35 protein-coding genes (1 of these 35 running past the window's edge) are annotated in these 49,768 nt (G+C 64.5%); 18 read left to right on the top strand and 17 right to left on the bottom strand.

Annotation, left to right across the window (positions count from 1 at the left end; all coding sequences use genetic code 11):
• Positions 1-8,175 (bottom strand): hemagglutinin repeat-containing protein (locus JNB89_RS25585; RefSeq protein WP_220364065.1); only part of this gene is annotated, 8,175 nt, incomplete at its 3' end.
• A gap of 463 nt (positions 8,176-8,638) precedes the next feature.
• Between JNB89_RS25585 and JNB89_RS25580 the strand changes: the two genes are divergently transcribed.
• The 6 genes from JNB89_RS25580 to JNB89_RS25555 all read left to right on the top strand — a co-directional run bounded on the left by JNB89_RS25580 (position 8,639) and on the right by JNB89_RS25555 (position 13,915).
• A complete protein-coding gene (locus JNB89_RS25580) occupies positions 8,639-9,184 on the top strand; it encodes an NUDIX hydrolase (protein ID WP_013339039.1) in 546 nt (181 codons plus the stop codon).
• 9 nt (positions 9,185-9,193) lie between these two features.
• On the top strand, positions 9,194-9,931 hold the full coding sequence (aat, locus tag JNB89_RS25575; RefSeq protein ID WP_220364064.1) for a leucyl/phenylalanyl-tRNA--protein transferase: 738 nt from the start codon (positions 9,194-9,196) through the stop codon (positions 9,929-9,931).
• 108 nt (positions 9,932-10,039) lie between these two features.
• On the top strand, positions 10,040-10,864 hold the full coding sequence (locus JNB89_RS25570) for an arginyltransferase (RefSeq protein ID WP_220364063.1): 825 nt from the start codon (positions 10,040-10,042) through the stop codon (positions 10,862-10,864).
• 94 nt (positions 10,865-10,958) lie between these two features.
• Positions 10,959-11,981, top strand: a complete 1,023-nt coding sequence (locus JNB89_RS25565) for a quinone-dependent dihydroorotate dehydrogenase (protein ID WP_135893514.1) — start codon at positions 10,959-10,961, stop codon at positions 11,979-11,981.
• Positions 11,982-12,348: 367 nt separating this feature from the next.
• Complete coding sequence (locus JNB89_RS25560; protein WP_013339035.1) at positions 12,349-13,143, top strand: cystine ABC transporter substrate-binding protein; 795 nt, start codon at positions 12,349-12,351, stop codon at positions 13,141-13,143.
• A gap of 112 nt (positions 13,144-13,255) precedes the next feature.
• Positions 13,256-13,915, top strand: a complete 660-nt coding sequence (locus JNB89_RS25555; protein ID WP_013339034.1) for an amino acid ABC transporter permease — start codon at positions 13,256-13,258, stop codon at positions 13,913-13,915.
• Positions 13,916-14,167: 252 nt separating this feature from the next.
• Here the strand turns inward: JNB89_RS25555 and JNB89_RS25550 are convergent, their stop codons facing one another.
• From JNB89_RS25550 to JNB89_RS25525, 6 genes are all read right to left on the bottom strand, one after another.
• Positions 14,168-15,127 (bottom strand): Gfo/Idh/MocA family protein, encoded by a 960-nt coding sequence (locus JNB89_RS25550; RefSeq protein WP_220364067.1) that lies wholly within the window; start codon positions 15,125-15,127, stop codon positions 14,168-14,170.
• Between the two features lie 473 nt (positions 15,128-15,600).
• On the bottom strand, positions 15,601-16,329 hold the full coding sequence (locus JNB89_RS25545) for a FadR/GntR family transcriptional regulator (RefSeq protein WP_218741501.1): 729 nt from the start codon (positions 16,327-16,329) through the stop codon (positions 15,601-15,603).
• A 294-nt stretch (positions 16,330-16,623) separates the two neighbouring features.
• On the bottom strand, positions 16,624-17,217 hold the full coding sequence (locus JNB89_RS25540) for a flavin reductase family protein (RefSeq protein ID WP_218741502.1): 594 nt from the start codon (positions 17,215-17,217) through the stop codon (positions 16,624-16,626).
• Positions 17,192-18,061, bottom strand: coding sequence for a class I SAM-dependent methyltransferase (locus tag JNB89_RS25535; RefSeq protein WP_218741503.1), 870 nt, complete (start codon positions 18,059-18,061; stop codon positions 17,192-17,194). Before JNB89_RS25535 ends, JNB89_RS25540 begins: the two co-directional genes overlap by 26 nt.
• A 129-nt stretch (positions 18,062-18,190) precedes the next feature.
• Positions 18,191-20,089 carry an alpha/beta fold hydrolase gene (locus tag JNB89_RS25530; protein ID WP_220364062.1) on the bottom strand — a complete coding sequence of 633 codons (1,899 nt, stop codon included), beginning with the start codon at positions 20,087-20,089 and terminating at the stop codon, positions 18,191-18,193.
• Positions 20,090-20,221: 132 nt separating this feature from the next.
• Positions 20,222-21,235 carry a glycosyltransferase family 2 protein gene (locus JNB89_RS25525; RefSeq protein WP_135893509.1) on the bottom strand — a complete coding sequence of 338 codons (1,014 nt, stop codon included), beginning with the start codon at positions 21,233-21,235 and terminating at the stop codon, positions 20,222-20,224.
• A gap of 187 nt (positions 21,236-21,422) precedes the next feature.
• On the opposite strand from JNB89_RS25525, the gene JNB89_RS25520 reads away from it, so the two are divergent.
• On the top strand, positions 21,423-22,880 hold the full coding sequence (locus JNB89_RS25520) for an oligosaccharide flippase family protein (RefSeq protein ID WP_220364061.1): 1,458 nt from the start codon (positions 21,423-21,425) through the stop codon (positions 22,878-22,880).
• 88 nt (positions 22,881-22,968) lie between these two features.
• Here JNB89_RS25520 and JNB89_RS25515 read toward each other — a convergent pair whose 3' ends face one another.
• From JNB89_RS25515 to JNB89_RS25490, 6 genes are read right to left on the bottom strand one after another with little or no spacing between them, the layout of a single operon-like run.
• Complete coding sequence (locus JNB89_RS25515) at positions 22,969-24,123, bottom strand: glycosyltransferase family 4 protein (RefSeq protein WP_220364060.1); 1,155 nt, start codon at positions 24,121-24,123, stop codon at positions 22,969-22,971.
• Positions 24,120-26,540 (bottom strand): hypothetical protein, encoded by a 2,421-nt coding sequence (locus JNB89_RS25510; protein WP_220364059.1) that lies wholly within the window; start codon positions 26,538-26,540, stop codon positions 24,120-24,122. The genes JNB89_RS25515 and JNB89_RS25510 overlap by 4 nt, the downstream gene beginning before the upstream one ends.
• 13 nt (positions 26,541-26,553) lie before the next feature.
• Positions 26,554-27,711, bottom strand: a complete 1,158-nt coding sequence (locus JNB89_RS25505; protein ID WP_220364058.1) for a glycosyltransferase family 4 protein — start codon at positions 27,709-27,711, stop codon at positions 26,554-26,556.
• Positions 27,708-28,886 (bottom strand): glycosyltransferase family 4 protein, encoded by a 1,179-nt coding sequence (locus JNB89_RS25500; protein ID WP_220364057.1) that lies wholly within the window; start codon positions 28,884-28,886, stop codon positions 27,708-27,710. Before JNB89_RS25500 ends, JNB89_RS25505 begins: the two co-directional genes overlap by 4 nt.
• A gap of 25 nt (positions 28,887-28,911) precedes the next feature.
• On the bottom strand, positions 28,912-30,447 hold the full coding sequence (locus tag JNB89_RS25495) for an O-antigen ligase family protein (protein ID WP_220364056.1): 1,536 nt from the start codon (positions 30,445-30,447) through the stop codon (positions 28,912-28,914).
• Entirely contained in the window at positions 30,447-30,980 is a 534-nt protein-coding gene (locus tag JNB89_RS25490) for a GNAT family N-acetyltransferase (protein ID WP_220364055.1), read from the bottom strand. Before JNB89_RS25490 ends, JNB89_RS25495 begins: the two co-directional genes overlap by 1 nt.
• 270 nt (positions 30,981-31,250) lie before the next feature.
• Between JNB89_RS25490 and JNB89_RS25485 the strand changes: the two genes are divergently transcribed.
• From JNB89_RS25485 to JNB89_RS25440, 10 genes are all read left to right on the top strand, one after another.
• Entirely contained in the window at positions 31,251-31,499 is a 249-nt protein-coding gene (locus JNB89_RS25485) for an acyl carrier protein (RefSeq protein ID WP_013339020.1), read from the top strand.
• Complete coding sequence (locus JNB89_RS25480) at positions 31,496-32,752, top strand: acyl-CoA dehydrogenase family protein (RefSeq protein WP_220364054.1); 1,257 nt, start codon at positions 31,496-31,498, stop codon at positions 32,750-32,752. The genes JNB89_RS25485 and JNB89_RS25480 overlap by 4 nt, the downstream gene beginning before the upstream one ends.
• Positions 32,752-33,807, top strand: a complete 1,056-nt coding sequence (locus JNB89_RS25475; protein WP_220364053.1) for an amino acid--[acyl-carrier-protein] ligase — start codon at positions 32,752-32,754, stop codon at positions 33,805-33,807. Before JNB89_RS25480 ends, JNB89_RS25475 begins: the two co-directional genes overlap by 1 nt.
• Complete coding sequence (locus tag JNB89_RS25470; protein ID WP_220364052.1) at positions 33,804-34,937, top strand: DUF1839 family protein; 1,134 nt, start codon at positions 33,804-33,806, stop codon at positions 34,935-34,937. Before JNB89_RS25475 ends, JNB89_RS25470 begins: the two co-directional genes overlap by 4 nt.
• A 41-nt stretch (positions 34,938-34,978) precedes the next feature.
• On the top strand, positions 34,979-37,630 hold the full coding sequence (locus tag JNB89_RS25465; RefSeq protein WP_431026603.1) for a glycosyl hydrolase 2 galactose-binding domain-containing protein: 2,652 nt from the start codon (positions 34,979-34,981) through the stop codon (positions 37,628-37,630).
• A gap of 624 nt (positions 37,631-38,254) precedes the next feature.
• Positions 38,255-38,989, top strand: coding sequence for a Crp/Fnr family transcriptional regulator (locus JNB89_RS25460; protein ID WP_006048767.1), 735 nt, complete (start codon positions 38,255-38,257; stop codon positions 38,987-38,989).
• Between the two features lie 36 nt (positions 38,990-39,025).
• On the top strand, positions 39,026-40,423 hold the full coding sequence (locus tag JNB89_RS25455; protein ID WP_220364050.1) for an undecaprenyl-phosphate glucose phosphotransferase: 1,398 nt from the start codon (positions 39,026-39,028) through the stop codon (positions 40,421-40,423).
• A gap of 2 nt (positions 40,424-40,425) precedes the next feature.
• Positions 40,426-41,379: a glycosyltransferase family 2 protein gene (locus JNB89_RS25450; RefSeq protein ID WP_220364049.1), complete on the top strand. Its 954-nt coding sequence runs from the start codon at positions 40,426-40,428 to the stop codon at positions 41,377-41,379.
• A gap of 39 nt (positions 41,380-41,418) precedes the next feature.
• Entirely contained in the window at positions 41,419-42,624 is a 1,206-nt protein-coding gene (locus JNB89_RS25445) for a polysaccharide biosynthesis/export family protein (protein ID WP_220364048.1), read from the top strand.
• A 23-nt stretch (positions 42,625-42,647) separates the two neighbouring features.
• Entirely contained in the window at positions 42,648-45,059 is a 2,412-nt protein-coding gene (locus tag JNB89_RS25440) for a polysaccharide biosynthesis tyrosine autokinase (RefSeq protein ID WP_220364047.1), read from the top strand.
• A 165-nt stretch (positions 45,060-45,224) separates the two neighbouring features.
• Here JNB89_RS25440 and JNB89_RS25435 read toward each other — a convergent pair whose 3' ends face one another.
• Complete coding sequence (locus tag JNB89_RS25435) at positions 45,225-45,647, bottom strand: helix-turn-helix domain-containing protein (protein ID WP_220364046.1); 423 nt, start codon at positions 45,645-45,647, stop codon at positions 45,225-45,227.
• A gap of 295 nt (positions 45,648-45,942) precedes the next feature.
• Positions 45,943-47,160, bottom strand: coding sequence for a glycosyltransferase family 4 protein (locus JNB89_RS25430; protein ID WP_220364045.1), 1,218 nt, complete (start codon positions 47,158-47,160; stop codon positions 45,943-45,945).
• A gap of 169 nt (positions 47,161-47,329) precedes the next feature.
• Here JNB89_RS25430 and JNB89_RS25425 point away from each other — a divergent pair, with 169 nt between their 5' ends.
• Entirely contained in the window at positions 47,330-48,649 is a 1,320-nt protein-coding gene (locus tag JNB89_RS25425) for a glycosyltransferase family 4 protein (RefSeq protein WP_220364044.1), read from the top strand.
• Positions 48,650-48,758: 109 nt separating this feature from the next.
• Here the strand turns inward: JNB89_RS25425 and rpiA are convergent, their stop codons facing one another.
• Together rpiA and rlmB are read right to left on the bottom strand one after the other, a co-directional pair.
• Entirely contained in the window at positions 48,759-49,454 is a 696-nt protein-coding gene (rpiA, locus tag JNB89_RS25420) for a ribose-5-phosphate isomerase RpiA (protein WP_013339008.1), read from the bottom strand.
• 74 nt (positions 49,455-49,528) lie between these two features.
• Positions 49,529-49,768, bottom strand: the end of a protein-coding gene (gene rlmB / locus JNB89_RS25415) for a 23S rRNA (guanosine(2251)-2'-O)-methyltransferase RlmB (RefSeq protein ID WP_013339007.1). It continues 504 nt past the right edge of the window; the window shows 240 of its 744 coding nt (coding positions 505-744); the start codon falls outside the window, past its right edge; its stop codon occupies positions 49,529-49,531.

Raw genomic sequence — 49,768 nt, 5'->3', positions numbered from 1 at the left:
TCCTATGCCCCCACCACCCAGGCCGCCGATGAGTGCTCCGCCCACGACGTGAAGGGCTACCCGGTCCGTCCCACCCTCATCCCACGCCGCATCCCCCGTTGCTTTAGCCTGCGCATCCGCATAATCGCCAATGCGCCGCGACACCGCCTCACCCGCCGCACCGGCTGCCGCCATCATGTCCGACTGCCGATCAAGCAGGTTATTGACATCCGGCAATTTCGCCACTGTCCCGCTCGTGTGCGCGGCGTCGCGGTTCAGGCTTGCGATGTCCTGCTTCTGGTTCGCCGCATCTGTGACGCTGATCGTGCCCGCGCTGATCCCGCTCTTCGTCGTTGCGCTGGCGCCGCCGCTATCGTTCTGGCTGAGCATCGGCGCGACGCCGCCCGCGTTTGGTCCGTTCGATGTCGAGGCCGGACCGTGCGTGCTGTAGTTCGCCCCACCATCGCCCGTCGTCACGCCGCCGCTGATACCACCCGAATGCGCGTTATAGCTCGACGAGTTCTGGATATCGCTATAAGTGAGCGTACCTGTCGAAAGCGTGTTCTTCGAAGCATCTGCCTCGCTCGCGATCACCGCCCCCTTCAGATCGGTATTACCAATGACCGACACATCGAATCCACCATCACCCGCGTGGATACCAGCCTGTTCATTCATGCCCGCGTAGCTGCCGCTCGCGTTCGCGTTCGTGTGACTGAAGCTGGCGCTGCCTCCGCCCTGGCTGATGCTGAAGCCGCCGCCCGTGCTCTCCTGATGCGCGCTGCTGGTCATCGTGTCCTGCACGCTCGCGATATTCAGGTTGCCGCCCACATTGGCGTTCACCTGACGGCCGTTGACATTCGAACCGATGATGTTCGTATCGCCGCCGGAGATGATCGTCGCGGTATTCGCTGCGCTCACATGCGTGTTGTTCTGCACGGTGGTATCGCTATTCGCGTTGCCGTGCGCCTTCGATGCCGATGCGGATACGCCGAAGCCCTGCGTTCCATACGAAACGCCCACGCTCGCACTGCTCGAGCGGTTCGTGCTGCGCGTGGCATCCGTGTCCGTCGTGTTCACGAGATTGACCTGGTTGCTCGCCGCAAGAATGACGTCGTTCGCCTTCACGTTCGAACCGGCAATCGTCACGTTGCCGCTACCTGCGCCGTTGCCGGCTGAACCGTTGCCCGTGGCAACGAATGCCGCCGTGCCGCCCGCTGTCACGTTCGAGGCGCGATTCGTCGCACTGACCTCGGAGTAGGTGTTCTCGCTGTGGCTGCTGCCGTAGCTGAGTTCTACCTTGACTTCCGGCGCCGCGCCGTTCGCTAGCGCGCCAGCCGCGCCGAGCGCATCCGCTGCGCCGCTCGCTGCCGCCATCCCATGCAAGGCCGCCGCGCGGTCGTCCTTGCTGTGACTTGCCGCATGCGCCTCACCGACCGTATTCGATACCGCGTCGATGACCGGCGACTTGATCGCGAGCGTAAAGCCACTCTTGCTGACGGTCTGTTTTTCGTCGTGATGGTAGCTGTCGGTTGCCGAGTCGATGGTCACATTCGTGCCGGTGCCCGTGAGGTTCTTCGCCGCAACCAGGTCGCTGCCGCTCACATGCAGATCCTTGCCCGCGACGATGTTCAGGTTGCCGTTGATCGAGCCGACCGTGCTGCCCGTGTTCGTCACCTGTGACGTGGCGGCCGTGTTGGTCTGTGTCTGGCTGCCGACCGATATGCCGATACCGCCGCCCGTGCCGAAGCCCGATTCGTGCTTCTGGTAATAGCTCGACGTGGACAGGGTGTCCTGCGAGGTAGTGATAGCCACATTGCCGCCGGCCGCGAGATTCACGTCGTTCGTGCCAGCGACGGTCGAGCCTTTCACGCTCAGATCCTTACCCGCGGTTATGTTGACCGAGTCGCCCGACACGGTACTGGCGACGCCGATATTCGCCTGAGTGCTCTGACTCGTGTTCGTGGTGGAACCGTGCAACGCACTGCCGCGCTTCGACTCGGTTGCCGTGTAGCTGTCGTGTTCCTCCCGCGCTTCATTGATGTTCACATTGCCGGTGGCCGCGATGTTCGCCGCGCCGCTTCCCGTGGAAAGTGACGAACCGGTGAGGATGACATTACCCTTTGCGGGGTCTGCACTGAGCGCGGCAAGCGTGCCACGGCCGCCGGCGGTAAAGGTCGTGCCGACTGCCTGTTCGTCATAACTGCGGTCTGCCTGCTTGCGCGTTTTGTCGTCGGCCGCAACGTTGTTATAGGTCGACGTGTTCGTGACTGCGGTCGCCGTCAGGTTGCCGCCCGCCGCCACGGTCATGTCGCCGCCTGCCGCGACCGTGGCGCCCTTGAACGTCGTGTCGTTACCGCTTTGCATCGCGAGGCTGCCGCCTGCACTGATGCCGCTCGTCTGGTTGAGCGTGCTGGTGGCTTCCCAATGGTGCTGGTCGTTCTTCGTCACGGACTGCGATGTCTCCGACTGCACCGTGTCGACGCTGATATCGTGCCCGGCGGCGATCTGTGCGTTACCGCCAGCCGCGATATTTGCACCGTGAACCAGCAGGTCGTTGCCCGCCGCAATGACCATGTCGCCCGTGGATGCAATCGTGCCCTGCGCACCGACCAGCGTCTGACTGACCCGGCTCCTGCCGGCCGTTGAACTGACGCCCGCCGCATCCACCAGTGTTTCATTGACAATATCGTGGCCCGCCAGCACCGCCACCCGATTACCGGTGATGCGGCCAGACGCGTTGACCACATCGTTGGCCGCCGTGACCACCGTCGTACCGTTGGCTGCGCTACTACCAATCGAGCCGCCGCGATTCACGATGTTCGTCGCGCTGATCACCGTCTGCGTGCCGCCCCGAATGACGCCCGAGTTCGCTGCGTTGCCGGTCGCGTGAATTTCGACATCGTCGGCGGCAATCAAGGCGCCGGTCGGCTGCAGGTCGTTCGCGCGTGCATGCGCCAGATAGACCACGGGCGCGAGCACCGTCTGCGTAGTGCCGTCCGGCAAGGTCACACTCTGGTTCACCATCCATACGATGTCGCTCGTCAGCGCATCCATCTGCGCCGCTGTAAGCGCCATGCCCGGAACGAGGCCGAACGCCTGCGCGGCATGCACGCCGCTTTCCATCAGCGCCCGGTACTCGTCCTCGTTGCTCTGATAGCCTTGCAGGTAGACCCGGCCCGTGAGCTGCGTGATCTGGTTGCGCACGAGCTGTTCCTCATACAGGCCATCCCCGAGGCGCTTGATTACTTTCGAAGGATCGAGCCCGAGCTGACCCAGCATGTAATCGCTGGAGATGAATTTCGTGTAGCTCGTGAGCCGCGGATCGCTGACCACCAGATACGCCGCGCCAGGCGCCGCATGAATGGTGTAGAGCCCGCCCGTTGGCAACGTAATGCTCAGCGCGCCGCTCGCGACTGCCACGGACTGTGGTGCATTCACCGTCTGGGTCTGGCCGGTGGCGAGGTTCACGGCCTGCGCGCCGCCGCCCGTCACGCCGCCGACTGCGCCGTTCGCGCCCAGCGTGCCGCCCGTCGCGCCCGTCGTCGAATTCGCCGCCGCGACGTTGGTGTTGTTGACATCCGTCGCGCTGATCTGCACCGCGCGGTTGGCGATAATCGTGCCGCCCGTGCCGCCGATGGCAACCGGCGTCAGCACGACGGACGGCTCAACCACCGTTCCGACGTCGCGGCTGATGTCCTCGTTCCACGCGTAGGTGGAAACGATGTCCTGACGCTGGTACTGATAGAGCGTCTGCCCGGTGTTGTTCACCGTCGTGCCGCCGTAGCTGCCGCTGCCTGCATCGCCGTCCACCTGCGCGCTACCGATCTGCATCGAACCGCCCGCGCCAATCGCGCTGTAGCTGTTGTTTAGCGTGCCGACGTTGGCGAGCACCAGGTTGCCGCCGGCCATGAGTTGCGCCTGCTGTGCCTGCGCTCCTGTCACCTGGTCCTGCTGCGTGGTGGTGGTCGTATCGCGTGCAATCTCGACGCGCTGATAGCCGTTGTGGGCGTCGCTGCGGGTCGCGTACTCCGTCGAGGGCACGTAGTTGACGTGCGGATCGTAGCCGTCCCAGTAGCTGACCGTGACGGTGCCGTCGGCGTTGCTCGTCGCGGTGTTGTAGTAGATGGTTCGCGGCTGGCCGTTGATGTTGACGACGAGCGCCCTGTCTGTGGCATTCGGCCCGCTGCTCTGCGAGACGATATCCGCGGCCGACCAGGTTGCGGTGATCGGCGCGCTGTAGCCGTTGTCCCACATCGACTGCGTGCAGTAGCCCTTGTCGCTGTTGCCGGTGGCGCACGCCATGTACTTGTCGCGCTTCGTCTGGTGAACGGTAGCCACGTCGGTCGTGACCGTCTCGACCGTGGGCGCGGGGCGCGTGTTGGTCAGCGTCTGCGTCGCGATCTCGATGTTGCCCTGCGCCTCGATCGTCGACTGGTCGTTCGTGACCGAGTTGCTGCGGTTCGCGAGCAGTCCGTTTGCGTCGCGCGTGGCGTCGGCCGCGATGCTGATGTCGCCGAGGCTGAACAGGTTCGCCCCGCCGCTGTTCGCGATGTCACCCGACGCATAAAGGTTCAGTTGCGACGCGGCGGCAATCGCTGCTGCGCTGCCCGTATTCGCGATGGAACCTGCATTCAGCGTGACGGTGTTGCCGACAATGGTTGCCGTGTTGACCAGCGTGGCGCTGCGGGTCGTGACGCTGTCGCCTTCGATGCGGCCTGCGTTGGTGAGCGCGCCCGCCGCATTCACGGTCGTGCTGGCCGAATTCAGGTCGGCGCCGGCCTGGTTATCGAGATTCGCTGCACTTACCGTCAACGCGTTGACCGCGCCGAGGGTGCCCTGGTTCGTGAAGGTGCCGGCGCTCGTAAAGCGCAGATCGTGGTTCGCCTGGATCTGGGTGGCGGCGTCGAGCGTGTAGTCGCCGTTGACAGTGACGGCGCCGTCACGACCCGCGACGATCCGGCCCTCGCCGGTGAGCTGGTTCGTCACGACGCTCAGATCCTGGTCGCTGCCAATAGCGCCGTTCTGGTTCGCGAGCGATCCGGTCGCAATGGCAGTGGAGCCGCCGCTTCCCGTATCGTTGCCGATGCGGCCGCTCGTGTTGTCAAGCGTGGCGGTTCCAAGCGTGATCGCACCGTTGCCGTGAATCGAGCCGCCCGCGTTGACGAGCGCCGCATCGGGCGCGTCAAGCGTGAGGTTGTTTGCGCCCGAGAGCGTCGCATTGCTGTTGTCGACTCGTTGCGCAACGTTCATTGTCAGGTCATGGCCCGAGACAAGTTGCGCGCCATTCGTGTTCGACAGCGTCTGCGCGTTGACCAGCACATCGCCATTGCCGCCGATGGTGCCTGCGCCCGCGACCCCGCCGGTGTTCGCGTTCGCGATAGTGGCTGCGCTGATCGAGGTCGCGCCGCTGCCTGTGTTTGCAATGCGCCCGTTGGTGTTATCGAGCGATGCGCCGTTGACTCCGAGCGTTGCCTCGGGGTTATCCACGGTGGCATCGGCCTCTATCTGTCCGCCGGTGTTGTCGATCGTGCCCTGCGCCGAAACGGCGACGCTGCCCGCACCATGGATGAGGCCCACGCGGTTATCGAGCGTGGTAGCGGACTGCACGGTTGCCGTGCCGGCCGCCGTGATTGTGCCGCCTGCATTCGCAATGCTGCCGCCTGATACGTTTACGCCGCCATTGCCGCCGATCAGACCGTTCTGCGTGTTGGTCAGCGCGCCGTTGGCGCTCACGCTCGTCGTGCCTGTGCCGCCGTTCGCAATCGAGCCGCCATCGTTCGCGATGGACTGCGCGGCGACGGACAGTGCGCCGTTCGCCTGAATGGTGCCGCCCGCATTGTTCAGGGCTCCTGCGTCGGTCAACGATACGGTCCGTGCGCCGACATAACCGCCCGCCCCGTTGTCGAGTGAGCCGAGCTGCAGCGTGGCAGCGGTTTGCGCGGCGAGCGTGCCGCCGCGATTCGATGCGGTGCCCGCGCGCACGTCGAGCGCGCCATTCGTCGCAATCGTGCCGCCGTTGTTCGAAAGCGAGTTGCTGTTCACTACAAGCGTGCCGGTGCCGGCCACAGCAATCGTGCCGCTGTCGTTCACGACTGACATCGGGCTGAGCGCGAGACTGTCGGCGTTGGTCTGTAGCGTACCGCCGCTATTGTCGAGCGTGCCGGTTACGTCGACGGTCGTCGTGGCCGTACCGCTTTGCGTGATGCTGCCGGCGTGATTCACCAGGTTCGTTGCGTGCAGCGTGAACTGGCTGGCGCTCGCCGTGCCGCGGCTGTTGTCGAATGTCGGCGCTGAAAGCACGAGCGCGCCGCCCGCTGCCGTCTGGCCCGCGTTGGTCAGCACCGAACCGGCCGAGAGCGTCATGTTGGCATTGGCCGCCAAGGTGCCGCTGTTGTAGAGCGCCTGCACCGCCGACGCAATCAGGCTCTGGACCGCAGTGATTGAGCCCGCATTGGTCAGTTGTCCAGCCTGCAAGGCGACATTGCCATTGCCGGCTATGCTGCCGCCCGCGCCGTTGTTCAGCAGGCCGGTGGTCGTCACACTCACGCCGCTCGAACCGAGCGACGCGATATGACCACCCGTGTTGTCGAGCGCACCGGAGGCCGCCGAAAGCGCGCCCGTCGCCTGCATCGTGCCGCCCACGTTGTTCATCGCGCCCGCGACGCTTTCTGTGAGCGTGCCGCCCGACACGATCTGAGCGGCGCGGTTCGACAGCGCTGCGGCCGTGATGGTTTGCGCGCCGCCCGAGGCCATCGCCCCGTTGTCGTTGCTGAGCGTGCCGTTCGCGCGCGCGTCGAGGGTGGTTCCTGCGGTCGTGGTCGCGCCCGACAGGTTGAGGTCGCCGCCATTTGCCGCGAGCGTCATCGCGCCTTTTGCCGAGGTGCTGCTGCCCGCCAGATTCACCCCTGCGCCGCTGACGGCCACATTGCCGCCCGCCGCATTGCGGCCTGTCGCAGTGATGCTGCCGGATGCGCTTACGTTCAGGTCGCCGGCCTGCGCGAGCGAGCCGTCGGTGTTGACGCCCGCCGCGAGCGTGCCGCCTGAGCTGACCGAGCCCGCGCCGACCGCCGTGTTCTGCTGCGCGGCAACCGTGCCGCTGTTCGTCAGCGTGCCGGACGTGTTCAGGCTGACGTTCTGCTGCGCGTAGGTCGTGCCGCTGTTGTCGATGCCGTCGCGCGCGCTTGCGCTGATATTGCCGCTTGCGTTCTGCGTGCCTGCAAGCACGAGCCGGCCGTTCGACTGAAGCAGCAGATCGCCGGCATTCGCTGCCACCACGCCTTTGAGCGACACCCCAACGCCTGCCTCCGTGCCCACCAGGACGATGCGATTCGCGTACATGCCGCCCAGATTGCTCACGTCGATGGACACGCCCGGCGCGGCACCCTCGCCGGCAATCGGCGTTGCCGCAAGTGTGTTGTGGTCGATGCTGTTCGCGCCCGTGACGACGTTCAGGTTTTTGGCGTAGATCGCCGCGTTGGCCTGAACAGCGCGGGCCAGCAAGTCCACCTGATCCACGTTGGATGCGTTCATGCCCGCGCCATTGATCGCGATGCTGCCGCCCGTCACGTTGAATCCAGAGACCGAACCGTCCGCCGCGTAAGTCGGCGTGCCCGTCGTCACGATGGCCCTGCTCGTATTGATGAAGCCGCCGCCGTTGATGGAAATGCCCGAAGCGTTCGCGAGGATCACTTCGGCTCTCTGGCCTGCGACCTCGACGTAGCCGTTCAGTTGCGAGGCGGTCGGACTGTTGACCTGGTTGACGATAACCTTCGCGGCAGCGCCTGGCCCAAAGTTCGGATTGCCATTGATCATGCCGCCTTGCTGTGACTGCACAATCGAGGGGGAATTGTTCAGGATCGCGCCGCGCGACTGCACGTCGAAGCGGCTGTAGCTATTGACCGAAACTCCTGCACCCGAAGCACGGTTGATGTTGACCTGGTCGATACCGTTTTGCGTCTGGATCACATTCGGCGCGTGTGGGCCGCCGGCAACTATTTGCGCGAACGCGAGCATCGGCGGCAGTGCCAGCAGCGCGGCCGGCAGGAGGCGGCGCAATGACAGGTCGATTCCCGGCCCGGCCGACGCGCGTCGCGTGGCGCGCGTCTCTCCGGTTGTCCCTGCTGCCGCAGCCGTCTCCCCCACGGCGACTAGCATCTTGCGTGACCGACTATAAACCAACCGGTAAAAACGATTCATCCACCCAAACCCGCTGCAAACAATCCGTCATTTTTTCCGGGCGGGTCCAAAAAGTGTGTAAAGAATCGTCAAGCACGCGTCTTTCGGATTCCTCCTACTATGTTGCGGGCGTGAATCGCATGTACGGGCGTTCGGCCACGGGGGGAACAGAAGCTCGGAGTACAGCGGGCCGAGGGGCACGAGGCGTGGCACGAGACAACTCAGCCCGTAAGACACCTGCGCGAGCCGTTGCCTGGCGGCACGGTCGTCGCGCTGGCACGTCTATCGAGTGCAGCCCGTGACGTCGCCGGGCGATAACCGCGGGTCGGCGGCCAACTTCCAGCCCACTCCCGGCCAACTCGACGCCCCACTCTCCCGCCGCCTGACGCCCCCCCAACCTCACCAGCGCTTGCCCTTCCCACGCGCCACGAAAACGACGCCGCCCCAGTGATAAACTCCTAGCACTCTTTCTCGTCCCCTTCCTATGAAATTCTGTTCTGTCTGCGGCCACGGCGTCAGCCTGAGCATTCCGCCGGGCGACAACCGCGAGCGCTTCGTATGCGGCAGTTGCGGCACGGTGCACTATCAGAATCCGCGCAACGTGGTCGGCACCGTTCCGGTCTGGGACGACAAGGTGCTGCTGTGCCGTCGCGCGATCGAACCGCGCTATGGCTACTGGACGCTGCCCGCGGGCTTCATGGAAATGGGCGAGACCACCGCCGAGGCCGCGTCGCGCGAAACGCTCGAGGAAGCCGGCGCGCGTGTCGAGGTGCAAAGCCTCTTCTCCCTGCTGAACGTGCCGCACGTGCACCAGGTGCATCTCTTCTACATGGCGCGCCTGCTCGATCTGGACATTGCCGCGGGCGAGGAAAGTCTCGAAGTGAAGCTCTTCGAGGAACGCGACATTCCGTGGGACGAGATTGCGTTTCCCACCGTCGGGCAAACGCTGCGTTTCTTTTTCGCCGACCGCGCGGCCGGCAGTTTCGGTCTGCACACCGGCGACATCTTCCGCTCGCTGCGCGAAGGCTGAGCGCCCTGCATGGTTCCCTGCCTCGGACCCGACGATCCGTTTCCGCCCGTCGAGCGCGCGCTCGGCGCGGCAAGCGGCGCTCCCGGACTGCTCGCCGCGAGCGGCGACCTGCTGCCGTCACGGCTGATCGACGCCTATCGGCACGGCATTTTTCCCTGGTACTCGGACGGCCAGCCCGTGCTGTGGTGGAGCCCCGATCCGCGCATGATCCTGCGTCCCGCGGAGTTCAAGGTCTCGCCGTCGCTGCGCAAGACGCTCAAGCGCGTGTTGCGCGAAGACGCGTGGGAGATCCGCGTCGATCAGGATTTTCCCGCCGTGATGCGCGCCTGCGCACAGGCGCCGCGCCGCGGCCAACGCGGCACGTGGATCACTGCCGACGTGGTCGACGCGTACTCGTCGCTGCATCGCATGGGCGATGCGCATAGCATCGAAACATGGTTCGAGGGCGAGCGCGTGGGCGGCTTGTATGGCGTCTCGCTCGGCAAGATGTTCTTCGGCGAATCCATGTTCGCGAACGTGACGGATGCCTCGAAAATGGCGCTGGCCGCGCTTGTCGGGCACTTGCGCCGTCATGAAATAGAAATGATAGACTGCCAGCAGAACACGTCGCATCTGGCGTCGCTCGGCGGTCGCGAGATAGCGCGCAAGGCGTTCATCGCGCATGTTCGCGCGTCGGTCGACGCACCGCCCATTCCCTGGCGCTTCGACAAGACCGTGTTGCTCGATGTGCTCGCGCGAGCGGCGTAGGAAGAATCAGGCCGAATCCGGATCCGTTCATCGCCACGCGCGGATCGACGAGCTAGCCGCAACGCGCACCGGGTTTGCATTACCAGAGACGCTTTGAGAGCTGCCAACGTGACTCATCCCAACGAGCTGCCTCTTTCTCCGCTTTCGGCGCTGCAATTTTATGCAACGGCGCCCTACCCCTGCAGTTATCTGGACGGGCGTATCGCGCGTTCGCAGGTCGCCACGCCCAGTCACCTGATCAACTCGGACGTCTATACGGATCTCGTCAAGGCCGGCTTCCGGCGTTCGGGCGTATTCACCTACCGGCCGTACTGCGACGGCTGCCGTGCCTGTGTGCCGGTGCGCGTGCCGGTGGAGCGCTTCGAACCCAACCGCACCCAGCGTCGCGTGTGGAAAAAACACGGCGACATGATCGCAACGGTCGCGCCGCTTCACTACGACGAAGAGCACTACGCGCTCTACATGCGCTATCAGTCCGCGCGGCATGCGGGCGGCGGCATGGACCGTGACAGCCGCGATCAATACGAGCAGTTCCTGCTGCAAAGCCGGATCAATTCGCGGCTGGTCGAATTCCGCGAGCCGCTGCCGGAGCGTCCCGATTCGCCCGGCGTGCTGCGCATGATCAGCATGATCGACATACTCGGCGACGGGCTTTCGTCCGTGTACACGTTCTTCGAGCCGGGACTGCCGCATACGAGCTTCGGCACCTACAACATCTATTGGCAGATCGAGCAGGCAAGGAGCCTGAAGCTGCCGTATGTGTACCTCGGCTACTGGATCCGCGAAAGTCCGAAAATGGCCTACAAGGCCAATTTCCGGCCGCTCGAAGGCCTGATCGACGGCGTGTGGCGCGTGCTCGATCCCGCCTGCGTCGACCTCGCGCCGCATGGCGCGGGCTTGCAGGGCAAGCGCGGCGGGCCGCCGCGGCCGTGAGCGCCTGCCACGTCGTTCTTCCGCCCTATCTCATTGAAAGCGCAAAGCCGGTAAAATAGCGGGTTCCCATTTTTCGGCCGCCCGGCTTCGTCCCGTGTTCAGTTCCCTCTATCCGCTCATACGCGCCCAACTCTTTCGCATGGACGCGGAAGACGCTCATCACCTGACCTTGCGTGCGCTCGGCGCGGCCGGGCGCACCGGCCTCGCGGGCGCGCTCGCCGCGCGGGTGCCGGACGCGCCGCGCACGGTCATGGGGCTGACGTTCCGCAATCCGGTGGGGCTTGCCGCGGGCCTCGACAAGGACGGCGCCGCAATCGACGGCCTTGCCGCGCTCGGCTTCGGCTTTATCGAAGTGGGCACGGTCACGCCGCGCGCGCAGCCGGGCAACCCGCGCCCACGCATGTTCCGGCTGCCGCAGGCGCAAGCCGTGATCAACCGCATGGGGTTCAACAATGCGGGCGTCGACCAGTTCGTGAAGAACGTGCAGGCCGCGCGCTATCGCGGCATTCTCGGCCTGAACATCGGCAAGAACGCCGACACCCCGATCGAGCGCGCCGCCGACGACTACCTCTACTGCCTCGAGCGGGTCTATCCGTTCGCGAGTTACGTGACGGTCAACATCTCGTCGCCGAATACAAAGAACCTGCGCCAACTGCAAGGCGCGGACGAACTGGATGCACTGCTCGCGGCCCTCAAGGACAAGCAGCAGCGCCTCGCGGACATGCACGGCAAGCTCGTGCCGCTCGCGTTGAAGATCGCCCCCGACCTCGACGACGAGCAGATCAGGTCGATCGCCGACACCTTGCTGCGTCACCGCTTCGAAGGCGTGATCGCGACCAACACCACGCTCTCGCGCACCGCCGTCGCGGGCATGCAATACGGCGACGAAGCCGGCGGTCTGTCGGGCAAGCCGGTGTTCGACGCGTCGAACGAAGTGATCCGCAAGCTGCGCGCGGAAGTGGGCGAGACGGTGCCCATTATCGGCGTGGGCGGCATCTTTTCCGGCGACGACGCGCGCGCCAAGCTCGCCGCGGGCGCTTCGCTCGTGCAGCTATACACCGGCTTCATCTATCGCGGACCGGCGCTTATCGGCGAATGCGTGCAGGCGCTGCGCTAGCCGGGCCGTATGGCGCGCGCAGGCGGCGCTCGAGCGGGCTCGCCGCACGGCGCGAGGTGCGGGCCTAGTGCGAACCGTATGCAGGCTCGGTGCGGGCCCGGTGCGGGCTTCCGCCGGATTCGTGCGCTCACGTGCGGTCACGTGCGGGCCGCGTGCAGCTTCAGAGCAAGACAGGTGCGAGCCGCATGCTGGCCCGACTCTGCACTCATGTTGACCTTACGCTGAGCTCGCTGCGGCCTCATGCCGCTCACGGCCAGCAACGTGCGACCCACGTCATACAGACATGAGCAATCGGTATTTAGCGGCGGACAGTCTGCTTTGTTAAGCTTTCGTCCGCTATAGCACACACCAACAAAAAAGGACCACGATGCAACTTCGCTTGTTGAAAAAGCTTTTCGCCGTCGCTCTGATCGGCGCTTCGTTCACCGCAGTCGCGGCTCATGCCGAAGACCTGCTGGACCAGGTCAAGCAGCGCGGCACCCTGCGCGTCGGCCTGGAAGGCACCTTCCCTCCGTTTAACTCCAAAGCGCCGTCGGGCGAACTGGTCGGCTACGACGTCGACATCGCCAAGGCGGTCGCCGCGAGGCTCGGCGTGAAGCCCGAATTCATCACGACCGAATGGAGCGGCATCATCGCCGGCTTGCAGGCCGGCAAGTTTGACGTGATCGTCAACCAGGTGGGCATAACGGACGCGCGCAAGCAGGCGCTCGACTTTTCGCCGGCCTATACGTATTCCGCCGCGCAGTTGATCCAGCGTAAGGACGACACGCGCCAGTTCAAGTCGCTCGACGATCTGAAGGGCAAGAAGCTCGGCGTCGGCCTCGGCACCAACTACATGGACATGGCGAAGTCCGTGCCGGGCATCGACGTGAAGACCTACCCGGGCGCCCCCGAATATCTGCGCGATCTGGCGGCCGGCCGTCTCGACGCGGCGCTCAACGACCGCCTGATGCTCGCCTATCTGCTGAAGAACTCGCAGTTGCCGCTGCGCACCGGCGCGAACGTCGGCGCGGGCAACCCGTCGGGCATTCCGTTCAAAAAGAACAATCCGAAATTCGCCAAGGCAATCGACGACGCAATGACGCAGCTCGAAGCCGACGGCACGTTCGCGAAGATCTCGGACAAGTGGTTCGGTATCGACGTGAGCAAGCCGCTCAAATAAGCGGCTCGCGGTAAAACGAAGGGTGGCACGTCTCGAACGCCGCCCTTCGCACTGTTGCAGCACGCGCTCTCACTGACACTGTGCGCCTTGCGCGCCAACCCGAGCACCGCTCATGTCCACCACTTCCCTGCTCGTCGAATCGCTGCCCGTGCTCGCGCAGGGCGCCGTCCTGACGGTCAAGTTCGCCGTTCTGTCGATGTTCTTCGGCCTGATCGCGGGCGCCGTGCTCGCGCTGATGGGTGTGAGCCACAGCCGCACCCTGAACCGGCTCGCTCGCATCTATGTGAGCGTGATGCGCGGCACGCCGCTTCTCGTGCAGATTTTCGTGATCTACTACGGCCTGCCGAGTTTCGGCATTTCGCTGGAGCCGACGCCAGCCGGCGTGATCGCATTGTCGGCGAACGTGGCTGCGTATCTGTCGGAGAGCATGCGCGGCGCGATTCTCGGCATACACCAGGGACAATGGCTCGCCGCCTACAGCCTCGGACTTTCGCGGCGCCAGACGCTGCGCTACGTAATCGCGCCGCAGGCGCTGCGCATCGCCGTACCGAGTCTGTCGAACAGCCTCATCAGCCTCATCAAGGACACGTCGCTCGTGTCGGTCATTACCGTGACGGAACTGCTGCGCAGCGCGCAGGAGATCATCGCGTCGACCTATCAGCCGTTGCCTCTTTATCTCGCAGCCGCGGCCGTCTACTGGGTACTTTGCCAGATACTGGAGCTGCTGCAACGCTGGTACGAGCGGCGTCTCGCATTGCCTTCGCGGCACTGAACTCGCGGGCGGCAGAATCGGCTCCGCAGCCCAGGCAACGCGAGCCGCGCCATGTGCGCCGCGCGAAAGCGCTTAGCCGTTAGTGAATGCGGCGACGCTCGCGGTCATTCAACGCGACGGCGCCCAGTCTGATTGAGCGCGGTGCCGCTCATGCGGATCGAACGCGGCGGCGCTCATTCAGCCGCTGCATTTACACCGCTGCATTTACACCGCTGATTTACACCGCTGATTTGCACGGCTCATTCACGCCACTCATTCACCCGCGAACCTGAGCCCCAGCGCCGCGCGCGCAGCGTCGGCCATCGCGATCATCTGCAACGACTTGCTATGCGGCATTAGCGGGCTTTCGAGTTGTCCAGCGCGAATCAGCTCGCAGAAATGCGCGGTCTCATAGTTCAGGCCCCCTCCTTCGAACGGCTCATCCAGTTCGACCACACGGCCGTCCGCGTAACGGATCGTTGCGCGCGACGGGTTCCACCACGGCTCATGAATCGTCACGTGGCCGCCCTTTGCCATCAGCAGTGCGTCGCCCTTGCCGTGCAGGTCCAGGCCGCAGAACAGTTGCGCGATGCCGCGCTCGTGCCGGCTGTTGAGGCTTGCAAACGTATCGACGCCGGTCGGCCCGAGACGTCCCAGCGTTTGCACGTCGAGCGGCGCGCCGAGCCAGTCCACGGCAAGAAACATTTCGTAGATGCCGATATCGAGCAACGCGCCGCCCGCATGCTCGAACGACAGCGACGGGTGATCGTCGGGCACGCCGGGAACCGAGCAACCGGCGCGCACCAGCCCCGTTTCGCCGATCGGGTCGGCATCTAGATGTGCGCGCAACTTTCTGTACAACGGATAGAACGGCGGCTTCATCGCCTCCATGAAGAGCCGTCGCGCGCCGCGCGCGGCGTCGAGTACGCGTTCCAGTTGCGCTCTGTTGATGGTCGCAGGCTTTTCGCAAAGTACGTGCAGACCGGCTTGCAAAGCGGCAACCGCGTAATCCGCGTGGCTGTCCTGCACGGTGGCGATGTAGAGCGCGTCGATACCGCTTGCCAGCAATGCGTCGAAGCTCTCGGCACGCTGCGCGCCGAACTCGTCGGCAAAGGCCTGGGTGGGCTCTGGCCGCCGCGACCATAGCGCGGCGAGCCGCGCGTCGGGCACATAGGCGAGGCCCTGCGCGAAGCGGCGCGCTATGCGGCCGGCGCCGACAATGCCCCAGCGGATCGGGCCTTCCGGCCCGGCTTGCTGGGTGGACGAGGTGGAGGGGGTTGTGGCGGCTGATGCGCTTGCCTGTGTAGCCTGTGTAGCCTGTGTAGCCTGTGTGGTTTGTGCGGCCTGTGCGGTTTGTGCGGCATTTGCGCCGGTGGTCTCTCCGGTGCGCTCTCCAATGGTTGCGCCGACGATTGGGGTGGCAGTGGTGCTGGCAGTGAGGTTGGCGGTTGTCACGATCACACGGCGTCCCTGCGGTTAACGAAAGCCGCCATTGTCGCGCATGTGAGCGTCATGCGGGCCGCGTGCGCCGTTCGCGCGAGCACGTCACGTGTCGGGTAAGTGCGCCGTTGACCTGAACGCGCCGCGTGGTGCGTGTGACGACCGCGACGCAGTCGCGCAACCCACAAGCTGTCACAGGAACGCAGAAAGGGGCAAAGCGGACCGCCGCTGCGCCCCTTCGCTCGCAGGAGCGCCTCAGCTACGCCTTAACCGCGCGCGGGAGGAATCGGCGGCGCACCAGCGAAGCTGCCGGCGATCTCTTCGGTCGTATAGTCGATCATCGCCATCGAAGCGAGCTCGGCTTCTTTCGGATCGCGCCGTTCGATTGCCTCGACCACGCGCCGATGCGAGTTCACCGCCGATTCCCACATGCCCTCGCGCGCGTTGGCGATCGGATTGCCGGTCGACAGCGCGCCGCGAATGATCGCCGCCATCTGCTTGAAAAACTGGTTGCCGCTCGCAACGACAATGCGCGTATGGAACAGTTCGTCGGCTTCCTGATAGCCGGGCTCCTCGGGGCGGATCACGCGGAACGCCTCGAACGCATCGCGCACGGCCGCAATATCCGCTGCGCTGCCGCGCAAAGCGGCCTGAGCCGACGCACGCGGTTCGATCAGAATGCGAAACTCTATGACGTCGCGCAGGAACAGCGGATCGGGCTTGGCGCGAAAACGCCAGTTCACGACGTCCTCGTCGATCATGCGCCAGTCGCTCATCGGCCGGATGCGGGTGCCGATCTTGGGGCGCACGTCGAGCATGTCGCGCGCGAGCAGCATCGAAAGCGCCTCGCGCATGACGGTGCGGCTCACGTCGAACTCTTTGGACAGCACGTCCTGCGGCGGCAATATCGCGCCGTATTTCTCCTCGACGATCCCTGTGACGAGCCCGTCCATCACCTTGCTCACCAGCGATCGATCCTTGTTTGCCTGTTCCATGACCCTCTCCCCGAAGCGGTGTTCGCCCCCGCGTAGCCTGTTGATAAACCGCCGTTTTGTGTGTTTTATCTTCTCGTCGCGCACATTCACGATACGTTGCTAGCTTCGAAAGCGTTGCGCCAGTTGGGACACTTCCTGACAGGGTTATCCCTCTGAAGAATTGTTTCGTCCGTGTAACGTGTAGAGTCGTCACCGGCCATAAGCTTGCGTCTCAAGCATGCCTGTCGCGCTGAGTTTGCATCGTGCGAAGACGCACGTAGTACGTGAAATTGTCTGAACGGAACAAGGCGCCGGTTAACCATTTGTTGCCGCAAGAGCCGGGCCTGCACCCGAGGACGCTGCACCGCGTGCTGCCTCGAGCGACGCATAGCGGCCACCGAAGAACAGCAGCGGCGCATGCTCGTCCAGCGAGAACACCAGCACCTCGCCGACGAACAACGTGTGGTCGCCGCAAGGATGCCGATCCACCACACGGGCGGCGAAACGTGCGGCCGCGTGTTCGAGCAACACCACGTCAGCGAGTCCGTCGACGGGCGCAAAATGCGCGGTAAAGGGCGGCGCCAGGTCCGGCGCGAGCGCGCTCTGCGCTTCGCCCGCAAAGTGGCGGCTGTACGCTTCCTGCGCGTCCGACAGCACGCTGACACCAAAGAGCGCGCTCGCCATCAGCCGCTCGTGCATGCGCGCCCGCTGCCCGACCGACACGACGATAAGCGGCGGCCTGAGCGAGCCAGACATGAACGCGTTGGCGGTCATCGCATGCAGGCGCTCGCCGCTGCCCGTCGAGATCACGACCACGCCAGTCGCAAAACGACCGAGCGCATGGCGAAAGCGCCGCTCGTCGAAGCCGGCTGCCTCGGGCTCGTCAATCCGCCGTGCCTGAGCGTGCATGGCCGCTCTCCCCGTCAAAGCGATACGCAGCAAGCGGCTTGTGCGCGATGAAGTGGAACCACCACGCGTCGCTCTCCTCGACGTCGTCCGCAATACGGTTGCCTGTGCAACTATCGAACACCGCGTCGCATTGCAACCCGATCTGCGCCAGTTGCCGGCGCTGTTCGCCAAGCGTCGTGTAGACGATCACAATGCCGAAGTTGTGAGCCGCCGCGGTCTTGACCGCGTAGCCGCCGTAGTCGCGGTTAAGCTTGATGTTGCGCACGTAGTTCAGCGTGCCGAGCTGAAAGCGGCGCATTGAACGCAGCGTGCGCCAGCCGAGCTTGAGCGGATTGAAGGTGAACTGCGGCAACAGTTGCCAGATGTTCTCGCGATAGCCGGGGCCGCCGCGGTTGTGCGACGAGAAGAACACGTAGCCGCCCGGGCGCACCACGCGATACATCTCCTCAAGAATCTTCACGCGGTCGCCGTAGTCGACACAGTCAATGCCGTTCCAGCTGAACGCGGCGAGCCCATAGTGATCGGAGGGCAGCTCCGACATGTCGCGCGCATCCATATACCGCAAGTCGCGGCCCGGATAACGCGATTTCGCCATCTGCAGCAGCTTCGGCGTGTAGTCCACGCCGGTGTAGTCGTTGGAGATGGCGAGCATCAGAGGAATGGTGCGGCCGGTGCCTATGCCAATATCGAGCAGCGGCGCTTGCGAACAGCGCGGCGCGAGCCACTTCAGGGCGGCCTCCTCCCCTGCATCGGAGAACGTCTTGTCGGCCGTGAAAACGCGCGCCGCGTCGCGCGAATTCCACGCCACGCGATTAATGCGGTCCAGCTCCGATTGACTATTCACAGCACGCCTCCGACGCAAAGAAAGCGCGCCGTGCATGGACGAAGATCGCCTCGCCGCCGGCGCGCTGGCAGGCAAAGTGCGACGGCACGCAGGTCCACGCGATGCGCAATACCCGGCGCCGCAAAGCCATCACCCTTCCCCGGATAACCGAAACGCGCGCGCGTGCCTCGCGAGCCATTGCGCGACGCGCGCCCGGCGGCCGCCGCGTTCTTGCGCAGCCGAGCCACCCGCGTCGCTTGCCGCGGCGCCGAGCCGTCCGCCGAACTGACTCCGATAGAAGCCCTCGACATACGACATCACGTTCTCCTGCGCGCCGGCGGACAGAATCGCATGATCGGTGTGCTTGCAAAACGCGACGCGCACGCAGCGCAGACGCTGCAAACGAGCGCCACGGATTCCGAAATATTTTTCAAGCTCCTCCACGCCGTCGTCGAGCACGCCGTACAGCAGCCGCGTCTGCACGCCGCGCGCATTGAGCGCCGCGAATGGACGCCGCTCTTCGCTCGCGCCCAACTCGAGTCCGCTGACGCGCTCGATGCGATCGGCAAGCGTCGCGCACGTACGCGACGCAAAACGGGCGGCCAGTTCACGTGCGACGGGCCAGCCGCCCGTCTGCCCTTTCACCACACGCAGCCATTTGCGCGGCTCGCAGAGGGAGCGCAGATAACTGCGCGTCGAACCGATCGCCGCTACGCGCACGGTCGGCTTGCCGCGTTCGTCGCAGATATTGCGCCACGTGAATTTCTGCAGATTGACGAGCACCGCGCCGGTGACCGCGGATTCGCGCGACGCCGCATACAGACCGACATAAGCGCCCGCGCAGATGCCGAGCAGCACCACGCCGGCATGGCCGCGTGCCGCGAGCCAGCGGGCCGCGCACGCGGTGTCGTCGGCACCGTCCTGGGCGTAGAGCGCATCGAGCGTGACCATGTCGAGCGAAGGCTGGCTGTCGCCCAAGCCGCGAAGATCGACGCGCAGCGAGGCCACGCCCTGGCGCGCGAGACGCCGCGCGAAGCGCACGCCAAGCCGCGCGTTGCCGATTCTCGACACGGCGCCCGTGTTGACCATCAGCACTGCGGGCGGGAGCGCGCCACGTGCCGCCTCGCCCTGTGCACCAGGCGCGCAGTAGATGCCGAACATTCTGCCGCCGTCGAGCCACACTGGCGTTTCGATCACGCCTGCTTCGACTGCATGGGCGAGCGGCTCGTCAGAGTCAGTGATGGCGGCGGCGCGCTGCAGCGCAACCGCGGCAACCTCATCGGCTCGCGCTGCAAGCCAGTTGCCGACCGACTCGAACGCCGCGCGCGGAATCTCGCTGTCGAGCGATTCCATCATGAACTTGCTGTACTCGTCGAAGCCGCGGCGCTCGGTTTCAATGCCCTGCTCGCGATAATGCGCCGCAAGCGCATCGACGCGTGATGTGTCGAGCGAATCGAGTATCAGCACGCGCTTCGCGGGCGCCGGCGCATCGCGGCGCAGATCGACGGCGCGCAGACTGTCGAGCGTGTCGCGATAGAGGCGAAAGCCGTAGGCCTCGACGAACTCGTCGGTGTCGGGCTCGGGCAGGCAATCCATTGCAGCCGGCATGGAAAGCCACTGACGGTAGCCTGCGCGCAGCTCGCGCTGATAGTTCTTGCCCGAAAGCACCGGCGAGAGCAACACGAGGCCGTCCACATCGCCCAATTCCTGAGCCGCGAGCGCAGCAAGCGTGGCGCCAAGCCGCAAACCGCACAAGCTCACGCGCTCGACGCCCGTTGCCTGCCGCAGCAGCGCCACCGCCTGCCTGATGCTGTCGATCCACGCGCGCCAGCGGCCCGGCTCGCTCACGTCGCCTGCCGAGTCGCCGGTGCCAGGATAGTCGAAGCGTAGCACCGCGATGCCGCGCTCGGCGAGGCCCTCGGCGAGCCGCCGCATGCCGCGATAGGTGCAAAGCGCGTCGTAGCCGAATGCATGGCAGAGCACCACGCCATGCGGCCCGGCTGCCGGATGCAACCAGCCGAACTGGCCATCGAAGACTACTGGCCTCACGCTACGCTCCTCACAAGTCTTCTTTAAGGCATTAGAGCAAAGCGCACCTCCTGCCTCTGTACGCCCCGCCACATAGTCTTCGGCACATACGTGCGCAACCGTCCGGCGCAGCGCCGCACCGCGACGCCGCGCTCAGCCGCCGGGTGGGGTGCGCGGCGCAAGCGTCGAGCGCGTGGCAAGCAAGACGTGATAAAGAAAGCGCGCGCGCAGCCGGTCGCGCAACGCGTAGTGCTTCGACAACAGCACGCGCCACGCGGCGCGCGCCTCCCCTGCCCGCGCATAGGCGGAAGCGGCGCGCGGCGCGACGCGGCGCAGCGCATCGTCGCGCGCGGCCCGCGCGGCGGCCGGAACGTCGCTCTCACATAGTTGGGCGAACGCGTGCATCGCGGGCAGCGCATGCGTCGAAATCGACAGGGCGGTTTCGCGCGAAACCGAAACAAATTCATCGACGAAGCACACGCCCGCGGCCGCCACGCACAGCCGCAGGCCGAAATCGAAGTCGCACGCCTCGCCCACTTGCGCGGCGAGCCGATAACCGATGCGCCGCGCCGCCAGCGTATCCACGAGGTAGCCGTTGTTCGGGAACATCTGATCGATGCCCGCGAGCGCGGGCACCGCAAGCCTTCCCGCGCGCTCTGGCACGCGGCGGTAGTCGCGATTGAGCCGCGCAGTGGCGTCCGCCCGCGGCGTGCCGTCGTCGGCGATCACGCGCTGCTTGCCGAATGCGGCGGTCAGGTCCGGATGAGCCTGCCAGCAGGCAGCGAGCGTGGCGAGCGCATGCGGCTCCAGCAGATCGTCGTCGTGCAGCAGCACGAGCCGCGCGCCGCGCGCACGCGCAAACAGCCGGTTGACGTTGCTCGCCTGGCCGAGCCGGGGCAGATTGCGCTCGTAGCGAACCGGGTGTTTCGCACCCACGCGACAGCGTTTGACGACCTGCTCGGTGCGCTCGTCGCTCGAATCGTCGCCGATCACGATTTCGAGCTCACCGTAAGTCTGCGCCTCGCAGCTGCGCATCGCCTCTTCGATCAGATGCGGCCGGTTACAGGTTGGAATGCAGATCGAAATGAGCTGCGCGTTCAGTCCGTTCGATTCAGTCACGCTGTCCTCGCGATGCGCGTTGCCCGGCCGCCATGCGGTCGATGTCATTTAACCGCGGCGGATAACGCCTATCTGTACGGCCTCCCACACAGGCAAACGGCACATGCGCGCACTATCGAGTGCCTGCGACGAGCGCATGCCAGCGTGACGGGCGCGCTCGGGGGTGCGGCCGCGCACCGACAGCGCCCTGCACGAACCACACCATTGCACGACATTTCCGCCGGACAGCGCCACCATGGAAAGAAGTATCGTCAGGAACATCGTCATCAACTTTGCGGGAGCGATTGCACCGACCTTCATTTCCCTCGTCACCGTGCCGGCCTATATTCATCTGATGGGTGTCGAGCGCTATGGCGTCATCAATCTGGTCTGGACACTGATCGGCTACTTCAGCGTGCTTGATCTCGGCACGAGCCTCGCGACCGAGAACCAGATCTCGCGCGCACGCGCCGCCGCCGACGACTCGCTTGAGCGCATTTTCTGGAGCGCGTGGTTCATGAATCTCGGCACGGGCATAATCGGCGGGCTCATTATTTATGCGGGCACTGTCGTCTATATCACGCATGGCGTGAAGATCGAGCCCGAGTTTCAGCGCGAGGTAATGGCCAGCCTGCCGTGGATAGCGGTGGCCGTGCCCATTGCCAACGTGTCGTGGGTTTTTGCTGGCGCAATCAACGGAGTGGAACGCTTTGCGAGCTTCAATATCAACCAGACGCTCGGCACGGCGCTCTTCCAGTTGCTGCCCCTCGCCGCCATTTTCTGCTTCTCGCCCTCGCTCGCCGTGGTCATTCCTGCCGCCGTGCTCGCGCGGCTTCTCGCCGGTCTGATGCTCGGCGCGGCGGCGTTTCGCGCAATCGGCATTCGCCGCGTGCGCCTGCCGCAATGGCATGTGATGGTCGAACTGTTCCGTTACGGCCGCTGGCTGCTGCTCTTTTCCGGCGCCGGCATGATCGCGTCGACGCTCGACCGTGTGCTGGTCGGAGCGCTGCTTGGCGCGCGCTTCGTGACTTACTATGCGACGCCGCAGAATCTGATAACGCGCCTGAACCTGCTGCCTGTCGCGATGGTGCGCACGCTGTTTCCACGTCTTTCCGCGGTGTCGCGCGCAGACGCCGACGCGATTGCGCGCAGCGCGCTCGCCTTCCTGAACGGCGCCTTCACGCCGTGTCTGATAGTCGCGATGTTTGCGTTGAAACCCTTTCTGCAGCTGTGGCTCGGGCCGACCGTGGCAGCCGCGGCGCCCGTTGCGTGCGTGTTGATACTCGCCGTGTGGCTAGGCGGCCAGGCGGGCATTCTCGGCATTCTGATCCAGGCGCAGACGAGGCCCGCGTCGATTGCCGTGGTGAGCTGGGCGCAGTTGCCGGTATTTGCCGGCGGGCTGTGGTGCGGCATTCACTGGTTCGGCATTATGGGTGCCGCGGTTGTGGTCGTGCTCAAGGGCCTGTTCGACTACGGCATGCTGCTTTACTTTGCGCGGTTGCATGTGGGGTCTATTGTGCGCAACATGACCGTGCACCTCGGCTTTCTGCTGGTCGCGCTCGCGCTTGCCGAATCGGTCAACACCCTCACCTCGCAGATTACCGCGGCGCTGGTGCTGGCCTGCGCGAACCTCGGCCTCTCGCTGCATGGCTCCAGCGAACTGCGCGGTTTCGTCTACAAGCTGTGGGCGCGGGTGACTTTGTCGACGGGTTGACGTTTGCTGGAAAGGCTGGAAAGTTCACCGTGTAATGCCTGGTCATCCGAAGCATCCATCTTTGCTATCGGCCCGCTTCCAACACTCGTCATGACGTAGCCGAATGGCTCGCCGTGTCGACCATGCCCGCATGCGCTGCCCCCGCATCGCGCGTGGCAATGCTGGCAAACCGGCGCGGCTGGCAACTCGCCAGCGCACGCTCGTAGATCGCAATATAGCCGTCGCTCACACGTTGCACGCTGAATTTCTGCAGATCTTCCAGGGCGCGCGCGCACAGCTTTGCGCGGGCATTTTGGTCGGTCAGAAGCTGTTCGAGCGCGCGTGCAAGACTCGCCGGATCATGCGGCGGCACCAGCACACCGGCCGCACCGCCGTCGAGCATCTCCGGAATGCCGCCCACGCGCGTCGCCACAACCGCGCAGCCCTGCTCGCGCGCTTCACACAGAACGAGACCCGCCGGCTCATTATGCGAAGCCAGCACGAACACATCGGCTTGCTGTAAATACGCGCGCGGATCCGCGATAAAACCCACGAAGCGCGCCTCGCGCGCTATGCCCAGTTGCGCCGCGAGCTGTTCCATTGCGGCGCGGTCCGGACCTTCGCCGACGAGGTACAACGTCGCCTCAGGCAAGCGCTCGCGCAATGCGGCGAACGCATGCAGCAGATCGCGTATGCCCTTGCGCTCGTACATACCGGCAAGCGTCACGATGCTCGGACGCGCGAGCGTAACAGGAGCGGGCGTGCTCGAGTGTGCCAACCTCGGCGTGCCGAGCGCGCCGTTGCGCACCACACACAACCGGTCCTTCGGTATGCCGCGCCGCTCCATCGCCTCGCACACCGCCTCGCTCACCGCGACCACGCGATCGCCGACGCGCATCATCGTCGCGCTTTTCTGAAACTCGTTGTGCACGGTGGTGACGAGCACGAAGCGCCGCCGCGGCACACTAAAGCGCGCGATCAACGCTCCGGTCATCATGTGTGCATGAACGACGTCCGGGTCGATTCGCCTGATCAGGCGATTGAAGCCCACAATCATCGCCGGCACGCGCGACGGACGTGGCGATTGCGGCAACAGCACGTGGCGCACGCCGTGCCGCGCGAGCAGCTCTTCGAAACCGCCGCCGCCCGACGCAACCGTCACGTCATGTCCGGCGCGCGCCTGCAGACAGGCCAGATCGACCATCACATTGACGATGCCGTTGCCGACATTCAGCGCATGGTTGGCAAGATGGACGATTTTCATGGTTGACCTGCAACGTCGGTGGAAGGGTGACTGACGGCCGCGAGGGCGGCCGTTGGCGGTGTGAATCGGTACATCAGCACTTTGCCGCGCGCGTCTTCCTCGACGAACACGAGGTATTCGCCCGATGCAAGGCGCTGCGCGGTGACGGGCATCGGCACGTCGGCCCAACCGCTCGTCGAGCCGACTTCCCTGCCCGGCGTCAGCCGTCCAATATCCCGTCCGCTCGCGCGCTCGTACACCCGCACGGCCGCGCTGCGGGTTTCCACCGCGAAGATGTAGTCGCCGGCCACGGCAAAGCCGTTGACCGAAAGCCACCCGGGCGGCCCCTCGTCCGGCAGATCGATCAGGTAGCGCAGCACCGGCCGGCCGGTTTTCCAGTGGTCGTAACGGGCCAGTTGCGACCCCGCACTATTCCAGTTGTCCTGATTAAATGGACGTGCGCGTGTCGAACCGGATACGAACAGCGTGTCGTCGTCGGAAAAATAGTTGAGCCGCGCAATGCGGTAGAACGGTGCGGGAGCCGGGTACTGCCGCATCGCCGCGTAGCGGTAGACCGGGTTGCCGACGCGGTCGAAGCCCTGCAACGGGAAAACCCGGATGCCCGCCGCCTCGGTGCCCTGCCAGATGTCGCCGCGGCTATCCACCCACCACGCACGCAACGTTGGCGCATCCGTGGCCGTGCTGTTCTGATCGAACGAGGCCGGCGAGAAGTCGCCCACGCCTGTCAGGTCGCGCCAGATCCATTCGCCCCGCGCGGGTTGATTGCGCGGCCAGGCTCCGTCGATATGCGCTTGCGAAAACAGGCCCGAGGCAATCGCCGTTTCCCGGTCGTCGGCGAAACGGTAGATGCGCAGGTAGGACGAGTACATGTCCGTGGTGTACAACAGCCGGTGCCCGTCGATGTCGCGCACCATCGGCATGCCGCGCTGACCGCCCAGATACAGGTGAAAGTATGGATCGTACGGATAGCGAAACCGGTCCGCGGTATACCCCGCATACGACCATTCTTCGCCGGACGCTCGGGAAAGATCCAGCGTAAAGCGCTTGCTGCCGCTGTACACGGAGGGCGGATTACCGTCGACGAACTGCGCGCCGTCGACGAACAGCAGCCCCTGCAAGCTGAAGCGCTGTCGCCCATCGGGCATGTAGCTTTCGAGCAGCGCGCCGTCGTATGTGCTCGCCCCGGTGCCGAACGCTCGCGGGCCCGCGCCGTTCATCGACACGTAGACGTTGCCCGCGCGATCCACGCCCACGCCCGTCAAACCGTTGAAGCGTCGCGGCCCCGCTGCACCCGCGCGCCCGGAGTAAATGCCGCCTTCCTGTCCGAGGCTCGCCGTCCATTTCATTGCCGTTGCCTGCTGCGAATTGCCGGCGGACGCGCCCGTATCCGCGGAAAAAATCAGGATCTGCTGGCGCACCCCGTTATCCGCGACGAACAGACGCCCTCGCGCATCCACAGCGAGGTCCACCGGCACGACGCCTTGCGGCAACTGCAGTTCGCCGATTACAGCCCCATTGCGCGCACGGTGCACCACGCGCTGCGCGGCGTCTGTGCGGGTGTTCTCAATGATCCACAGCGAGCCGTCGGGCGCGAGCGCAAGCCGCCCCGGCTCGCGCACGGGAAATGCGCCGACGCCCTGCATGGTCTGCGCGTCGACGATCTGCACGCGATTGTCGAGCGCGTTGGAGACGAAGAGCCGTGTATCGTCCGCCGCCAGACCGCGAATCGCATAGTCGTTTTTCGCCGAGTAGCTGGAAATCAGCAGGAAAGCGAGCCGGCTGCCGGCGGGGAATTTCACCTGCCCGGCAAAGGGAACGCCGTCGCGAATGTCGGCGCGGCTGCGGCGCGACACGCCGGTCCACACCTCGCCCTCGCGCGGCGACGGCCTGTGCTTCGCGGTCTCATTACCGAGGCTCACCATGGTTTGCGCGACGAACACGTATTCGTCGTTGACGGCAATCGCGTCGCCGCCCATCATGCCCCAGCCATGCGTTTCGCCGCCGTGACGCAGCAGCTCCCCATTGCGATACTGGCCGAGCTCCCCGCCGCTTTCGTCCCACGGCGCATTGGTGAAGACGTCGCCTTGCGGCGTGACCGCGATAGCCTGCACGTCAATCTGCATCCAACGCCCGTCGCCGTAACCCCACGTATTGCCGATCCACGAAGTTCGATAGGATAGCGAAGCAAATGTGCCGGCGGCCTGCGCCTCGGCAGCGGGATTGCTTGCGGCTGCCTGCACCAGTTGCGTGGACGAGGCTTTGCTCGCCGCCTGGCTGGGCAGACTGACACTACCGCCTGCACGCTGGCCATACGCGCTGTACTCAGACTCGCCTGCCGCGAGCAGCACGACCAACGGCAAGGCGAGAGCACAGCCGCATACGAGCCTTTCGAATGTTTTGCGCGTGACGCGTCGCATGATCACGGGCGCGTCAGAATACGTCGATCGCTTCGCGGTAAATGCGCGCGACCTGCGCCGCCACCACCGGCTGGTCGAAGTTTCTGCGCGCATAGTTCCGGCATGCCGTTGCATCCGGCAACTTGCGCCGGCCCAGCAACGCGTCGGCCATGCCTTCGCCTATCGCATGAAATCCGCCCGAGGGCAGCACCAGCTCACTGGACAGCGGCGCCACCGCTTCAGGCAAACCGCCCACCGGCGTCACCAGTACCGGCGTTCCGGCGGCAAGCGATTCGATGGTGGTAAGACCAAAGCCTTCGAGCGACACGGTCGGCACGACCGAAAGATCGGCCGCGCGGTACCACAGCGGCACGGTGTCATCCGGCACGAAGCCGGCGAGCCGGACGTTGCCCTCGAGGCCGCGCGCGACGACACGCGCCTGCAATTGCGCGGCAAGCGGCCCCTTGCCGGCGATGACCAGCAGCGCGTCGGGCACCAGCGGCTTGACGATCGCCATCGCGTCGATCAGGTCTTCGAGTCCCATGCGCGAGACGAGGCGGCGGATGCAGAATATCAACGGCCGGTCCCCGGCAAGACCCAGTTGCCGGTGGGCCTCGGCTCGCGTCGCGCGGCTGTCGAAATGCGCGACGTCGACACAGCCTGGCACGATGCGAATCCTCTCCTCGTCGACGCCGTAGGTTTCGTGAAGCAGACGGGCGAACGCATGCGACAGCACGATATGACGCGTCGCGCCGCGATAGACGAAGCGCTCAAGGGCCACGCGCAACGCGCGCGAAAGTCCGCCCCCGCCTCCCGGATACGATTCGGCCGCCCAGGGCCCATGAAAATGCACGACCTTCGGCACGCCGCGAAACACGCCGGCGGTCGGCGCCGCGTACAGCGCGAAGTGCGTCGCAACCACATCGGGCATGCGCGCGGCACGCAGCACGCACGAATGCCTGCGCGAGCCGAGCAGCCGCGCACCGAGCTGCACGTCGGCGCCCGCGAACGATTGCACGCGGCCGCCGGACGCCTTCAATACATTCGCGCTGCCTGCGACCATGCCGCGCACGTTCACGCCCTGCGCCGGCAGCGTATCGACGAGCGCCTTGAACATACGGTCAAGGCCGCCCGGCCGCTCGTTGAACCAGTGCATGCCGATTTGCAACGAATCGATTGGAGTCGCGCTCATAGTTTTACCGGCTCCGTCGCGCATGCGGGTGGCAGCGTCCGTTCGAGATGAGCCGCATGCACCTGCTCATAGACCGTCAGATAGCGCTCGGCCATTGCCTGCCAGCTGAGGTCCCGCGCCACCTCGCGCGCACGTTGCCCGAGGCTTCGTGCGTAGTCCCGATCGCCTGCCACCTGCATGATCGCGGCGGCAAGCGCGACGGCGTCGTCGGGATCGTCGAGCACAATGCCGCTGTCGTGCGTAATGACCTCCGCGCCGCCCGCCGTGCGCACGGTAATCACAGGCAAGCCTACGGACAGTGCCTCCAGCAGTACGAGCCCCATCGGTTCGTAGCGCGAAGGAAACACGAAAGCGTCCACCGAGCGCATCAACGCCGGCATGTCCATCACCATGTCCGTGAAATGCACGCGTTTCGCGAGGCCGAGTGTCTCGACAAGTGCAGGATACGGACTGTTATGCAGAATGCCCGCCACCGCGAGATGCACGTCGGGCGACGTGTGCACGAGCGCGTGCAGGACCGTGTCGAGATTTTTGCGCGACATGCGCAGGTCGCCCGCGAACAGCAGCATGAACGGCGCTTGCGGCAAGCCAAAACGCGCGCGCTCAGCGCCGCCAGGCCCGAACTCGTCGGTATCCACGCCGTTGTGAATCACCTGCACTCGCGCGGCGCCCACACCGAGCGCCTGCACCTCTCGCGCCACTTTCTGCGAGACCGGCACGATCACATCGCTATGACGAAACGACCATTTCTCGCAGGCAATGTTAAGCCGCGTGTACAGCACCTGATACGCGTGATAAAAGCTTCGCAGAAAGCGGAACGGATAGAAGCCGCAGCGATACCAGCCGTCGTGCACGAAGTGCACTGCGTTGACGTCCGCGCGGGCCCAGGCAATGAAGCCGTTCACATGCACGACGTCAAATTCGTTGCGATGCGCGCGAATCCACGCGCCACAGCGCAGTGCGAACATCTGGTACTGCACGAGTCGCGTCGGCAAACGGCTGCGCGCTACGCGCACCCACCGCACACGCGGATGTTCGACGAGTTCCGGCGCGGCCTGCGCCGCAAGCAGCGTGACCGAATGGCCCGCCGCCAGCGCCGCCAGCACGATTTCGTAGTTCACGCGCCCTTGCCCGTCGTTCTTGCGCACGACATGGGTGACGATGAGAATCCGCATCCTGGTGTCCTTCGTCTGTAAGGCGTCAGGCCGGCGAGACAGCCGCACCGCTTCGGGCACGGCGTCTGCGCGCATAACGCAGCGAAATCACGGGCAACGTCACGCCGAGAAAGAAAAACATGCCGGAGACCGACGTGAGCGTGTTGACGAAGACCATCATCGAAAAGATAGCGACGGCCACGCCGACGCTGGAATTGGCCAGCAGATCCCTGCTATGCAGCCGGCTCGCGCGGTACGCGCGCCACAACAGCATCAGCACACCTGTGGTGTACAGCACCGTGCCTGGCCAGCCCATCACGAAGGGCACTTCCATCAGACCGCTGTCGAAGTCGACTCTCGTGGCCGCGGCCTTGTCGTCGGACAGCTTGGTGCCAAGCCCCGTCGAGCCGAGACCCTGGCCTGCAATATCGGTGAGCGCCGAAGCAAGGAAGGTCTTGTAGAACTCCGCGCGGGCCTGGTAGCTGTTGTCCTCGCCGATGTCCTGGATCGTGCTGAAGCGGCGCATCACGGGTTCGGATACCTGGTCGATCATCATGAGAGGCGCGGCCATCACAGCGAGGCCCAGCACGCCCGCCAGCAGACGCATGCGGCTCTTGCCGTCGAGCATGGTGAATGAATAGATCAGCGCAATCGCAAAGCCGCCCCACGTGCTGCGCACGCTCGTGAGCAACAGCGCCGGAATGCCGACGCAGCCCAGCACGATGCGCGCCTTGCCGCGCGCCGCGAGCGACATTTGCAGAATGGTCATGAGCGTGACCGCGAACGGGCCGCAAGAATTCATCGTGCTGCTCACGCGCATGCCGAACGGCACAGGCTGCCCTTCCGAAGCCATCTTCGACGAGACCAGCCAGAAAGCGTCCCACGGCATCGGCGAGACGAATTCCAGCAGGCCATACAAACTCATCAGGAGTCCGCCATAAACGAATGTCTTTAGCAACACGCGGTGATAGTCCGGATAATGGCGCCAAGTCACGGTCATATAAAAGGCGACCATCACCGGATAAAGCCAGTTGATCAGCGTGAAGGTCGCGGCAGCCGGCCCGGCTTGCAAAAAGCCCACCGCGTACGCGTACAGCAGCGCGATCACAATCAGCAAAAGCGGCGCCGCGCGCCGCTGGCCGAACGCGCCCACCTGCTTGACGAGCGTGAAACCCATTAGCGCAACCGCAGCGAGCGGCGCGATCATGATCGGGCTTTGTGGATTGAACGCACCGCTCACGAAGTCGGCAAGACGCCTGACCTCCGGCGTCAGAAAGAACAGCCAGCACACGAAGCCGAGGTAATGCGCAGGGGAGCGCCGATACAGCAGCAGCGCAACCGCAAAGGCACCAGCCGGAAAGAACAGCTCGACCACTCTGCCCTGATGCAGCACGATCAGACCGAGCGTCGCGCCGAACAGCAGCAACGGCAAACGCAGCGGATGCCGTATACGTGCCGAACGGCGCCGCCGTATCGGCGTGACCGTTCGCGCGGCGCTCGTGGACGCCGCGCTGTGCCTGCCGTCAGCCGGCGTGCGCAGCGCAAGACGTGCGCTCGACGGCGTGATCAGCACCGGCTCCATCAAAGCATCTCGAAGGTGTTGACGAGCGCGGCGCGGTCGCGCTCGCGGCGCCGCCAGGCGGCGAGCGGCGGCGAGCCGCGCACCTGCCGCGTGAGGCCGATAAACGGCACGCCATATTCGAGATACGGACCTTCCGTCTTACGAAAGCCGAACTGCTCATAGAACTCGCGCAAGCCCACCGGTGCACTCACCCGGGCAGCCTGTCCGGGCCAACGCTCGGCAATGGCCTGCAAGACGCGCTCCACCAGCATTTCCGCCGTGCCGTCACCGCGCCGCAACGGACTCGTCAGCACCTTGTCGATCACGATCTCGGGATCTTCGGCATCGCCCGGCTGCACGCGAGCGTAGGCAAGAATCGGCATGGGCCGCGACATGTCTTCCACCGCGAACACGTGCAGCGAAGCTTCGTCGCGACCGTCCGCATCGAGGCACACATGCGACTGCTCGACAACGAACACGGCGCTACGCGCCCGCAAGATCAGATACAGCTCGCGCGCCGAAAGCTGTTCGAATTCCAGCGTTTTCCAGTTCATTACGTTCCCCAGCGGATTTTCTTATGTTCGACGCGGCTGGCGCATTGCACCGCCCTCGTGTGCCCGCTCGACATGCAGGCTTGTTTCGATGGCTACACGTTAAGGCCGCGATACGGCTGTTTTCCGTGCGCCATCGCACTGACGCTGGACTTTGACGATTCTTAAATACGAGGCACCGGCAACACGTCGCGTCGCGCGCCTAACGTGCCCATGCATTCGCCTCTATCGGCGAATTTCACGAGACCATTGCACAACAGAGGGACCATCATCATGAAGACCGCCTTGCGACGCATTCTTTCCGAATCGGCCCGCCTCGACGTGGCGCCGGAGAGCCTCGCGGACGACGCGGACCTGTATGCCGCCGGTCTCTCGTCGCTTGCAACCGTGCATCTGATGCTCGCCATCGAAGATGAATTCGACGTAGAGATTCCGGATCGCATGCTCACGCGCCGACTCTTCTCTAGCATCGATTCGATGGCGGCCGCGGTGACCGAACTGCAACAGGCGAGAGCAGCATGAACGCCCCGCTCGTCGATCCGGCCGCAGCGGCGGCATCACCGGCGCCAGCGGCGTTGACCGCGGTCGAGCCCGAGCCGGGCTGGCGCGCCGCAGCCCAACGCTGTGCCGCCATTGCCGCGCAGTTTGCCGACGCCGTGGACAGCGACGCGCGCTTTCCCGCCGAAGCGTTCGAAGCGCTCAAGCGCGAGCGCCTGCTCTCGGCGATGGTGCCCACCGCATACGGCGGCGCGGGGCTTTCTCTCGCCGAGATCGGGGCGATTTGCGAAACGCTTGCGCAAGGTTGCGCGTCCACGGCGATGATCTACGCAATGCACCAGATTCAGGTTGCCTGTATCGACGAGCATGGCAGTAGCTCACCGTGGCACCGGCAGTTGCTCGCGCAACTATCGGAGCACCAGTGGCTCTTCGCGTCGGCCACGTCTGAAGAAACGATTGGCGGCAACCTGCGTACGAGCGCCTGCGCAGTCGAACTCGACGGGGAGCGCTTTCGCATCGAAAAGCTCGCCCCGACTATTTCTTATGGCGCATACGCGGACGTGATTCTGGTCACGGCGCGCCGTACCGCGGAGTCGGCCGCCGCCGATCAGGTGCTGATCGTCGCGTTACGCGAAGCAACGCTGCTCGAAAAACGCGGCGCATGGGACGCGATGGGCATGCGCGGCACCTGCAGCGAGGGTTTCAGGCTCGTGGCCACAGGTCTTGCCGCTCAGATCCTGCCCACGCCGTTCGCGGAGATTGCCGACCAGACCATGCTGCCCGTCTCGCACACGCTGTGGGCTTCGGTATGGACCGGCGTGGCCGCCGACGCAGTGAACCGCGCGAAGGCGTTTTTCCGTGCGCAGGCGCGTTCGAAGCCAGGCTCGGTTCCGCCGGCCGGCATGCGTCTCGCGCAGGCCGTCGGTCTGCTGCAAATGATGCAGGCGCGGCTCCAGGTTGCGCTCGATGCGGCACGCGCCGCACACGCCGCGCGACTGAACGAATCGCAAGCCGACGCGCCGCTTGCTGCGATGCTCGGCTTCGCGTCCGACATGAACACGCTCAAGACCAGCATCTCCACGAGCGCGCTCGAAGTCGTTCAGGAGGTGCTGATGATCTGCGGCATGGCAGGCTACAAGAACGCCACACCGTACAGCGTGGGTCGACATTTGCGCGACCTGTATTCCGCGCCGCTCATGATCAACAACGACCGCATCGCGCAGAACACCGCGAACTTGCTGCTTGCGCAGCGTCCGGCCGCGCCGGGGAGAGCCTGATGAATACGATGACCGCTACCGCCGCGCTCAGCCCCGACTCTCTCGATCAACCGCCCGCGTCGGGCTTTCGCGACGAACTGCTTGCAGCGGGCCTGCTCATCGACACCGGCGAAAACGGCCTCTACGGCCGCAGCCAGATCTTCGAAGAGGTCGTGGAGCGGCTCAACGTGGCCATTACGCACCTCGGCGCAGATCAGGATCCCGAAGTATTGCGCTTTCCACCGGCCATGCGCCGTACAGACTTCGAAGACAGCGAGTATCTGAAAAGCTTTCCCGACCTCGCGGGCACTATTCACGCGTTTTGCGGCAGCGAGCTCGGCCACCAGCGCCTCCTGCGGGCGCTCGACGAGGCCATCAGCGAGAGCGACGACGAGCGCAGCGACGCATGGATGGCGCAACAGAAACCGACGCGCGTGGTGCTCACACCCGCGGCGTGCTATCCGGTTTATCCGGTAATGGCGCGGCGCGGTCCGTTGCCGGCCAACGGACGCACCATCGACGTGCTGTCGTATTGCTATCGCCATGAACCGTCGCTCGACCCCGCGCGCATGCAGATGTTCCGCCAGCGCGAATATGTGCGCCTCGGCAACCCGCAACAGGTGATGGCTTTTCGCCAGATGTGGATCGACCGCGGCTCGCTGCTGGTTTCGCTGTTGCAATTGCCCGTCGAAGTGGACCTCGCCAACGATCCTTTCTTTGGCCGCGGCGGCAAGATTATTGCCGACAGTCAGCGCGCGCAGGCTCTCAAATTCGAACTGCTGATTCCGGTCGCCAATCCCGGCAGCAAGACCGCATGCCTGTCGTTCAACTATCACATGGACCACTTCGGCGGCATCTGGAAGATTGTCTGCGACGACGGCTGCGTGGCTCACACGGGCTGCGTCGGCTTCGGCATGGAGCGCCTTACGCTCGCGCTGTTTCGCCACCACGGTCTCGACGTGCACGCATGGCCCGACGAAGTACGCGCGTTGCTGTGGGGAGAAACGCAAACCCGCGTCGCACAGGGCCTCGCGCAGATGCATGCGCGCACAGCGGCTGCAGGAGACGGCGCATGAATTCGTCGCCGAGACCGCTCGCCAAGGGTATGTTGCGCACGTTGGACACCTGCGGCACGTTGCGCTTGCCGCGCCGCGATGCGTTGGCGGCTGGGAGCGGGAGTGCGTCCTCGCGCACTGCGGCGCTTCGCACTACACAATTGCAGGCCGGGTCGCAGGCACAGCCACAAGCACAGCCACGTCAGCATGAACCGCATCTGCTGCATCAGGGCGAGCGAGTCTGGCAGGAAACGAATTGCTATGTGGACCTGTGGATCGAATTGCTGCACGGCTTCGGTCTCGATCCGCGCGCCGCGTTTGGCTTTACTGTTACCCAGGACTTCGAGGGCGATCAGTTCACGTTCTTCAAGTTTCCGCTCGAGGACCTCGAGCGGCTTTATGGCACGCAGGTCCAGGAACTGGCGATCTACGACTCGCTCGAAGAACGCGTGCTCGCGCAGACGCTACGCGGCCACACCGTGCTTGTCGAGGTAGACGGCTACTACCTGCCGAATACGCGCGCCACCTCATACCGGCGCGAGCATCCGAAGACCACGGTGGGCATCGACTTTATCGATCCGGACACGCGACGTCTCGGCTATTTCCACAACACCGGCTATCACACGCTGCAGGGCGAGGACTACGACGGCGTGTTTCGCAAGCTGCCGCAATTCGCGCAGCAACCTGACCTGCTGTTCCCTTATGTGGAATTTGCCAAGCAGGCGCGGCCCGCGTTAGAGGGCATGGCGCTCGCCGAAGCATCGGCCGAATTGTTGTGCGCGCATCTAGGCCGCCGGCCTTTGACCAACCCCATCGCGCAATGGCGTGCCGGGTTTCCCGGGCATCTCGACACATTGCTCGAGCGCGGCGAAGCGTTTTTCCACCCGTACTCGTTCAACCTGATGCGGCAGCTTGGCGCAAATTTCGAGTTTCTCTCGAAGTACCTGTTGTGGCTCGGCGAGCAGGGCTTTGCAATTCCCGCGACAATTCCGGCCGCTGCGCAACGTATCGCGTCCGAATCGATGGTGATGCAGTTCCGGCTCGTGCGGGCCATCGCACGCGGGCGCCGCGATCTTTGCGACGACTGTTTCGACGTGCTCGAACGTGCTTATGAAGAAACACTGCCGCCGCTCGCCGCGCTCGTGTCATGACGCCGGCACCCCGAGCTTCGGGGGCTTCTCAGGAACTCGCCGTGGATGCACTGACCGCAGCGCCGGCGCCTGCCCCCGATGAGCGGGAAGCCGCACCCGTTCTCACAATCGACGACCCATCGGCACACGACGAGGCGCACGCACTCGCCCTCGCGCTCGAAAACATCTGGCCGCAACGCCTCGACACCGGCTGGGAATGCGTGAGCACACCGGCCGGCGCATGTGCGTCGCCCGATGACTTGCCGGCAGACGGCTGGCTCGCGGCGCAGGTGCCGGGTACTGTCGCGAGCGCACGCCGCGCCGCGGGCCTTTTCGACGTGACGAATCCCACGCCGCTCGCGTTCGACGATCACTGGTATCGTCTGACGTTGCACGGCACGGGCAAGCGCCGTTTGCGCATGCATGGGCTCGCAACCATCGCCGAGGTGTGGGTAGACGGCATCCAGCGCCTGAACTCCGACTCGATGTTCGTTGCGCACAGCCTCGATATCGAGTTGAACGGCAGCGCGTCGCTCGCCATCTGCTTTCGCTCGCTCACGCCAGCCTTGGCCGCGAAACGCCCGCGCGCACGCTGGCGGCCGCGCCTGGTTACACCGCCGACGCTGCGCAATGTGCGAACGACCCTGCTCGGGCATATGCCGGGCTGGTGTCCCGCAGTGCACGCCGTCGGACCGTGGCGGCCCGTGGAGCTGCTCGGCGAAGCGCGCAGCGCGATCGACAGCGTGGACCTCACGAGCGCACTGGAGGTCGACGACGGCATTGTTTCGCTGACGCTACATTTCGTTCATCCACAAGACGTCGCCACCGTCCGCGCCTCGCTTGGCTGCAGCAGCCATGTTTCAGCTCTGCAATGGATCGATGCGTACACACTGACCGGCACCGTGCGCGTACCGCAGGTCCAGCGCTGGTGGCCTCATACGCACGGGACACCGACTCTATACCCGCTTACGTTGCACCTCGATGACAGCGGCGCAAACTCATGGCCGCTCGGTTCGATCGGCTTTCGTCAGATCGAAGTCGAACGCGGCGCGCAGGGCACGGACTTCACACTGCGTGTCAACGGCGTGCCGGTGTTCTGCCGCGGCGCATGCTGGACAAGCGCCGATCTCGTCACGCTCGCCGGCAGCGAAGCACAACTGCGGCATGCGTTCGAACTTGCTCGCGATGCAGGCATGAACATGCTGCGCGTGGGCGGCACCATGGTGTACGAGTCGCAGACGTTCTACGCGTTAGCCGACGAATATGGTCTGCTCATCTGGCAGGACTTCGCACTGGCGAATTTCGACTATCCGAACGACGCCGCCTTCAGAGCGTCTATCGACGCTGAAGCCACGCAGTTCCTGCGCCGCACGCGCCGGCACGTTTCGCTTGCCGTGCTGTGCGGTGGCAGCGAGGCCGCGCAGCAAGCCGCGATGTACGGTCTGCCGCCTTCGATGCGCGCGCAACCAGTCTTCGACGAGCAGTTGCCCGCCCTTGTCGCGCGCGAAAGACCGGACGTGCCGTATGTCTGCAACTCGCCGTCTGGCGGCGTGTGGCCGTTTTCAACTAATGAGGGCATCACTCACTACTATGGCGTGGGCGCCTACCAGCGTCCGCTAGACGACGTGCGCCGCTCGCAGGTCCGCTTTGCCGCCGAGTGCCTTGCCTTTGCAAACGTGCCCGACGACGCAACGTTGCACGAGGCGTTGGGTACGATCCATCCGCACGATCCGCGCTGGAAAGCTGCCGTGCCGCGCGACCCTGGCGCCGGCTGGGATTTCGACGACGTGCGCGACCACTATCTTCAGACGCTCTACGGTGTGGACGCGGCGCGCTTGCGGTATGAAGACCCCATGCGCTATCTGGCGTTGTCTCGCGCGCTCGTCGCGGAAGTGATGGGCGAAGTATTCGCCGAATGGCGCAGGGCCGGATCTGGATGCGGCGGCGGACTCGTCTGGCAGTTGCAGGACTTGCGGCCCGGAGCAGGCTGGGGGCTGATAGACGCCACAGGAAGGCCTAAAAGCGCGCTGCACGGCCTCGCGCGCACGCTGCAACCCATTCAGGTGCTCTTCACCGACGAAGGCCTCAACGGGCTCGATATCCACCTGATCAATGAGCGTGCCGATACCTTGCACGCGCAACTGGAACTGGTGTGCCTGCGTGACGGCTGCGTGAAGGTCGCGTCGGCTACCCGTGCGGTGCAACTCGCGCCACGTTCGGCGCAGCGCATTGCTGCCGCCGCGTGCCTCGACCAGTTCTTCGATTTCACCTACGCGTACCGTTTCGGGCCGCGCGCGCACGACGTGTCGATCGCGACGCTGCGCGACGCGGCGAGCGGGCAGATCATTTCCGAAGCGTTCCATCTGCCGGACCGGCACATCGGCGTGCTCCAAGATCCCGGCCTGACGGTTGCCGTGCAGAGCGCTGGCGACGGCTGGCAACTGCTCGTCGAGGCGAAGCGCTTTGCGCGCTTCGTTCATATCATTGACCGGCACTATCGCGCGGCGCACGACTGGTTCCACCTCGCGCCCGAGCGCCCCTGCATCGTGCCACTGGTGCCACTTGCGCCACTCGTGCCGCGCGGGCCTCTGGCATCCCAAAGCTTGAACGTTGCGCACGCATCCAACGCGGCCATTAAAGCTGATGCAACATATGCCGCGCCTGCCGGCGAAGTTCGCGCGCTCAATGCGGCGTCCCCCACGTTCTACGGATAAACCTCGTTTCTGCAAGCCGCGCCTTCGCAACCCGCGTGAAACCTCGCGCTGCGCGAACGCATCTGTCGGAAAAGGTCCACCACTGTCGTTTCTTTTGCGACTCCTGAAGTCCGTCAATGAGCGAACGTACGGTAACCCACGCAGAGAGGTGAACACATCTGAATCAATTCCGGCACATCCCGGACACCGCGTGTGAACGTGCCTTTGAAGAGCGGGACAAGCCTGGCGGCGACTTCGCAAAACCGTTGCCAGCCATGGCGAAGTCAATAGCATCAAGCACTTGGCTCGTACAAAAACAACCCGGCCGGCCCCGCCCAGGCCAATGGCCGATGTACAGAATTGAAACAAAAAGTCATCGCAAGCCCGGTAAACCGACCCAGGCGTCGTCGCTGCGTCGCACCAGTCCGGCTTTTGCGCCTGGTTGGCATAGTCCTCGCTAATGAGAGCACGCAACATCGCGGCGCCGCGACGAGCAATCAGAACGGCGGCGACGCATCAGGCCAATACGGGGCCGATTCTGTTCACCCTCTGCTGTCTGCCACGCAGCGCACAAACGAAAGGGGTGCACGAGTCGGATCAAAAACAGGAAGACGCGCGCCGCGCGGCTTCACGCGAGGACCGATCATGTTGACACTTCAATCAGATCTGCACGGTAACCATTTGCTCGGCGCATTGCCGTCTCACGAATGGCAAGCACTGGCTCCCCATCTGGAACTGGTTCATCTGCGCACGGAGCAGTTGCTCTGCGATTCGGGCCAACGCATCCATCATGTGTACTTCCCGACCACCGCGATCATTTCGATGCTGTCGACAATGGAAGATGGCAGTTCCGTCGAAATCGCCGCCGTCGGCCGCGAAGGCATGACCGGCGTGCCCGTGCTCACGGGCGGCGAGACCATGCCGAACCGCGTGCAGGTGCAATGCGCCGGGTTCGCCTACCGGATGAGCGCGCAGGCGCTGAAGCAGCAATTCGCCCGCTCCGATTTTCTGCGCCGTCTGATGCTGCTCTACATGCACGCGCTTCTCACGCAAGTCGCGCAGACGGCTGCATGCAACCGCCATCACGCACTGAACAAGCAACTGTGCCGGTGGCTTCTGATCGAGGTGGACCGTGTCGCGTCGAACGACCTGACGGTCACGCAACAACTCATTGCCGACATGCTCGGCGTGCGCCGCGAGGGCATTACCGAGGCAGCCGGCAAGCTGCACGACGAAGGCCTGATTCATCACAGCCGCGGACACATCAAGGTACTCGACCGCAAGGGGCTCGAAGCGCGCGCATGCGAATGCTACGGCCTCGTGAAGCGCGAATTCGACCGCCTTCTGCCACGTCTGCGCCAGGCCGAGACCGTCGAATAAGACACGGCACGATTCGCCCACCTCGCAGAGTCAACAATGTTCAGGAATACTGCGCGATGCCTCGACGCACTCTTCGTGATTGCGGGAGGCCTGCTCGCTCACTGGATGCGCTTTTCGACGCTCGCCGCGTTGCCGGACACGGAACGCCTGCTGATCGCGTTTAACTGCGTGCTGGTGCTGCTGCTGTTTCCCGCCTTCGGCGTGTATGAAACCTGGCGCGGCAAGGCCCTCGGCACAATGCTCGCGCGAGTCGCCGCGGCGTGGCTCGCGGTGGCGGCGGCCGCCTTGCTGCTCGCGTTCACGCTGCATCGGATGGATGCGGTGTCACGCCTGTGGTTCGCCTACTCGACGCTGATTTCGGGAATACTCATCGTGGCGACCAAGTGCGCGGTACACGGGGCATTGCGCAGCATGCGCCGGCGCGGCCTTAATTTGCGCACCGTCGCGATTGTCGGCGCACCCGGTTTTGCACGCACGCTGCTCGCGCATCTGGAGCATGCGCCGCACGCCGGTTTCAAGCCGGTGTGCGTACTGGATACGAGCGTGGACAGCATTGGTGAGCGGGTTGTCGGGTACGGGGCGCGGCTTAACCGCCTGCCTGTGCTCACCGATCCGGATGCCTTCGCCGCGAAAGTGCGCGACGAGCATGTCAACGAAGTCTGGCTCGCGTTACCGCTTTCCGAAGAACATACGATCTATCGCTTCCAGCGCATGTTCCGGCATGACTTCGTGAATCTGCGTTTTATTCCTGACGTACGCAGCCTTTCGCTGTTCGGCCATTCGCTCGTCGACGTGGTCGGTCTGCCCACGTTGAACCTCAGCACGCCGTCGCTATCGCCGCCGCAGATGTGGCCGAAGCTTATCTTCGACCGGCTTTTCGCTGCGGCTGCGTTGCTTGCGCTCGCACCGGTGTTCGTCGTGCTCGCGGCCGGCATCAAGCTCACGTCGCCGGGGCCGGTGTTCTTTCGGCAGACCCGCAAGGGTGTGGACGGTGCGCCCTTTTCCATTTACAAGTTCCGCTCGATGACCGTGCACCACGAAGCACACGGCCAACTCACGCAGGCCTCGCGCAACGACGCGCGCGTGACGAAGCTCGGCGCCTTCATGCGCCGCACGAGTCTCGACGAACTGCCGCAGTTTCTGAACGTGCTGCTCGGGCAGATGTCGGTGGTCGGTCCGCGTCCGCATGCGCTCGAGCATGACGACCTGTACAAAGATCAGGTGTACGGCTACATGCACCGCTATCGGATCAAGCCCGGCATTACCGGCTGGGCTCAGGTGAACGGCTATCGCGGCGCGACCGCCAAGGTCGAGAAGATGGAAGCGCGCGTGAAGTTCGATCTCTTCTACATTCACAACTGGTCGTTCTGGTTCGACATGAAGATTGTGTTCGTCACGATCTTCAACGGCTTTGTCGGCCGCAACGCATTCTGATCATGCCGCTACGGACACCGCTCGTGAAAGTCTCCGTGATCGTGCCGACGTACCGCCGCACCGCCGACCTCGCGCGGTGCCTCGCGGCGCTCGACGCGCAGCAGCGCCGACCCGACGAGGTGATCGTGGTCGCGCGTCACGACGACTACGCAACGCTCGACTGGCTGCGCACGCGCGAGGCCACACGCCCCGACCCGCGGCGTGCGGTCGTGCTGGTGCATAAGCCTGGCGTGGTGGCCGCGTACAACCTCGGCATAGAGAGCGCATGCGGCGACGTGCTCTGCTTCACCGACGACGACGCCGCGCCGCATCCGGACTGGGTCGCGCGCATCGCTCGGGCATTCCAGAGCGACTCGTGCCTCGGCGGTCTCGGTGGGCGCGACATCGTGCATGAACGCAACGGCATTCTGCGGGGACAGAAGCCGTGCGTCGGCATCGTGCGGTGGTATGGCCGCACGATCGGCAATCACCACATCGGCCACGGGCACGCACGCGAAGTCCACGTGCTCAAGGGCGTCAACATGGCGTTCCGTCGCGAAGCAATCGGCACGCTGCGTTTCGACGCGCGTCTGCGCGGCAACGGCGCGCAGGTTCACTGCGAGATGGGCTTCAGTCTCGATGTGCACCGACGCGGCTGGAGGCTCGTCTACGATCCGGCGCTGCTCGTCGAGCATTTCCCGTCGCAACGGGGCGACGAAGACCAGCGCTTCACATTCAACGACACGGCGTTCTACAACGCGTCGTTCAATCTCCGACTCATCATGTGCGAACACCTGAGCCCACCGGGCCGATGGGCGTTCGTCGTTTACTCGACGCTGATCGGCGATCGCGCGGACCCGGGGTTCCTGCGCGCATTGTCGCTCGCATTCGAGCGCGGCGGACTGGCACTTGCGCTTCGCAAATGGCGAGTGGGTTTACGCGCAATGCGCGGGGCATGGCAGGAAGCGGCGCGCTGATCGAAACGACGCACCGGCTACACGCGAAGGGACCACAAAATGACTATCAGAACAATCGCTGCGGGGTTCGCGGCTGCATCGCTATGCGCATGCACGCTCGCGCCCGGACCTTACCTCGACACCAAACGGCTCGAGCCCGCTGCGCCACCCGAGCAGACCGCCGAAAAGTTTCCGGTGCACACGATCGACGTCGGCTATTTTCGTCAGCAACGCGCAGCTGCAGTGCCCGCCGTCTGTCCGCTCACGTGCCTTACGCCGCAAACGCGCGGCCTCTATGAATACCGGCTCGGCATTGGCGATCAGTTGAGCATCATCGTCTGGGACCATCCGGAACTCACGGGCGGCATGGGCATGGCCGGCAGCACGCCGCCGCTGCCTGCCACGGCCGGTGCAAGCGGCGTGACGCCCTCCCCCGGCCCCACGCAGACCCAAGGCGCAACGCCCATTGCACCGACCATGACGGGTAGCGGCGAAGGCGGCCTGACAGTGCGCGTCGCGAACAACGGCACGATCTTCTTTCCGCGCGTGGGCCGCATCAAGGTGCAAGGCATGACCGCGCAGGAAGTGCAGACCGCACTGACCAAGGGCCTCTCGCGCACGATTCGCGACCCGCAGCTCGACGTGCGGGTGTCGGGCTTCAATAGTCAGTCGGTGCAGGTCACGGGCAATCTGCGCACGCCCGCTTCGGAGGCCATCACCGATGCGCCGCTGACCGTGCTCGATGCGATCAATCGCGCGGGCGGTGCATTGCCCGATGCGGACCTGCAGAACGTAGGCGTGACGCGCGACGGCAAACGCTACACCGTGGACGTGGCCGCGCTCCTCGAAACCGGCGACCCGCAACAGAACGTGTTGCTGAAGGACGGCGACATCATCGACGTGCCGGACCGCTCGAACAGCCGCGTCTTCGTGCTGGGCGAAGTGAACAAGCCGACCTCGCTGCCGATGAACCGCGGCCGCCTCACGCTCGCCGACGCGCTCACCGGCGCGGGCAGCCTCGACGTGAAGACTGGCGATCCCCGCTACGTGTACGTGGTGCGCGGCGCCGACAAGACGCTCACGCCCGACGTGTATCAACTCGACATGACCCAGGTGGACGCGTTGATGCTGATGACCAAATTCGATCTGCAACCGAAGGACGTGGTGTACGTGCAGGTGTCGAACGCGGCGCGCTTTAATCGCGCACTCGAACAGATCACGCCGACTCTGCAGTCGCTCTTCTACACCGTCCAGTTGTCCAGATAAATCGCCTGCCACGGAGTATCGACATGAGTACGTATGACATGCTGGACCATGGTCCGGCACCGGATGGCGACGAGGATGCGGTCATGCGCGACCTGCTGCGCATGGTGACCGAGCAGATCTGGTGGGTGATCGGGATTGCGGGCAGTGTGATTCTCGCGGCCGTCATTTACACGAAAATCGCCACGCCGGTCTATTCCGCGGACGCGCTGTTGCAAGTAGACGCACAGAGCAACGGCAACAGCGCGCAAGGCCAGAAACTGCTGTCGTTGATGCCGAGCGTGGGCCCCATGCGTACCGAGGCCGAGATCGAGATCATCAAGAGCCGCGCCGTGGTCGAGCCGGTTGTCGAGCAATTCAGGCTGAATTTCAGCGCGTCGGCAAACACCGTGCCGGTGCTCGGCAAGGTTTCCGCATTGTTCGCGCGCGCCGGCCATCCGTTTGGTGCGCCGTTCGGCCTGAACGAATACGCGTGGGGCGGCGAGCAGTTCGAAGTCGGATCGATCAGCGTGCCGAAGGCGCTGGAGGGCGCGCAACTCACGCTGCGCGCGCTCGATAACGGACGCTACGTACTGACGGATGCACTCGGTGCCCCGCTGCTTGACGGCGTGGCCGGACAAGAAGCGAAAGGCCACGACATCACGCTACTGGTGAAAAAACTGGTGGCCCGTCCCGGCACGGAATTCCATGTGACCCGCTTCAATCAGCTGGATGCCGTGTCGGCTCTCTCCAGCGCCTTGCAGGTCAGCGAAAAGGGCCGCGATACCGGTGTCGTGCAATTGTCGTATTCGGGTACGGACGCTCACGCAATCACCGCCATCACGAATGCAGTGGCCGCGTCGTACCTGAAGCAGCGCACCGAACGCGCGCAGGAAGAAGCGAGCCACATGTTGGATTTCCTCAATAGCGAAGTGCCCCGCTTGCGCGCAGAAGTGAAGAAGACGGAAACCGCGCTCTCCGAGTATCAATCGAAAGTCGGCTCGTTCCAGCCCACTCAGGAAGCGGGCGTGTACCTCGCGGGCGGCCTCGATTACGAAAAGCAGATTGCGGCGCTGCGCATTCAGCGCGCGCAACTGCTGCGCCGCTTCACCGAGGAAAGCCCCGAAGTGCAGCAGGTCGATTCCCAACTCGCCGCCATGGCGCGCGAAAAGGCGCGTTTCGAAGATCACTTCACGACGCTGCCGAGTTCGGAGCGCAACGCACTGGCTTTGCAACGCGACGCGAAAGTCGCCGAGGAAATCTACGTTGCGTTGCTCAACAAGATTCAGGAGCTGTCTATTTCGCGGGCTGGCACGATCGGCAACGTGCACATCATCGACGAAGCGCTGCTGCCCTCGCGACCGGTGCGGCCAAAGTCCGCGCTGATCATTTCGGCAGGCACGCTGCTCGGCGTGATTGCCGGCATTCTGTTCGCATTTTGCAGACGCAGGTTCTTTACCGGCGTGGCCGATCCGGAATTCGTCGAACGACGCTTCCAGTTGCCGATCTTTGGCGCGATTACCTTCAGCGCGGAACAGGCGCGCAGCGACCGGCAACTGAGCGCCACGCGTAGCGCCGCATTGCGCGCACCGCGCTCGCGGCCGAGTGAGATTCACGACACGGCGGCCGCGCCGGGCGGCGCCGCACGGCTGCTGCCTTTTCGCGGACGCGGCGACGCGCGCGCAGATCATGCCGACCGCGAACCGGTCGGCACGCAGACCGTGATTGCATCGGGCAAGGCACCTGTGCGTCCGCTGCTTGTGAAAACCCATCCATACGATACGACCGTGGAAGGTTTGCGCGGCTTGCGCGCCACCTTGCAATTCGGCCTGATCGATGCACCGAATCGCATTGTCGCGATAACGAGCCCCGCGCCGTCGGACGGCAAGAGCTTTCTGAGCGCTAACCTCGCGGCGTTGATCGCGGAATCCGGCAAGCGCGTGCTGCTGATCGATGCAGATCTGCGGCGCGGACGGCTTGCGCAATATCTGGGCCGTTGGCCTGAAGGCGGCCTCACAGAGCTGCTAACGGGCCAGGTCGATCTGCAAACGGCGGCTCGCGCGACGGGCGTCGCGGGCCTGCATTTCATCGCGGCCGGCACGTATCCGCCGAATCCGTCGGAGATTCTCACGTCGTCGCGCTTCAGTGAAATCCTCGCGCGCTTCGAGCAGCAATTCGATCTGATCATTGTCGATACGCCGCCGTTGCTCGCGGTCGCGGACGCCGCGGTGGTGGCGAATCTCGCTGGCTCGACCGTACTGGTGATGCGTGCCGGCGCGCACACCGAAGGCCACCTCGCCGAAGCGTTGAAGAAGTTGCGTCGCGCCCGGGCGCGTGTGGTGGGCGGCGTCATGAACGCCGTGCCGGTGAAAAGCCACAATAAAAACGGTACTTACGACTACGCGTATGCGTACACGTACACGACCGGCGGCTCCGACGAGACGTCAAGGCGAGGCTAACGCCACTTACAAGCGGTAGACAATCAGGGGTTGCGCCGCAGATAGGCGCAGCCCCTTTTTTATTGATGTCCGGCTTCGTGGTAGTCCGGATAAAGTTGAAGACGCAACGAATGCGGCGCCGGCGACAAGAAAGCCGCCCGCGCCGCAAGCAGAACCGATGCGGTTCTACAGAAACGCGCTCACGTCGGTCTGGAAACGCTGGGCCAGGGCTTTGGCCACCTTCTTGCTGATCGAGCGGCGGCCCGCGAGAATATCGCTCACCACCGTTGGCGATGCGATGCCCATCAGGTCCTTCTGCTTGAGCCCGTGCGTTTCGAGCAGATGCCGCAAGACTTCGCGCGGCTCGGCCTTGGGCAACGTCACGTTCTGCGCCTTCCAGCTGCGAATCAGGTCCGAGACGATCGCATGAAGATCGGCGAGCGGATCGTCTTGCTTGCCGTTCAGATGGTCGGACAGAGCACTGGCCACCTCCATCATCGTCTGGTAGTCCTGCTCGCTGCGGATAGGCGTAATGGGCAACAGGGCCTGTAGCGCGCCCCAGCTTTGAGCGATGTCGGGAAACGATCCCGGAAAGCGATCTGCGTTCATGAGTTTAGATTCTTCCTCGTCCAAAGGTCGCGTTTTCTGTGCACCATTGCATGGCGAACGGATCAACGACTGCCTGTTTTATGAATCGCTGCGGCCCTCCGTCACCGTTATCGTTACTGTGCTGGTTTCGGTTCACCGCTTGCGTCGAATACGTATTGCGAAGCGGCGCGTGAGGCACGCTGCCGCCGTCCCCCGGCGACCGATCGGGCTGCACTGCCCGATCGGCTTGTTGATGGTGCTGCCCTGCTGAAACACGAAAGGGCCGCCCAGCAGCGAAGCGTCCACACGCTTCGGCTCAGCGTCCCCAACTGCTCTGCGACGCTGGCTCGCTAGGCCATCCGAGCGGTTCGGTCACGAGATCGGCGTCGAGCCGTGCAGTGGCCGCCGACTCGCCGCGCGCGCCGACCGCGGCGATGGTGCGCGTCACCTCGGCCATGAAGGCGCGCCGGAACACCGTCGCCGAAAACCGCTCGGCATTTGCACGGCACGCGGCCGGCGTAATCTGCTCGTGCTGGCGCTCGAACCGGTCGATGGCATCGAGCATCGACACGACAGTTTGTCGTCCGAAATAAACGCCTGTTGGGTGCGCTTCGCCAAGCGGCACCACGGTTTCAAGCGCGCCGCCCTTGCCGAACGCGATAACGGGCGTGCCGCACGCCTGTGCTTCGAGCGCGACAATGCCGAAGTCTTCTTCAGCGGCGAAGACGAACGCTCTTGCCCGCTGCAAATAGTCCTTGAGAACGCCCACCGGCTGATAGCCGAGTATCGTCACATTGGGCCCCGCCTTCGCACGAATGGCGGCCATCTCCGGCCCATCGCCGATCACGATCAGCCGGCGGTGCGGCGTCGCGCTAAAGGTCTCGACAATCAGATCGATGCGCTTATACGGCACCATTCGCGACGCGGTCAGATAGAAATCATCCTTGCGCGTGCAGAGTTCGAACTCGTGTACATCCACTGGCGGCGGAATCACAGCCGCTTCGCGCCGATACGTTTTCATCATGCGCCGCGCGACGAATTGCGAGTTTGCGATCAGTCGGTCGACGCTATTCGCCGAATGCGAATCCCAGCCCCGCAGGTAATGCAGCAGCAGGCGCACGAGCCACGACCGTGGCCCGCGCGTCAACCCCGCTTCGCGCAGATATTGATGCTGAAGGTCCCACGCATAACGCATCGGCGAATGCACGTAGCTCACATGCGTTTGATCGGGACCAACCAGCACGCCTTTTGCAACCGCGTAGGAACTCGTGATGATCAGGTCGTAGCCGGCCAGATCGAATTGTTCGACCGCGAGTGGCATCAACGGCAAGTAAGCACGATAGCGCCGCCGCGCGAGCGGCAGGTGTTGAATGAATGATGTGGTGACAGGCTTGCCGTGCAACGGTCGGCGGTCTTCGAGAAAGTCCACGAGGCTGAACAGATCCGCGTCGGGGAAGCATTCGATCATCTGCTCAAGTACTTTCTCCGCGCCGCCAGGTGCGACCAGCCAGTCGTGCACGATCGCAACTTTCATGATCTCCCTGTCCTCGGTCAACGCCTCCTGGGCTTAGCAACGAGTGTATGTGGCGCATCGTTTGCTGTGCGTGCGCGTGCCCACATTCGACGCGCGACAGGGCGCGAATAATTGATTCATCGCGCATTCGCCCCTTGCGAATGCTTAAAACCAATTACTTCGCCTTCCTATGCGCTCCTCGCTCGACGCTTCGCCACTCGCTCACTCGTTGCCGCTCGTTGCGCCGGCGCATATCGACTCACCCGTCGCGCCGCCTGATGCGAGCCTGGACGCATCCGCTGTCACGCATGCGCGCGCATTGCCGCGCGTGCTGTTCGTCGATCAAAGCGGCCAGCTCGGCGGGGCCGAGTTTGCCTTGCTGCAATTGGCAGAACATTACCCATTGCAGATGGAAGTGGTGTTGCTGGCCGACGGCCCGTTTCGCCCGCGTTTAGAGGCAGTGGGCGCGCGCGTGCAGATTGTCAATGACGCAAGCGTGTCGGGCATTGCGCGGCAAGCGTCCGCGATGAACTGCCTGCGGGTGCTGCCCGGCATCGTGAGGCAGGTTCGTGCAATCGCGGCGCGTGCGCGTGCCTTCGACATAGTCTTCGTCAACACGCAGAAAGCGCTCGTGCTTGGTGCGCTCGGCAAGCTGCTGCATCGCAAGCCCCTGGTCTGGTATCAACACGACATTCTCACGCGCGAACACTTCGGACGCGTGCAACTGACTGTCATCAAATGGGCGGTGCGCCTCGCAGTGGATCAGGTCATCGTCAATTCCCGTGCGTCGGCGAGATCGCTGACGGCGCTCACGGGCCTCGCGGCGGACACGGTGCCGGTTGTCTACAACGGCATCGACGCAAGCGCGTTCCAGCGTGTGGACGGCACGCACATCGGCTCGCTCAGGCAGCGTCTGGGCTTGCCCGAGCACGCGTGGCTCGCCGGTCTCTTCGGCCGCCTTGCGCCCTGGAAAGGTCAGCACATTGCGCTCGATGCATTGATGCGTCTGCCCGACGCGCATCTCGTCCTCGTGGGCGCGCCGCTATTTGGCGAAGAGCCGTATGCGCAGCGCCTGCGCGATCAGGCAAGCGCGCTCGGCATTGCGGAACGCGTGCATTTCGCGGGCTTTCAGGACGACATACCTGCGTGGATGAAAGCAATGGATGTGATTGTGCACACGTCGACGGAACCCGAGCCATTTGGACGCGTGATCGTGGAGGGCATGGCGGCGGGCCGACCGGTGATCGCCGCGGCTGCGGGCGGCGTGCCCGAGATCGTGCGCCACGGACGCAACGGCTGGCTCGTCGAGCCCGGCGATGCGGCGGCGCTGGCCGACGCTATCGGCGTCTTGCGCCGCAACCCGGCGCTCGCGCAACGCCTCGCGCAACAGGCGCTGCTCGACGCGCAAGCGGAGTTCTCGGTCGAGCAGTATTTGCAACGAATGATGGATGCGCTCAGCACGGCGATGCAGCAGCGCGATGGTGAGCCGGACCCGCGCTCGAGCGTTTAATACGATTCGCCGTGCTCGCAGAACGCGAACGCGATTCGAAAGGCATGCGAACGTGCTGCGAGCAGAAAAACACGAGCGAGCCGCCTGAGGCAGGCTCGCGCGTGATCGCTCAGTCCTTGCGGAACTCGATGGTTTGCACGCCGGTATCCGTGCCGAGCAGGCACAGGTCCGCGCCGCGGCCCGCGAAGAGGCCCACGGTCACGACGCCCGGCCACGCATTGATATGCGTTTCGAGCGTGCGCGGCTCGCTGATGCTCAGACCTTTGACGTCGATGATTTCGTTGCCGTTATCGGTAATGAAGGGAGCGCCTTCTTTCGTGACGCGCACCACCGGCACACCACCGAGCGCGGTCACGCGGCGGCCGATCGCGGTACGCGCCATCGGCACCACTTCGATCGGCAGCGGGAAGTTGCCCAGCGTCTGTACGAGCTTGCTCGCGTCCGCGATACAGACGAATACCTCCGAAACCGAGGCGACGATCTTCTCGCGCGTGAGCGCACCGCCGCCGCCCTTGATCATCGCGCCGCCGTGGTCGATCTCGTCCGCGCCGTCCACGTAGACGGGCAGCGAATCGATCTCGTTCAGGTCGAGCACCTTGAAGCCGTGCGACTGCAGGCGCGCGGTGGTGGCGAGCGAACTCGACACCGCCCCGCGATAGCGCGCCTTGTTCGCGGCCAGCGCGTCGATGAAACAGTTGGCGGTGGAGCCAGTGCCGACGCCGATAATCGAGCCTTCGGGCACGTTGGCGAGGACATAGTCGGCGGCAGCCTGGCCGACCAGTTGCTTGAGTTCGTCTTGAGTCATGGGAATGCTGGCGAGCAGTAAAAAGCGCTAGTTTACCGGAGTAAGCGCCAGAAACTTTTGCGGAACCAGCCGGATTATTTTTTCACCGACCGCTGCCGCACCGCTTCGAACAGACACACACCGGAAGCCACGGAAACGTTCAGGCTTTCCACCGTGCCCGCCATCGGAATCTGCATGACGACGTCGCAGGTATCGCGCGTGAGGCGGCGCATGCCCTCGCCTTCGGCGCCCATCACAATGGCCACGGGACCGTCGAGTTCGGTTTCGTAGAGGCTCTTTGTCGCCTCGCCGGACGTGCCGACGATCCACACGCC

The organism is Paraburkholderia phenoliruptrix, assembly GCF_019511605.1.
GTDB lineage: Bacteria > Pseudomonadota > Gammaproteobacteria > Burkholderiales > Burkholderiaceae > Paraburkholderia > Paraburkholderia phenoliruptrix_A.
The sequence above is the reverse complement of the archived record's forward strand: the minus strand, read 5'-3'. Positions and strand labels throughout refer to the sequence as shown.

Bases quoted from the DNA above. Each gene is read 5' to 3' on its own strand.
- JNB89_RS25580 (WP_013339039.1), top strand. From the start codon at position 8,639: ATGAAATTCTGTTCTGTCTGCGGCCACGGCGTCAGCCTGAGCATTCCG.
- aat (WP_220364064.1), top strand. From the start codon at position 9,194: ATGGTTCCCTGCCTCGGACCCGACGATCCGTTTCCGCCCGTCGAGCGC.
- JNB89_RS25560 (WP_013339035.1), top strand. From the start codon at position 12,349: ATGCAACTTCGCTTGTTGAAAAAGCTTTTCGCCGTCGCTCTGATCGGC.
- JNB89_RS25555 (WP_013339034.1), top strand. From the start codon at position 13,256: ATGTCCACCACTTCCCTGCTCGTCGAATCGCTGCCCGTGCTCGCGCAG.
- JNB89_RS25545 (WP_218741501.1), bottom strand. From the start codon at position 16,329: ATGGAACAGGCAAACAAGGATCGATCGCTGGTGAGCAAGGTGATGGAC.
- JNB89_RS25540 (WP_218741502.1), bottom strand. From the start codon at position 17,217: ATGCACGCTCAGGCACGGCGGATTGACGAGCCCGAGGCAGCCGGCTTC.
- JNB89_RS25525 (WP_135893509.1), bottom strand. From the start codon at position 21,235: ATGACATCGACCGCATGGCGGCCGGGCAACGCGCATCGCGAGGACAGC.
- JNB89_RS25520 (WP_220364061.1), top strand. From the start codon at position 21,423: ATGGAAAGAAGTATCGTCAGGAACATCGTCATCAACTTTGCGGGAGCG.
- JNB89_RS25515 (WP_220364060.1), bottom strand. From the start codon at position 24,123: ATGAAAATCGTCCATCTTGCCAACCATGCGCTGAATGTCGGCAACGGC.
- JNB89_RS25510 (WP_220364059.1), bottom strand. From the start codon at position 26,540: ATGCGACGCGTCACGCGCAAAACATTCGAAAGGCTCGTATGCGGCTGT.
- JNB89_RS25505 (WP_220364058.1), bottom strand. From the start codon at position 27,711: ATGAGCGCGACTCCAATCGATTCGTTGCAAATCGGCATGCACTGGTTC.
- JNB89_RS25500 (WP_220364057.1), bottom strand. From the start codon at position 28,886: ATGCGGATTCTCATCGTCACCCATGTCGTGCGCAAGAACGACGGGCAA.
- JNB89_RS25495 (WP_220364056.1), bottom strand. From the start codon at position 30,447: ATGGAGCCGGTGCTGATCACGCCGTCGAGCGCACGTCTTGCGCTGCGC.
- JNB89_RS25490 (WP_220364055.1), bottom strand. From the start codon at position 30,980: ATGAACTGGAAAACGCTGGAATTCGAACAGCTTTCGGCGCGCGAGCTG.
- JNB89_RS25485 (WP_013339020.1), top strand. From the start codon at position 31,251: ATGAAGACCGCCTTGCGACGCATTCTTTCCGAATCGGCCCGCCTCGAC.
- JNB89_RS25480 (WP_220364054.1), top strand. From the start codon at position 31,496: ATGAACGCCCCGCTCGTCGATCCGGCCGCAGCGGCGGCATCACCGGCG.
- JNB89_RS25475 (WP_220364053.1), top strand. From the start codon at position 32,752: ATGAATACGATGACCGCTACCGCCGCGCTCAGCCCCGACTCTCTCGAT.
- JNB89_RS25470 (WP_220364052.1), top strand. From the start codon at position 33,804: ATGAATTCGTCGCCGAGACCGCTCGCCAAGGGTATGTTGCGCACGTTG.
- JNB89_RS25460 (WP_006048767.1), top strand. From the start codon at position 38,255: ATGTTGACACTTCAATCAGATCTGCACGGTAACCATTTGCTCGGCGCA.
- JNB89_RS25455 (WP_220364050.1), top strand. From the start codon at position 39,026: ATGTTCAGGAATACTGCGCGATGCCTCGACGCACTCTTCGTGATTGCG.
- JNB89_RS25450 (WP_220364049.1), top strand. From the start codon at position 40,426: ATGCCGCTACGGACACCGCTCGTGAAAGTCTCCGTGATCGTGCCGACG.
- JNB89_RS25445 (WP_220364048.1), top strand. From the start codon at position 41,419: ATGACTATCAGAACAATCGCTGCGGGGTTCGCGGCTGCATCGCTATGC.
- JNB89_RS25440 (WP_220364047.1), top strand. From the start codon at position 42,648: ATGAGTACGTATGACATGCTGGACCATGGTCCGGCACCGGATGGCGAC.
- JNB89_RS25435 (WP_220364046.1), bottom strand. From the start codon at position 45,647: ATGAACGCAGATCGCTTTCCGGGATCGTTTCCCGACATCGCTCAAAGC.
- JNB89_RS25430 (WP_220364045.1), bottom strand. From the start codon at position 47,160: ATGAAAGTTGCGATCGTGCACGACTGGCTGGTCGCACCTGGCGGCGCG.
- JNB89_RS25425 (WP_220364044.1), top strand. From the start codon at position 47,330: ATGCGCTCCTCGCTCGACGCTTCGCCACTCGCTCACTCGTTGCCGCTC.
- rpiA (WP_013339008.1), bottom strand. From the start codon at position 49,454: ATGACTCAAGACGAACTCAAGCAACTGGTCGGCCAGGCTGCCGCCGAC.